The sequence below is a fragment of the Kosakonia sp. genome, from assembly GCF_032104925.1.
Lineage (GTDB): Bacteria > Pseudomonadota > Gammaproteobacteria > Enterobacterales > Enterobacteriaceae > Kosakonia.
In genome coordinates this window covers 1-56,605 of the sequence record NZ_DAMCGF010000001.1, presented here as the reverse complement: position 1 = coordinate 56,605, position 56,605 = coordinate 1, and the positions used below count along the sequence as shown (strand labels likewise).

Here is a 56,605-nt window from a genome sequence, read left to right as displayed (position 1 = left end):
TCCTGTAAAAATTTACCAACATTCGCCTGATGTAAAATGTTGGCATTTTCCAATGCAGAATCCCGATATCAAATATAAAAAATCTGTATAAATCCAACTCAATAGATATTTAATCCAAATAGAGGGCAAAAAAAGGCCCTCTGCCATCAGAATCTTCTTCAGCGATAACTTGATCAAAGCTGGATACACGCTCATAACAAATAGGACGGAGCATAATTTTTATCCCGTTGGTTTGCGACGCTAAAAGTGGAAAAACTGATAGCTGTACTGTTCCCACAGATTACGAAAGGACGGCATGCCATGAATATATTCGATCACTATCGCCAGCGTTATGAAGCTGCCAAGGACGAAGAGTTCACTCTGCAGGAGTTTCTTGCCATCTGTAAGCAAGATCGCAGCGCCTATGCGAATGCTGCTGAAAGGCTGCTGATGGCCATAGGGGAACCTGTGATGGTAGACACTGCCCAGGAGCCACGGCTTTCCCGTCTCTTTTCGAACCGGGTTATCGGACGCTACCCCGCGTTCGAGGAATTTTATGGAATGGAAGAGGCGATTGAGCAAATCGTCTCGTACCTTAAACACGCCGCACAGGGTCTGGAAGAGAAGAAACAGATCCTCTATCTGCTCGGCCCGGTGGGCGGGGGTAAATCGTCCCTGGCCGAACGCCTGAAATCCTTAATGCAGCGGGTGCCAATTTACGTGCTGAGCGCCAATGGCGAGCGCAGCCCGGTTAACGACCACCCGTTGTGCCTGTTTAACCCGCAGGAAGACGCACAGATCCTGGAAAAAGAGTACAGCGTCCCGCGCCGTTATCTCGGCACGATCATGTCGCCGTGGGCCGCCAAACGCCTGCACGAGTTTGGCGGAGATATCAGCAAATTCCGCGTGGTAAAAGTCTGGCCGTCGATTCTGGAACAGATTGCGATTGCCAAAACAGAACCGGGCGATGAGAACAACCAGGACATTTCAGCGCTGGTCGGTAAAGTGGATATCCGCAAACTGGAAAACCACGCGCAAAACGATCCAGACGCCTATGGCTACTCCGGCGCGCTGTGCCGGGCGAACCAGGGCATCATGGAGTTCGTCGAAATGTTTAAAGCGCCGATCAAGGTGCTGCACCCCCTGCTGACCGCCACGCAGGAGGGCAACTACAACGGTACGGAAGGCATCTCCGCCCTGCCGTTTAACGGCATCATCCTCGCCCACTCGAACGAATCCGAATGGGTGCAGTTCCGTAACAACAAAAACAACGAGGCGTTCCTTGACCGTGTTTACATCGTCAAAGTGCCTTATTGCTTGCGCATCTCTGAAGAGATGAAAATTTACGAAAAACTGCTCAACCACAGTGAGCTCTCCCATGCGCCGTGCGCACCGGGAACGCTCGAAACGCTGGCCCGCTTCTCGATTCTTTCGCGACTGAAAGAACCGGAGAACTCCAGCATCTACTCGAAAATGCGTGTCTACGACGGTGAAAGCCTGAAAGATACCGATCCGAAAGCGAAGTCCTATCAGGAATACCGCGATTACGCCGGTGTTGATGAAGGGATGAACGGCCTGTCGACACGTTTTGCCTTTAAAATCCTCTCGCGTGTGTTCAACTTTGACCACGTCGAAGTAGCAGCCAACCCGGTGCACCTGTTCTACGTACTGGAACAACAAATTGAACGTGAGCAGTTCCCACAGGAGCTGGCTGAACGTTACCTGGAATTCCTGAAAGGCTATCTGATCCCGAAATACGCCGAGTTTATCGGCAAAGAGATCCAGACCGCTTACCTCGAATCCTATTCCGAATATGGACAGAACATCTTCGATCGTTATGTCACCTATGCGGATTTCTGGATCCAGGATCAGGAGTACCGCGACCCGGATACCGGCCAGTTGTTTGACCGTGAATCCCTGAACGCGGAACTGGAAAAAATTGAAAAACCGGCCGGGATCAGCAACCCGAAAGATTTCCGTAATGAGATCGTTAACTTCGTGCTGCGCGCCCGCGCTAACAACAACGGACGCAACCCGAACTGGACCAGCTACGAAAAACTGCGCACGGTTATCGAGAAGAAAATGTTCTCGAACACCGAAGAGCTGTTGCCGGTGATTTCGTTCAACGCCAAAACCTCTACCGACGAGCAGAAAAAGCACGACGATTTTGTCGACCGTATGATGGAGAAAGGCTACACCCGCAAACAGGTTCGCCTGTTGTGCGAATGGTATCTGCGTGTACGTAAATCATCATAACAACGCGCTGGCCGCGCCCTGTGCGCGGCCAGTTGCAACGTTGGCATACGCAGCGGGAGGGAACTATGACCTGGTTCATTGACCGGCGTTTGAACGGTAAAAATAAAAGCACGGTTAACCGCCAGCGATTTTTACGCCGTTATAAAGCGCAAATAAAGCAGTCGATCTCCGAAGCGATCAACAAGCGTTCGGTAACCGACGTGGAGAATGGCGAATCCGTCTCCATCCCGACGGAAGATATCAGCGAACCGATGTTCCATCAGGGGCGCGGCGGCCTGCGCCACCGCGTACATCCGGGAAACGATCATTTTGTGCAAAATGACCGCATCGAGCGCCCACAAGGCGGCGGTGGCGGTGGTGGCGGCGGCCAGGGCGAAGCCAGCCCTGACGGCGAAGGCCAGGATGAGTTTGTTTTCCAGATCTCCAAAGATGAGTATCTCGATTTGCTGTTTGAGGATCTGGCGCTGCCGAACCTGAAAAAGAACCAGCAACGGCAGCTTAATGAGTTCAAAACGCACCGCGCGGGCTACACCGCCAATGGCGTACCGGCGAATATCAGCGTTGTGCGTTCGTTGCAAAACTCGCTGGCGCGCCGCACCGCCATGACGGCAGGAAAACGTCGTGAGCTGCGCGAACTGGAAAGCAGCCTCGAAACGGTGGCAAAAAGCGAACCTGCACAATTACTTGAAGAGGAGCGTCTGCGTAAAGAGATTGCCGAACTGCGGGCAAAAATTGAGCGCGTACCGTTTATCGACACCTTTGATTTACGCTACAAAAACTACGAAAAACGGCCTGAACCTTCCAGCCAGGCGGTGATGTTCTGCCTGATGGACGTTTCCGGTTCGATGGATCAAGCGACCAAAGATATGGCCAAGCGTTTTTACATTCTGCTCTATCTGTTCCTGAGCCGAACCTATAAAAACGTCGAAGTGGTCTATATCCGCCATCATACGCAGGCGAAAGAGGTGGATGAACATGAGTTCTTCTACTCGCAGGAAACAGGCGGCACCATTGTTTCCAGCGCGCTGAAACTGATGGATGAAGTGGTAAAAGAGCGTTACGACCCGGCGCAATGGAATATTTACGCCGCGCAGGCGTCGGACGGCGATAACTGGGCGGACGACTCACCGCTGTGTCACGAAATCCTGGCGAAGAAGATCCTGCCGGTGGTGCGTTACTACAGCTATATCGAGATCACCCGCCGGGCGCACCAGACGTTATGGCGCGAGTATGAACACCTGCAAACGATGTTCGATAATTTCGCCATCCAGCATATTCGCGATCAGGAGGATATCTACCCGGTATTCCGCGAACTTTTCCATAAACAAACGACATCCACCAGCTAACCTTCCGCAGCCGGAACCCTTTCCGGCTGCCTCTCTTTATTGCGCATCTGCGTAAAAAAACCGCATTTCGCCGGGCTAATGGCTGAATTGCCGTACAAAATAGCGGCTATTTACCCTCTTGCCTGCGCGTAAATGTGGCACAGTAATCCCATCGAAACATTTGTGGCACGGCGGGCGTGGATAACGTTTACGTCGGTGCTGTTGCGCTCAGTTCATCCTGTGAACGCCTTGAGCCTGGTGGCATATGGCTGCCTTTTGAAAAGAAACTAACAGTACACACAAAAAGCGTTGTTTGTAGTGCTTGTATTTTTTCGCCGCCTCTTTAGGGCGGCTTTTTTATTTTCATCTCCCGGTGCGTGAATTATTCTTAATCTTCAACGTCTTCATCGGGAGTGAATATGTCTGAAATTGCCAGCCGTAACATCCACCAGCATTTGATAAACCTGCTTGAACAGCACGACGCGCGCTTTCGCGTTGTTGAACACGAGGCCGTCGGCAAATGCGAGGCCGTCAGTGAAATTCGCGGTACCGCGCTGGGCCAGGGCGCAAAAGCGCTGCTGTGTAAGATCAAAGGTAACGGGGTGAAAAAGCATGTGCTGGCGATCCTGGCCGCCGACTTACAGGCCGACCTTTCCCGCTTAGCGCAGCACTTTGGTGGCAGTAAAGCCTCGCTGGCAAGCCCGGCGGAAGTGGATGCGTTAACGGCATGCGTATTTGGCGCCATTCCCCCGTTCAGCTTTCACCCGGATCTGCATCTGGTCGCCGACCCGGTACTGTTTCAGCGCTTTGATGACATCGCGTTTAACGCCGGGTTACTGGAGAAATCGGTGATCATGAATACCGGCGACTACCTGCGCATCGCCAGGCCGGAACTGGTGGATTTTCGCCGCGAATAACGCGCTTGTGCGGCTTACCAGCCGCTCCTTTCCAGAATCAAGACGGAAATCACCAGCCCGGCGGCCAGCGTGAAGAACAGGGCGGTGATAATCAACACATCTGAAGGCATGATGGTAACTCGCAAAGGCCTGTCGGTGCCTAATTCATATCTCTGAATTATGAATTGTTGATGACAATTCAGCTGACTTTTGATTAAAAACCGCCCTTCGCTTCTGGCAACTGCCTGAAATTATCTGCCTGCACGAAAAAAGCCTGTTTCATCACCGGTTTATGCGTAGAGTAAACAGGTTTCTTTGTTGGCAAGGAATTTCTGATGTTTGATACCACGCTGTTTATTCTGCTGGCGCTCGCGGCGCTGGGTTTTGTCAGCCATAACACCACCGTTGCGGTCTCTATTCTGGTGTTGATCATTGTACGCATCACCCCGCTCAATACCTTCTTTCCGTGGATTGAAAAGCAGGGGCTGACCGTTGGCATTATTATCCTCACCATTGGCGTGATGGCGCCGATCGCCAGCGGCTCATTGCCGCCCTCGACGCTGCTGCACTCGTTTGTGAACTGGAAATCGCTGGTGGCGATTGCGGTTGGCGTTTTTGTCTCGTGGCTGGGTGGACGCGGCGTAACGTTGATGAGTTCACAACCGTCGCTGGTAGCGGGATTACTGGTCGGCACCGTGTTGGGTGTGGCCCTGTTCCGGGGCGTTCCGGTCGGGCCACTGATTGCTGCAGGGTTGGTTTCGCTGCTAATTGGCCGGCAGTGAGTGACGCCGCTGCCACTGTTTGACCGCAAACTCCAGCGCGCTGCACAGCAGGTAATAGACCAGGCCGGTGAAGACAAACAGCGCAGCAGGATAGACCTGCACCCGGTTATTCACCTGGCCTGCGACTGTCGTCAGTTCCGGTACGTTGACAATAAACGCCAGCGAGGTGTCTTTCAGCAGCGCGATAAGCAAACCGATATACGACGGCAACGCGTTGCGTAACGCCTGCGGCAACAGCACCAGCCACAGGATTTGCGCACTGCCAAACCCGCTACTGAGCGCGGCTTCGTACTGCCCTTTCGGCAACGCCCCAAGCGCGGCAAGGGTCGAATACATCACCGCCGCCGAGGTAAACCACGCCAGCGCCAGCGTTACGGTCACCGCACCGGGGAGATCGGCACCGGTTAACCATGGCAGTAAAAACCACAGCCAGAAGATCACGAAGATCAGCGGAATGCCGCGAATCAGCTCCGCCCAGAGAAAGAGCACTTTGCGTGGCCAGCCGCGAAACCGCCATGCGCAGCACGCCAGCAGCACACCACCGGGAAACGCCAGAATCGCCGCGCCGACGGTCATCAGCAGCGATAACAGTACCCCGCCCGGCTCGCCCTGCGCCGCTCGCCCCCACAGTAAGTAATCGAGGTTATCGGTGATCACGGTGATATTAGCGATCATGTTGCCCCTCCGCTGCACGGCGCAGCGCCCGCCAGTTACGTGGCAGGTTGAACAACACGCTCATCACCAGCCCCAGCAGTAAATAGAGCGCGCTGCCGATGGCAAACGCTTCCAGCGCGTGGGCGTTAAAACTCTCGATCTGCCGGGTCTGGTAGGTTAATTCCCCCAGCCCGATACCGGTCGCCAGCGAAGAGAGCTTCATCAGATTCAGATACTGCCCCAATACCGGCTGCCAGGCATTTTGTAGTCCCTGCGGCAGCAGCACCCAGCGGAACAACGCCAGCGGGCTAAACCCCTGCGATTGCGCGGCTTCAACCTGTCCACGCGGCACCGCGTGCAAACCCGCCTGGATCTCTTCAACCAGAAAGGCCGCGGTAAACAGCCCCAGCGCCCAGGCCGACGAGAGAAACTCTGGCGTCAACCACCAGACATCGCCTGGCAAAATGCTGAACGCGTGATCGTCGTTAACGTACTGGCGGAAACTCTGCGGCAACACATTCCAGGCGGCGAAATACCAGAACAATAGCTGCACCAGAAGCGGCGTATTGCGAAACAGCGATACCCACGCCTCCACCGCGCCTCGCCCGACCTTGCCACCGGCCAGACGCAGCGCCAGCAGCAGTATCGTTAATACCGTCGCCAGTACGCTTCCCGCTACGGTAACCCAGATGGTGGTAAGAAAACCGGAAATGATCCATTGTGCGGGCTGCCCGGTCAGCACGCCCGCCCAGTCGAGATGCAGCGCCATTACAACTCCTTGCTATCCGCGTGCAGCGGGTTGAGCACTTTCTGTAAAAAGCGCTGCGCGCGCGGGTGCTGCGGGGCAGAAAAGAATTGCGCCGGTGCTGCCTGCTCAAGGATTTCGCCCCCGTCGATAAAGATCACGCGATCGGCGATTTCACGGGCAAACTGCATCTCATGGGTCACCACCATCAGCGTAATGCCGCTGTGCGCCAGCGATTTCATCACCTGCAGCACTTCGCCGATCATCTCCGGATCAAGCGCCGAGGTTGGCTCATCAAACAGAATGATATGCGGATCGGCGGCCAGCGTGCGGGCGATTGCCACGCGTTGCTGTTGCCCGCCGGAAAGCTGCGCCGGATAGTGATGCGCTTTATCCTGCAAACCAACGCGCGCCAGCAGCGCCAGCGCGATGGCCTGCGCCTCGGCGGCGGTTTTGCCGTGAATACGGCGTAACGCCAGAGTAATGTTATCCAGCGCGTTGAGGTGGGCATAAAGATTAAACTGCTGAAAAACGAAACCGACATGGCGGCGCAACTCGCGAAGCTGGCGCCCTTTCAGTTGGCTGGTCGGCTGACCGTCAACATAGATCTCCCCGCCGCTCAGGGTTTCGAGCTGGTTAATCAAACGGATAAGCGTTGATTTACCGGAACCCGAAGGCCCGCACACCGCCAGCACTTCGCCGGCGGCAACCTGTAAATCAATCGACTTTAATACCACGTTGTCTCCGTAGCGTTTGCTCGCCTGGCGAAACTCCACCGTGCCTTTCGCCACGGGCAACACCTCTGTGGCATCCGCCACAGAGGTAGAAAACAGACCTGCCAGCATAGTTACTTCGCTTCTATGGTAAAGCTGCGTGGAGCGGGCGTTTTGGTTTGCGGACCAAACCAGGTATCGTAGATTTTTGCCGCTTCGCCGTTTTTCTCAAGGTTGACCAGTTCAGTATTCACCGCGTTAAGCAATGCGGTTTCGCCTTTACTCACACCGACACCGATCTCCTCTTTGGACAACAAGTCCGGCAGGATTTTGAATTTCGCTTTATCCGGCGCTTCCGCCAGCAAACCGGCCAGAATGGTGCTGTCCTGAGTGATGGCCTGCACGTTGCCGTTACGCAACGCGGTCAGCGCCAGCGGGATATCGTCATAAGCCAGCACGCGAGATTGCGGGAAACGCTGGTGCAGCGTCTGCTCGCCAGTAGTGCCTTTAACCGCGCCAATGCGCGCTTTGCTGTAGGCGTCCAGCTTATCGGCCGCAGCAGCCGGTACGAGGAATTGCTGGCCGGTGACAAAATACGGCGTGGAGAAGTCGATCACCTGCGCGCGTTCCGGGGTGATGGTGATATCCGCAACGATCAAATCCACTTTGCCGGATTGCAGCAGCGGAATGCGGTTCGCCGGGTTCGTCGCCACCAGTTGCAGTTTTACGCCGAGGCTTTTTGCCAGCGCTTTGGCAAAATCGACGTCATAACCCACGATGTCATGGGATTTCGCATCGATAGCGCCGAACGGTGGGTTGGCATCAAAGGTCGCCACTTTGACGACGCCTGCGGCTTTGATATCCGCCAGTTTGTCCGCGTGCGCGGAAAAAGAGAGCGCTGAAAGCAGCGCCAGGGCGCTGATTGCGCCTGTTTTTTTCGTATGTGATGAGGTTGCCATGCTAATCCTTATGCCCTGTTATTGTGTTAACGCAGCGCTAAGGTCACACAACCTTATTCATCAGACAAATATCAAAAAGTGCATTGATTATCCGTAAAAGTTATTAAAAACAAACCTTCCATACTTACTGCTTATCTTGCCCGTCCTGGCAGAACAAACATGCTAAATCCACATAAAAACAACGGAATAGAGAGCAGAAAATGTCACGCTTCGCCGAGCGCCGCCAGGTAACGCCCCGGCGTCTGCCCAAGCCCCTTTTTAAACATGGTGATAAACGCGGTCGTCGAGTCATACCCGAGCGCCTGCGCAATGTGCTGCACCGGATGGCCGTCAATTAATAACCGTAGCGCGAGGATCAACTGCATCTGGTGCCGCCAGCGACGAAAGCTTAACCCCGTTTCCCTGACGACCAGCCGCGCCAGATTGCGCTCGCTCATGGCAAACACCTGCGCCCACTGCGCCAGTGTCTGCCTGTCTGCCGGATTGCTTTCCATGCTGTCGACCATCTGGCGGATCTTCGGGTGTGCGGAAACCGGAAGCTGTAAGTGCATTTGCGGCTGTGCCGGCAGTTCATCAAACAGCACCTGCACCAGCCGCTGGGTGGCGGGTTGCCGCCGCTGGGCAGGCGTGCGCGTGGCTAATGTGAGGATCAATTCGCGTACCAGTGCTGAAACTTTGAGCGTACAGCAGTGATCCGGCATCACTACCGACCAGGGTTCAATAAACAGGAAACAAAGCTGCGCATTCGCCGTGGCGCGGTTACTGTGCAGCACCTGCCCGGGAAGCCACATCGCATGATGCGGCGGCACCATCCAGCGGGCATGTTCGACCTCGCAGGTAATCGCGCCTTTCAACGCCAGAATGAGTTGCCCTTTGCGATGGTGATGCGCCGGGATCAATTGTTCACTCTCTTCAACGGTGATGCTGAATGCCACCGCCATTTCCTGCTGGCTATCCGGATCGTAACCGCCGAGCCCAAGTCCGTGCATTAATTTGTCCGACTTTAGCGATAAAGTGTCATTCTAGCTTGATTCAAACCGGAGAAAAAAACGTTATCGTAGCGGCCTGTTATTTTTTCAGAGAAGACAATGACTAACAGCCTCCCCTCCCGCGGTAAGCAAAGCGTGCTGCTGATTGCCGGGATCCTGATGATTGCCACCACGCTGCGCGTCACCTTTACTGGCGCAGCGCCGCTGCTGGATGCGATTCGCGCGGAATATGGGTTAACCACCGCGCAAACCGGCATGCTCACCACCCTGCCACTGCTGGCTTTTGCCTTGATATCGCCGCTGGCGGCCGGTGTGGCGCGCCGTTTCGGCATGGAACGCAGCCTGTTCGCGGCGATGGTGCTGATTTGCCTTGGTATCGCCCTTCGTTCCCTGCCCTCAGCACTGCTGCTGTTTACGGGTACAGCGATCATCGGCTGCGGGATCGCACTCGGCAACGTGCTGCTGCCGGGGATAATAAAACGCGACTTCGCCCAACATGTGGCGAAACTGACAGGCGCTTACTCACTCACCATGGGCGCAGCGGCGGCGCTCGGCTCGTCGGTCGTTGTGCCGCTGGCGCAATACGGTGCAGGCTGGCATGGCGCATTATTGATGCTGATGATCTTTCCATTACTGGCGCTGTTGCTGTGGCTCCCCCGGCTGCGCCACGGCGCTCCTGCGGCACTCAGTAACGCCGGCGCGCTGCATAGTCGCAGGATCTGGCGCTCCTGGCTTGCCTGGCAGGTCACGCTGTTTTTAGGGATCAACTCATTAATCTATTACATCGTCATTGGCTGGCTGCCGTCGATTCTGATAGCGCACGGCTTCAGTGAAGCGCAGGCGGGATCAGTACATGGCATTCTGCAACTGGCGACAGCAATGCCGGGGCTGCTGGTGCCGCTGGTGCTGCACCGGTTGAAAGATCAGCGCGGTATCGCTGTCGTGGTCGCGCTGCTGTGTGCTGTCGGTTCACTGGGATTGTGGCTGGTACCGGAACATGCCACGCTCTGGACCCTTGTTTTTGGCTTTGGCTCCGGCGCGACGATGATCCTCGGGTTAACGTTTATCGGTCTGCGTGCCAGCTCCGCTCACCAGGCGGCCGCGCTTTCCGGTATGGCGCAATCGGTCGGTTATCTGCTGGCGGCTTGCGGGCCGCCGCTGATGGGGAAAATTCATGATGCCAGCGGCGACTGGCATCTTCCGCTGCTGGCCTGTGCCGTGTTATCGGTGGTTATGGCGGTTTGCGGGGCATTCGCCGGGCGCGATCGCGAAATGGCGTAAGGCGTGCCAGCCACTCACCACCGCTTCCGGAGGTGGTTCAGAGGTAGAAAAAAAACAGGCCCGCAGGCCTGTTTTTTTATTCACATGCCGCGCGCAGCATCGCCTGAACCAGCGGTACCGGACGCCCGGCGAGCGCCGCGCGTTCATGCTGGAACAAAGTGGCAACAAAAAACGGGTGCGTCACCAGCTCCACGGCACGGATCTCTCCGTCTTCATCCCAACCGGTAACCCGCAGATCGCCACTTTCCAGTTCGCGGGCAAACTCTTCTGCTACACCAAAGCTGCACCGGTAGGCTTCTTCAATCAGTTCACGACCATAAGCGCGGGCAATTAACGTGTTAGGTCGCAGTTCGATAGCACCGTTTTGGTCCACCAGCGCACAGGTCAGCGGCGTGATCACCATCCGGCCGACGTTTTCCGTTTCGGCGTGCGCCGCATCTGCCCAGCCCAGTACATTGCGGGCATATTCAATGACCGCATGCTGGAAGCCGCCGCACGTCCCGAGGAACGGCACCGCGTTTTCACGTGCGTATTTAATGGCGATAAACGCGCCATTGGCGTTTTTATAGGGGCTTCCCGGTACAACCCAGATGGCGTCATAGCCAACCAGATCTTCATCGCTGTTGATTTCGCTGGTGGGTAACCAGTCGTAATCCGCGGTGATTTCCAGCACGGCAGCGGCATCATCAATCGCCAGTGGGATCGCCTGATGTGCAACAACATCGTGGCTGTAATCGCCGACCAATGCGATGCGTAATGTTTTTTTCGGAGGAATGTGATGCATGAAAGTGTCCTTATGCCGGAGCGGATAACGAATAACATAAGGAATATCACATTAGCTGTCTTTTAATGTAATCACAACACCTTAAAATCAGCAGGCATATATCATGCAAAATTATGAAAAAATAGTTTTCCGGCAAGGCATTAGGGCAAATGAGATGCACCAAACTAAAATTCTTGTCAGCGCGTGCCTGATGGGTTTCAACGTGCGTTACAACGGCAGTGCTAAAGCGGCGCTACATGAGGCGCTACGACGCTGGCAGCAGGAAGATCGTCTGGTGATCCACTGTCCGGAACTGGCCGCCGGTTTACCCGTGCCGCGAAGACCGGCGGAAATTATCGCCGGCCACGGCGCAGACGTGATGCGTGAACAGGCGCGGATTGTCGAAAACGATGGGCGGGACGTTACCGCACACTATCAGTTAGCCGCCTGGCTGGCGCTGCAGGCTGCGCAGAACGCGGGATGTCGCGCAGCCCTGCTCACCGATGGCAGCCCCACCTGCGGCAGCCAGTTTATCTATAATGGAACCTTTAGCGGCACGCGTCGGCAAGGTATGGGCGTAGCGGCCACGCTACTGGAAGAACACGGCATTCGCGTCTTTTCCGATCGGCAATTACCGGCGCTGGTGGCGTGGATTGAAGAGATGGAGAGGTCACAATGATCCAGTGCAAACGGGTATATGATCCCGCCGCCGATGACGACGGCTATCGGGTGTTAGTCGACAGGCTCTGGCCGCGCGGCATCAGGAAAACGGATTTGGCCTGCGATGAATGGAATAAAACGCTGGCACCATCAACAGAACTGCGCAAAGCGTTTCACGGCGAAGCCATTGATTTCGCCGCGTTCAGTGAAAGCTACCGTCAGGAACTTGCCGCGCAGGAAGAGGCAGGAAAAACGCTGGCGGCACGCGGGAAAAAAGGTACCGTGACGCTGTTATACGCGGCAAAAAACAGTGAGCAGAACCACGCGCTGGTGCTGGCTCAGTGGCTGCGCTCGCTGGCTTAACCGATAACGCGCTCGCGCACATCCTGAGGTTCGCTGTCCGGCTGCAGCGGCATCAGATGTTCGGCGCGCACAAACGCGAAGCCATGCTGACCATCAAAAGCGGTCACATCGCCGGTCACCAGCCACAGCGCACGCGCGGCATTACGTGGCATTTCTGTTACCACGCCGTTCACCGGATTAAGAAAACGCTCGCCGGGCTGACACAGCCCAAAAAGCTCAACGGATTTGCCAATATTGCTGCGGCCATTGGCGGTTTGGGCACCGATAATTAAAGCCGGGCTGCCCGGACGTAACTGGAACATGCTTCTCTCATGCGCTCCCGCGCCAGCTGAAAATAGGATAATTCTGAGGGAGAAGTGTACCCTGGCGACCCGGCGATTGTCACGTGGTGCGATTACGGGTGATCGCGCCGCCACAGCGCCCATTCATCGATCACTTCGCCGCCCGGCAATTTGCACTCGGTGCGTACGCCTTGTGGGCTTTGCACCGGCACGCGCTCGCCGCCCCGCTGCTGGCAATAAACCGCCGCCGGGTTAGCCATACCGATTTGTGTGGGGCGGGGAGATTCAGGCTGTGTGGCAGAACACGCCGCGAGAACAACAGGTAACGCCAGTAACCAATAACGCATCTTTTTTTCCTTAAATCGCCTGTAAACCGCTTTCCAGCATAGCCATGCAACAGCGATATCTCCATGATTTCTCCATTCTTACTGCACTTTCAGCGGGTATAGTTAGCCTCGTTCTCACCCATGACCAGAGAACATCATTCCGTAATCAATGAGTTTTTTGCCCCGCTTCATCAACGGGGCTTTTTTTCGTTCTCGCCTGCAACTTTTTAATGCCACCCCGCTACGATATGTAAATCATGTTTTTTTCATGATTTAATGACGCGCCATAAAATCTTCAGCTTTAATGTCCATATCACCAGGGCACAGGAGTAAAAAAGTCATGTCCGATTTCATTCTCGCCCGTGTCTCTGAAACGCTGTCAAAAGAACACTCGCTTGAAGGGCTAGTTCGCCAGTTTCTGGAAATGCTGGAAATGGTGACAGATATGGAATCGACGTACTTAACGAAAATTAGTGACAACCCCCGCCTGCAGCACATTGTCTATTCCCGCAACAGTAAACAGCTTGATATCCCGGAAGGGTTCTCCCTGCCGTGGGGCGATAGCCTGTGCAAACGCGCACTGGATGATGGCTGCCCGTTCAGCAATGACGTAGCCAACCGCTGGAAAGATTGCGAAGCGGCGCAAGCGCTGGGCATCACCACCTATTTAAGTACCCCGGTGCATCTGGCCGACGGTTCGCTTTATGGCACGTTATGCGCTGCCAGCCATGCCAGAAAATCACTGAGCATGCGTGGTAAACAGGTCCTGCGACTGTTTGCCAGGCTGATTGCGCAATTCATTGAAAAAGAGAGTCTCGTTGATCAGTTGCGCGAAGCTAACGCGGCGCTGATCGCCTACTCCTATACCGATGCGCTGACCGGGCTACCCAACCGGCGCGCTATCTTCGAAAATCTCGCGACGCTATTTTCCCTCGCCCGCCATCTGGAAATGCACGTGATTATCGCTTTTATCGATCTTGATAATTTCAAAGGCATCAATGACCAGTTGGGACATGAAGCTGGCGATCAGTTTCTGGTTGAAGTGGGTAAACGGCTGGCGACGGATCGCGGTAAAGACGATATCGTCGGGCGTCTTGGCGGTGATGAGTTTTTACTTGCCTGCCTGGGCGGGCCGCTGAAGCAGGCGGAAGGTATCCATTTGACGTCGCTGAAAAAGAGCCTCGACAAACGCATTACCGGCGAATATCAGCTCGGGGAAAAACGAATTTTCTACCCGGGCGCCAGCGTGGGCGTCATCGAAATCAACCCGAAATTGACCGATGCCGAGGGTGCGTTACAAGCGGCAGATGAAGCGATGTATCACGTGAAGAAGAATAAAGAAAAAAAACCTTTTATTCGTCTCGATTAAGCATATCTCTGTGATATACAGGCTTGAGAAAAATCTCATTTTCTTCTATTTCTTATACAATTGATTTCTGGCGATTATCGCCAGCAAAGGAGTTTTCGTGAGAAAGACAACCATCATTATGCTCGTCGTGGCGGTTATTGCTGTGGCCGGAACCCAATTCGGTTGGTGGTAATTGCGCGTCAGGATTTTTATTAAGCGGTAAGCCTAAGCGCATGATGGAGTCATCTGAACAGAACACCACCGTCTCATTGATTTGGGCAGGAGCTCGCTATGTTCACTGGTCTCAAAAAAAGCGAAAGCAAACGGCTTGCCGCACTGGAGCTGCTGAGTAAGGAAGATAAATCCCGCGATGCAGCACTAGCCGAGTTTGCGCGTCTGGCATGTGAAGTGATGGGCGTCGAAGGATGTTTTATCACAACATTCGACGACGAATATCAATATATCAAATATGTTAAGAATATCCCGATTGAGCACGTCAAAATTCGTATCGAACAGACCATGTGCCAATATTCGCTGCACGGTTGCCAGACCGTTATTAGTTCCGATACCCGGCTCGATGAACGATTTAATCATCAACCTTTGGTAAAAAGCGGCAATATTCTTTTTTACGCGTCGGCACCAATGATAAATAAAGACGGCACGGTGCTGGGCACGTTATGTGTCAGTCATCCTGAAATTTATACGCCGACATCACGCCAGATAACCAATTTCCACCGCGTCGCCGCGCTCGCCACCGTTTATCTTGAATCCTGCTATACCATTGGGTTAATCGATGCCCTCACCGGTTTACCGAATCGTCAGTTTCTGGTGAAAGAGATGGAGCGACTGACGCTGGAAAAAACGAGCGGCAGCTACGCCCTGATGATTTTTGACTGTATTGATATGCCGCGCGCGTATGAATTATCCCGCTACCTGGGCGTGGAAGCGCTGGAGAAGATGCTGCGCAGTTTCGGGCCACTGCTGCGCTTGCGCTTAAAGCTGAAAGAAGAGACCACGCTGTATGCTTTCACCACCGGGCGCTACGCTGTGCTGGTCGATATGGACTATGCGCTGACGCTGGCAAAACGGGCGGAAAAATTGCCTGGAATAAAGGCGAAAATCACCGGCGACATCGATATCAATCTGACGATCCACGCAGGCTATGTGAAATTTTCGCCGCAGGACGATAACGTGCAGGAGATTGTACGCCAGGGCATCAGCGCGCTGCATGAATCAATCCGCGAAAAGATCCGGGTGTTGCAGTTCAACCCGATTCTCGATCACAAGCGGAATAAAGATTTTAAGCTGCTCTACGATCTCAGCGAGGCAATCAAAGCCACCGATCAGCTCTACCTCGTTTTTCAACCTAAGATTTCGCTGCGTTCTGGCAAAACCGAAGGCGTGGAAGCGCTGTTACGCTGGAAGCACCCGGAACTGGGACAGATCTCACCGGCAGTGATTGTGGCGCTGGCGGAAAAAACCACGCTGATGACGGACTTGACGCAGTGGGTGATTAAATCGGTGATTTCTCAGCTTAAGCAGTGGAAACAGCAAAGTATTCTGCTGCCGGTGTCCATTAACGTCACGGTCAGTGATTTTTCGCGCCCCGGATTTGCCGATGAACTGGAACAGAACGTGCTGGCCGCCGGACTGTTCACCTCGGATGTGCGTATTGAATGCCTGGAGACCGAGAAAGTGCTGGAAAGCGATCCGGCACTGGAAGAACTTGATCGTTTAAAATTGCTTGGCTTTACCATTTTGCTGGATGACTTTGGCGCAGGATACAGCAATATCAGTTATTTACGCCGCATTCCCATCGATGTGATTAAGCTTGACCGTTCGCTGGTAAGCCAGGTCACCACTGACACCGGCAGCCGGATTATCGCCCGCAACGTCATTATGATGCTCAAAGAGTTGCATTATGTGGTGCTGGCGGAAGGGATTGAAGATCTGGAAACCGCGCGAATGCTTGCTGAATACGGCTGCGATGAAGCGCAGGGTTATCTTTTCTCACGTCCGCTATCACCCGAGGAGATCCCGGCCTGGCTCGCGGATAACAAACCGTTCCGCTTATTATCGAAGATGGCGACAGAGCCGCAGCAGCAACATTTGTACGGTTCGTAATGCCGATAAATTAGCCTGACTGTTGTATTTCCCAACAGTCAGGCTTTGTCACGAAAATGTCATAAAAAACCGATCACATTCCGCTTCAAGTAGTTAACTCAAATTCTGCGTGTTTACTGCCCTTCCCTCATTAAAGCTGTGCTTAAACCCGTCGATATTGCTGTGTGCGCTCTTTTTTGCGCCTCACTGACTATGGGAAGTATCGATTGATGAAACTCAACCATCTCACTATCGGGCAACGGCTCGGTTTCCTGGCGGCCATTCTTTTACTGGCAACGCTGTTTATGGGTATTCGCGGGTTGTCGATTAACGCCAGCGGATTAGTACAAAACCAACAGATCATGGCCACGGAGAAGGTGGTTGCGGAGAGTATCGACACGGCCCGCAACGCGCAGGTGCAGTTTAAGATTCAGGTGCAGGAGTGGAAAAACACCCTGCTGCGCGGCACGCAGGGACAACAAGCGTTCGACAAGTATAAAAACGCCTTTGTCGAACAGAGCCAGAAAACGCAGGCGCTGTTGAAAACGCTCAGCGAACTGCTGCCGCAAATTGGGCTGCCCAATACCGAGGCCATCAAAACCATCAATTTACACGCTGAACTGGAAAGCCATTATCTGGCTGCACTGCAGCAATACAGTGTTCAGGACGCCACCAGCGCCCAACGCGTCGATCATCTGGTGACAGGAATCGATCGTGAACCGACACGGATGATTGATGAGATGGTCGCCAGCACGCTGAAACAAGCGGAGCTTATCCGTGCGCAGACCGACGCGAGTAATCATGAGCATTACCAGCAAACACGCCTGATGCTCATGCTGGTAATGGCGTTCACGTTGATGGTCGGCATGCTGATCACCTGGTGGCTGATCCGCAGTATCACTCACCCGCTGGCACAGGCGGTATCGGTTGCCCGCAATGTCGCAGCCGGTGATTTACAGTCTGCTATCGTGGTATCCGGGCGCGATGAAACCGCCGAACTGATGCAAGCCCTGCAGGAGATGAACGGTAATCTGACACGCATCGTTACCGGCGTGCGTTCCGGCACCGAAACGATTGCCGGTGCGTCGCAGCAAATCGCCAGCGGCAGCCGTGAGCTTTCGTCGCGTAATGAAGCGCAGGCCAGCGCGCTGGAACAGACGGCGGCATCGATGGAAGAGCTCACCTCGGTGGTAAAAAACAACGCCGAGAATTCGCGTGTTGCCAGCGATATCACCCGGGAAGCGACCCGTGTGGCAAACCAGGGCGGGGAAGTGGTGGAAAAAGTTGTCACCACGATGAGTGAAATTAATCAGCTCTCCGGCGAAATCAGCAACATTATTGGCGTAATTGACAGTATCGCCTTCCAGACCAATATCCTGGCGCTGAACGCTGCCGTGGAAGCCGCACGCGCAGGAACCGAAGGCCGCGGCTTTGCGGTTGTCGCCTCTGAAGTTCGTGCGCTGGCACAACGTTCCGCGACAGCGGCGAAAGAGATCAGTGATTTGATCCAGCGCTCAGTCAGTCGTATTGATGAAGGCAATACGCTGGTGAAAAACGCCGGTAACGCCATGGATGAGATCATGCAAAGCGTGGGACGCGTCAGCCAGCTAGTGGAGACGATTTCACTGGCCAGTAATGAGCAAAGTACGGGCATCGATCAGGTACACATCGCTATTACCCAGATGGATGCCGCCACGCAGCAGAACGCTACGCTGTCGCAGGAATCTTCAGCCGCCGCGCACGCGATGCAGCAGCAGGCTGAGAATCTGCTGGAGATGGTGCAAATTTTCAAACTGCATGAGCAGCGCATCCCGGCATAGCTCCTGATGACCAGCTCCGGGCACGGCTCCGGGTTGGTCAATCAGCAATAGTGATGAATTAATACGCTGATCATAAATTTTATCAATCCAACCGCAGAAAAATTTGCGTTTGCGCACTTTATGCCTACAGGTTATAAAGTGCGCAAGTGATGGATATACGCTTTAACAATCTCAAAAAATCTTCGCTGGCAGTTTTGATGTCGAAACTGCCATCTTTCTTTTACTTTTCTCTTCAGGTACAACGCGACTTCAGCTTGCTCAGCACCTTCCTGCTCTCATTAATTGTATTTTTCTTTAAACGCCAGAACGGAAAAACAAAAGCGCGCCAGAGTAAATAATAGAAATGATCCGCTCCGGTCAACGTAACAACAGGCGTTCGTAATTTGCTGTAGTGGCTTGCATTAAATTGCTTAATGACTTTTTTACTGACGTTGCGATAGACCAGCCCCACGTCACGGTGATTTTCCCGCTGACGAAAACGCTCACACTTACGCACTTTTTCTATACCCAGCGTAAACGGAATTGGCCCGGTGGTATTTAACACCCCCCGCATTCCGACACCATAGCGCCACGGCTTATAGCGTTTAAGCCGCTCAACGACCTCATCAATAACAGCTTTAATATAAGGTGAAGCCGGAGCGACAATAATATTCCATTGCTGGTACTCGCCATTTTTCAGAAAAGCGAGTTCTTCATGTTTGCCCATATTATTATCGCAACCCTGCGGTTTATTATCCCAGTTACATAATAATATTTCGCAATCTGGCGGAATAACTTCGCTAAACGGAACAGTGCAAGAGCTTTTGATATCTAAATAAACGCCACCTTCACGATACATCAATAAATAGCGAAAAAAATCCGCGCGCGCAGCGCCATACTGCGGATTTATTTTTTCATATAATGCCAGCATCTCCTGACCATAATGCTCATGCAGATAGGCCAGCATTTTTCTCTCGTCGTAAAAATAATATTCCCAGCCGGGATTTAATTGCCTGAGACTGTCTATGGAGGCATGCACCTCTGCCGGTAGCGCTGCCATCCCCCGGGTGTAGACCTGGTGGATCTTATGCGGGATCGTATTCATCATCTATCCTAAGCTCATTAACTTTAAATACCTGAAAGGTAAAAACATAAAAACGGCTAAAGTATGAGAAAAAAGATAATGCGTTAATCTGACATTAGCATTACGCAGAGTCGGATAATTGTCTTGCAGAATCGTCTGCAACTGCCCTTGCCTGTTCTCAGTCAAGAGAGAGGAAATTTAACTTAAAGTTCTGCATGACCACGGAAAAACGGCTTTCCCGGTAGGAAAATGCCCGGTCCGGAAAAAAGTGAAGGGTTGCGTCAGCTCGCCCGGCAGAGGCGAGCCACGCTCGCTATTGCGGTTTAATGCGTACGCAGGATATAGCTTATCGCATCCTGTTCCGATAGCCCGTACCCCTTCATAAAAACATCCATCGACTCATCCTGCGTCTCATTGAATAACGTTCCGCCGCCGCTGGTCTGCAGCTCGCCGGACACGACATCGCCCCTTTCGACATCGTAGCTCCCCAGTAGCTCCGCGACAGCGAACTCGCCGTTCTCATCGCGGATAACAATAAACCCAATGCGGTGTTCGTGATGAACGACATTACCTTTCATATGAACAATCCTTTCGTTGTTGTTCATTTCAGATTAGCTGAATCCGTACGCAGCGGAAATGCTCATTGCTGTATTTAGTGAGCCAGAGAACGATTCAGCTATTTATTTATGTGCCTTATCTTAAATATTCGTCAGCACACTAACTATCTGGCATGTTCACAAACGGCCTTTCTGACCAGGCGATAAAAATTCCAGATATATAATGTTTTTTCAATCTAACCATAATTAAAGCACTTTTATTTTGTATGGCTATGTTTATGGCGCAAAACCTCTTTTTGTTTTACGGTTATCAGAAGTGCGTCAAAAAATATAAAGCTCAGAGTGAACCATGCCGTAAATAGATATAAGAATTTAGCAATATCCCACGCCCGTCCTTTTTCCCGAGAATACTCACTATGCGCAACAATGAACCCGTTACACAGCAAGAGTACGTTTTCGATAATGATGCAACGTTAATGTCCACCACCGATCCGGACAGTTACATCAATTATGCCAATGATGCATTTATTGATGTCAGCGGCTTCTCACTGGAGGAGATCAAAGGCCAGCCGCACAATCTGGTGCGCCATCCGGATATGCCAAAGCAGGCGTTTGCCGATATGTGGTCGACATTGAAACAGGGAGAACCCTGGACAGCACTGGTAAAGAACCGCCGCAGTAATGGCGATCATTACTGGGTGCGCGCTAACGCGATTCCGGTGATTCGCCAGGGCAAAGTGAAAGGCTACATGTCGGTGCGTACCCGGCCAGCGGCAGAAGAAGTTACTGACGCCGAAGAGGTTTATCGCCAGTTTCGTGAAGGCCAGGCGAGCGGCCGGCGTTTCCATAAAGGGTTAATTATCCGCACGGGCCTGATGCGCTGGCGCTCCCTGTTTGTCACTATGCCTCTGCGCTGGCGGTTACGTTCGGCGTTGATCATCGCGTTGCTATTCAGCCTTGCCGCTGCCTGGGGTCACGATCTGACGCCCGGTCAACTGGTCAGTTTCGCCAGTTTTATGACGCTCCTGCTGCTGTTTATCAATATCTGGCTGGAGCTGCAAATTGTCCGCCCGATTGAGCGCTTGTACCGCCAGGCTTTACAGGTGGCGAGTGGCGAAGCACATCAAGTCGATCAACCCAATCGGGTAGATGAAGTCGGTATGACATTGCGCGCGATAAGCCAGCTCGGCCTGATGTTTCGCTGGCTGGTCAACGATGTCAGCGGCCAGGCGATGACCGTGCTGAAAGCCTCGGAGTCTCTGAGACAAGGCAATGATGACCTGAGCCGCCAGACAGAACAGGCGGCGGCGAACGTTGAGCAAACGGCCGCGACGATGAACGAATTAACCGCCACGGTAAAAAGTAACCGGGAAACCGCCGCCGAAGTCACCGCCTTGTCACAAGGTACGCGCGATGCCGCACGGCAAGGTGGCCAGGTAATGCACCAGATGATAGAAATGATGACGGCGATTGCAGAAAGCTCACGGCAAATCGCCAGTATCACCAGTATTATCGACAGTATCGCCTTCCAGACCAACATTCTGGCGCTGAACGCGGCAGTTGAGGCGGCGCGAGCGGGTGAACAAGGTAAAGGTTTTGCCGTTGTCGCAGGAGAGGTACGCAGTCTGGCGCAGCGTAGTGCGCGAGCCGCCAGCGAAATCAAAGCATTGATTGAGAATAGCGTGACGCATGTTAATTCCGGCAGCCAACTGGCGGACGACGCGGGAAAAACCATGAAGGAGATCGTTGAGCAAGTGCAAAATGTGACCTCGCTGATAGCGCAGATCAGCGCGGCAACCGCCGAGCAGGCAACGGCGTTGAGTGAAGCCAGCCTGGCGGTGGAAGATCTGGATAAGATCACCCACCAGAATGCACAACGAGTACAAGAAGGGGCGGAAGCAACCGGTCGCCTGAACCAGCAGGCCATTCGCCTGGCGGAAGCGATATCGGTGTTCCGGTAACCCTTTGCAAAGCGAGCTCCGGGTGAAAACGCCCGGAGAATACATTGAGGTCGAAAATGATTCGGTTACGTCCCATGTCAGCGGCTGAATTCGCTGATTTTATTGCTTATTTTATCCCTGATTATGCTACAGAAATTGCAGCAAATTACCGTTTATCCCAGGATGAGGCGACAGAACAAGCCAGGCGAGAAATCGAAACCAGTTTGCCGGAGGCGCAGAAAACACCCGGCCATTCATTGACAACGATTACGCTTGTCGACAACGGCATGACCCGGATTGTGGGATCGCTATGGTACAGAGCCGACTTTATCGATAAATCCGCTTTTATTTATGATTTTTACCTGCGTCCTGCCTTTCGCGGCAAAGGCTTGGGAAGCCAGGCAATGCAATCTCTGGAGTCAAATCTTCGCGCGGCGGGGATTCGGCAAATTAAACTTCGCGTGGCGGCCGAAAACGAACATGCCAGAAAAGTGTATGAAGCGAATGGTTACCAGATTACTGGCTATAACATGAATAAACTGCTTTGAATTATGCCTGCATAAACTTTCGTATTAGGTGGTGTAAACCTGGATATTGCGCTCATTTTCTCGTCAACAGTGGGCATAGTGTGGTCGCAATTACCACAGGAGGCACCTATGAAAAAACTATTAATATGTTGTCTTTTTGGCAATACCGCCACATCACTGGCCAAAAAGATGCAAAAAGCGGCTAATGAACATGGTTATCCCCTGCTCGTCAGCGCTGTCGGCGTGGATAACTTCGCCAGCGTCGCCCCTGCTTTTGACTGTTTTTTGGTTGCGCCGCACATCCAGTACAAACTTGATGAACTCAAAAGCCACATTGCTGAAGAAGCACCGATTGCCATCATTGAAAGTTACCCTTTCGCGTCGATGGATGGAGAAAAAGTATTGAGATTTGTAATGGATCGTATGCCTGAATTAACACAGTGAACCCGTCAAAACCACGTCTTCGGACGTGGTTTTTTCAGCAATCAGGTTATTGCACTGGAATAATTATTTGCGACAAAGATAAGCGACCACCATTTTCAAAAGATGGATAGCCACGGGTAACAAGACAATGAGCTGGAAAAAATGAACAGCATAGATTGAAAACTGCATCACGCCCGGCGCGGTTAAATAATTTATCACCGGCGTATAAATCACCACTTGCCACGCCAGCAGATACAACCCCATCAACAGCGCAAAAACCACAACGCTATAAAGCAGAAATGTGGCCAGTTGTTTTCCGCTCAATGCATGGCTACGGCGAAAAGCATTTCGGTAAGCCGCGATGTAGAAACGCATCTCTATTGCCTCAGGTTCAGGATTGCAGCGTTGCCAGGCGTGTGGCGAAACCAACAAAAACCAGCCCCAGCAGTGAGTTACCCAACCGGGTGAGCTTTTTCCTGGTTTTTACCCACTGTGTGAGATACGAACCGGAAACGATCAGGAAACTGAAATAGCAGAAACTGATCAACTCCAGCGTACTGGCGAGAATAAAGAATGACATCCCTGGTTTTGCAAAGGTAATGTCGATAAATTGCACAAAGAAGGAGACATAAAACAAAATCGCTTTCGGATTCGTCAGGCTTAATATCAGCGCCCGCTTGAAGATATCGCCTTTATGCACGTCATGATCGCCCTCTTCTTTCGCGCCGCGTTTGAGCGTGGTGTACAACATTCTGACGCCAAGGTAGAGCAGATAAAACGCCCCAAGATAGCGAACGATGTTGAATAATACCGGCGTGGTTTTAATCAGCGTGGCAACGCCTGCATAGGCCAGAAACATCAGGACCGCATCACCAATAAACACGGCACTCGCTGCAACGTAGCCATTTCGTAATCCATGGGCAACACTGGTTTTCAATACAAAAAAGGTATTCGGCCCCGGCAATAAAATGATGAAAATAGCACCGATAAAATAAGACCAGTAACTAAGAACTCCATATTCGGCAAACACAACAACTCCTGTAAAACAATACATAAAACTTATAGATACAACAGTATCACACCGCCGCCGCGGCGCACAGGAGTACGCACAAAATGCGGTTGAAGCGTAGATTAGCGCTGCCGATAATTGCTCAATGTGCCTGCCGAAAGCAGGTTTTAAGTTAAATTAACTACGTTAATGCTCGTCTTCATTATTAAGCGGATATATGTCTTTATCACCGGTCTGGTAATGAAATATAGTCAGGTGCTCAATGTTAATGCCGCCATGCCCGACATGAACCCGATCGCTAAAAATAGTGCGTTTTAGACCATCCCGAAGATCTATCAGGCTTGTGACGGCATTCGTTCCAGCATGAGATAAACGGTGAGCATTTTAAAAAGGAAGAGAGTGTCAATTAAACACGACTGACCATCCTGCCTCGTGTGGGATTTTTTTGTGCAACGCCTTCCATCACTGCCCAAAGATCGCCCCCTCGTTAAACGCAAAAGGATTCTTTGCTTGAATACTGGCTTTTCATCCAGTATAAGTGCTGTACGAAAAAACAGTGAAAAGGGCTGCCTTGTGTTTGTTGAACTGGTTTATGACAAGCGTAATGTTGCGGGTTTACCCGGCGCTAAAGAGATTATCCTCGAAGAACTAACTAAACGTGTGCACCGCATCTTTCCTGATGCCGACGTGCGCGTAAAACCGATGCAGGCCAATGGCCTGAACAGCGACGCCAGCAAAAGCGATCGTGAAAAGCTCAACCGTATGCTTGAAGAGATGTTTGAAGAGTCGGACATATGGCTGGTGCAGGAGTAATTTTCTCCCCCCTGCACCGGCAGGCAATAGTGAAAAAGCGAGTCCTTATCTATGCGCTCCTGCTTTCCCCATTACAGTTTGAATTCCAGCGTCGCGTTTTTTAAGGCCGCATACGCCGCTGGTGAAGGTGGTTTCGGGAGTCTCGCTTGCGTGACAGCGATAATAGCCGCGCGGCAAAGCGCTAGATCGCCGCTTATCGGCCGCGCATCTTCTAAAGCGCCATTCTCAGCAAGACTGATTTGCAGCGTACATGATTTCCCTGCGTAACGATCCCCCTCAAAAAGGTGGCTTTCAGTCGCCGATTTGATCTGCCCTGCATAGCGGTTGATATCGCTTTCCGCCGCGGTTACCTGTGTCCCTTTATACCCGGCAAACATGTTATCGACCTTATCGTTCCCCCCTGCGCGCTGCGTTGCAGAACCGGTCTTGGTGCAACCCGGGAGTAATAATGACGTTACCAATAGCACCGCATATCCGGCGTTAATTTTCATTATCTTCCTTTGTAAGGCTTATTTTATAAAAGGGAACAATTTAACAAATAGCGACCGGCAATTATATTCCGCCGGCCTGGATTTGCCTTAAGTCAAAAAAATATTCTACTCGTCTGTCATCACCCTAAGCGTAGAGCTCATTGAGCAGTGGAAGGTAATTTTCAATCCTTGCCTTTTCGTCTGAAAAACGCCAACGCTGAGACGGACTTGTTAAGTATTCACAGAGTTCGCGTCTTTCTTTTTCCGGCGTATAAAAAAGCCCCGCAGGTTGCGAGGCTTTGTGGGTAAAACGTGAGCTGTATTAATTAAAAACACCATTGATGATCGCGGTAACAATAGCGGTGCTCAGCGCGACCAGAACCAGATCATCTCCGACAATGCGCCACTCATAACCCGGATAGTAAGGCAGTTGGCCAAGCATGGAGGCCGGTACTGCTTTTTTCGCAATCCCCGGAGGCAAGGGTTTGCCACGGGCAAGATTTTTCGCAATCCCCGGCGGGAGAGACTGATAGCCGGTCAGGCCGTAATTGACTGCCAGGGAACGGGCACGCGAGGCACTAATATCTGACTCAACATGGTCCGGCTTTCCATAGTTTTTACGGTTAACCTGGTCATCGGAAGAAGGGTTATTACTTTTATTAGCATGGTTACTGCTATTGCCATGATTGCCGTTACTGTTGCCATGACCGCCGCCATTTCCATTACCATTTCCGTTTCCCGGATTTGCGAATACAGGCGTGGAAAATACGGCCAACGAAATCACCGCCGCAAGTGCAGCATTAAGAGTGCGACGTTTAAACATGATCTTTATACCTCTAAAGTAAGCACACATTATTAGAGTAAATAGTATTTATTGCCTCAACCATATAGCGGATTCTTATTTTTAATTAGGCTGGTATATAACCATAAAAAAACGGGAACCAACCGGGCCCTGTTCTTATTTACCCCAGAAACTGGATCACATGTGCACGATAATCGGGTCGCTCATGCCTTTGTCAATCTGATCTGCAGACTCAACCTAGCCCATGTGGCGTAATAATGGTTGATGAGACTATCTATATCCTATTGATAAAAATAACGAATTTCCGCTCTCGATATGTTGAGTTTACAATGAGTAATAACCCTATGATTATAAAAGCTTTTTTTGATAACCACTTTTTGTCACAACGTCGCGTGTCGTTTTTGTTTTGGTTTCGAGCACAAGTATTGATGAAACAAGAGCATAACATGCGTTAACACGACTTATCCGTAAGCAGCTATTCAATTCCTGGGGAGCCTATTTAATCCGCTTTCATCGTCGCTGGGCGTAGGTTCAAGTTCCCTCTTACCAACCCCAAAAAGCCCATGAAACTTACCCACTGATACTGGTAGGCGACTTTTAGTGTCATTACTGTAAATTTCTGCAAGAATTTATATGCTTCTTTATCGGGCCGGGCTGGAGTTTGCCAGCGACCGGACTGCGGATTCCCTCCCGCAAAGCCGTTATTTCTCTTCAGGAGAACAAATGCACACCCGTAAATGGAATGGCGTGAACCGGGAGTCGGTATCATGACAAATTACATGTCATTGACCTACATTTTTGAAGAAAAAGTCGCTCCGTGGCGATTTTCATTCATTATCCATCCTCAACTCGCAGTGCAAAGAATCAGAACGATGCCTCCCTCTTCGGTAAGTGCCATGCTAAGCCGTCAGGACACGCTTCGCTCACGTAATGGCGCAAATCCCAATCAGTCAGGTCGGGATATACGTACTGTCGCTGCAGTGGATCTTGAACGTGGCACAATGGTGGCTATCGATGACAGCTTCCGTTTATGGTCGCCGGTGACAGCGCTGTTCTTCATTGATAAGGAGGGACGCCTTCAGCTTTTTTCGGCGAATCTGTCCGTTACTTATCCGGTGAGCTCTATCACCCGTCGCTATGAAGAAATGGTCGGTATATTCGGTAAACGTCCCCCGCCAACAGATATACCTCGAGGGCAATTTACGCGCACTGATTCACCCATGCGAGGTGAAGAACCCAGCGCGGGTGGCGGTCGTGGTAGCCGATTGGATGAGCCCACTCGCCCCCTCACAAAAGCCGAGCGCTGGCAGGAGAGAAAAAATCTCATCAGTAAAGGCCAGCGTAGCGTATATCCCGATGCGCAGACGGCAGCTAACCGGCTGGCAGAGAATAATGTGGCCGTTGAAAAGGCGAAGCTTGCTCAGAACGTTTATGGACGTGCGGGACAACCAATAAACGCTCTCGAATCGATGCCGGATGTGCCCGAGGGGTGGGTTGATATAAGTAATGATAAAGACGCCCTTTCTGCAATGGGGCTCACGCCTAAAATGCTGGCTGACAGCCCTATGGAGCCTGATTTCTTTGCCCGCGTATACGCCCCGGATGAATACGTATTTGGAAAAGATATGAATCCGACCGTCGTTTTTCGGGGAACCCGTCCGGATAAAATGATTGACTGGGCCAACAATGCAGCTCAGGGAATGGATCTTCGCTCCTCTTATTATAAAAACGCTGTCGGAATCGGTAGGAAAATTGCTCAAGCAGGCGCAAAAGTTGATATCGCGGGCCACTCTCTCGGTGGAGGACTGGCTTCAGCTGCAGGTATGGCCAGCGGTAAGTCAACCTGGACTTTTAACTCGGCAGGGCTGAACAGTGGCACAATTACAAAATATGGAGGGCAGCTTATTGGAGATGGTTCTGCAATATCTGCTTACAGAGTCAATGGCGAGATGCTGACAAAAATTCAAGAAGTAAGTTATACAGACTTGCGAGATACCAATTTTGATACGTCAGCTTTCGCATTAAAAGCGGGTGTTTCAAACATGTTTCCTGATGCCATAGGTAAACCTCACGCACTCTCTGGAGGTACCGGAAATATGCTGGATAAGCATGGGATGTCACAGGTGATAGACTGCATTGAGGCGCAAAAGGATGAGGATATTGGAATCATTAAAAGTAGGGTTTAGCATAAAAAAACTCACATCCGTAATGCTTTTTTCTTTTCTGCTTGTTCTTTTATCGGCGTGTAATGATATGAAAAAAATAGATCCTGAAAAACATTTTGCCGGACAGCAACTTGTTCTGGCTAAAGCTATTCAGGCGGCAGATCGTGAATCCGTTCTCCGCCTTGCGAAAGAGACTGACCTTAATACGCCGGGCACCGAGGATCTGACACTGCTGTTTTTTGCGATCAATGAGTCTCTTTACAATGACAATCCGCCAGAGCGATTAGTGATTGTGTCGGATTTAGTGCGCGCAGGGGCTGATCCACTACAGCCGCAACCGAGGATGCCTGGTTGCCCTGCCGAAGTAGCGGCAAAGGGCGATAAAGACATTTGGTTAAAGGCGTTACTGGATGGCGGACTGGATCCTAACGCCAGCGATAAGATTTATCATGAACCACTTATTTTCTCGACTCTCGAGTCTAAAACCACAGCCCCACTGGCGTTAATAATCGAGAGAGGAGCAGATATAAACACAAAAAATTCCCTTGGAGAGACGCCTCTCGTGGAGGCTTTCTTTAGCGCGGATTTTGATAAAATGTTCTTTCTTTTAGACCATGGCGCTGATCCTAATCCTGTCAATAATAAAGGTCGCTCTTTTCGGCAGATGGTAGACAGAGATCTTCAAAAAGTTAAGAAAGGCAGTGATTATTACAATAACTTAATGAAATTAGATGCAAAAATGCGGAGCTTGGGGGAATGAGCCGAAAAAACGGGAACCAACCGGCTCCCGTTCTTGTTTAACCCGCGAGGCGGATTACATGTTCGCGATAATCGCGTCGCCAAACTCTGAACATTTCAGCAGCTTAGCGCCTTCCATCAGACGTTCAAAATCGTAGGTCACGGTTTTGGCGTTAATCGCGCCGCTCATGCCTTTCACGATCAGGTCAGCCGCTTCAACCCAGCCCATGTGGCGCAACAGTAGTTATTAGAATTACGCATAAGTAATTGATAAATATCTTGAATGCGTGGTTTTTGATGTTGGTATGGTTGTTTTGAACCGGTTTCTAAGTCCATGATTATCAAAAGTTGTTTTTGAGTTTTGATAACCGCTTTTGGCACGGAGCGGACAGAAATCAAGATCACAAGGTCCGCTACGAGCGAAGAGCTGACATTTCTAACAGCATTCTGTGTGAAGAAACGGGGAAAAGGTCACCCTACATGCTACATTGAATTACTTATATCCTGGCTTATCATCATCAAACTAACCATCAGGTTTCCTGTTCACTCATTGATTCCAACAAACGTTTTATCGCTTCCAGTTTTGCTGTCTGGCGACGCATTTCTAGCAGCCTGAGAGCATTGAAAACATCGCCTTCATTAAATTGAACACGACTCAGTTTGCCCATATCCTGATTCAGTAATTCCAGTTCATCATCAGTTATTGGTGGTCTCATTTTGTTCCCCAGATCATTGTTGATTTAAAAATAGATTATGAAAATGTTGTATGGTAGAAAATCTGTTAAGGCAAGAAAATACTTATCGGTGTGTTGACCAGCTCCTCGTTAATCCACATAAACTGATGTCAGCACCGTCTGTTCCTGGCACGAAAGAGTCGATCATGGCGCAGACATGTCTGATCAGAGCGAGAAGCGGAAGCTATCGCTTCTCACATAAATAATGAAGGCATTCCTAAACTTTTCTTCTGTCGATCTGCGGGGGAGATGGTCACTGGAACTCGAATGCTCCCATTAGCTTTGATAAAATCATTCATGTCTGGGTATTAAAATAGGTGGATTTCAACCCTACACTCCATTAACGTACCTTTATAGTACTACTGGACTTCAAACCAAGCATTGGAGCATGAAAGAATGAGTGAGCTTACTAACTCCCAAATAATAATGGAAAAGATTATTAAGGAAGAAGCTGTGGAGCAAGGTGCACAGTTTTCAGAATATTTTGAACTATACACGGCATCACAAATACTTAAGGATTATGACGTAACATATTCTGATATAGAATATAGCATCGTTGGGGATGGTGGAGATGGCGGTGTAGACTCATTTTATACCTTCCTCAATGGAGAGTTAATAAAAGAAGACACTGATTATTCTAAAACCGGAAAGCACAACAAAATAGAAGTGGTTATTATACAGTCAAAAACATCAAAAAAATTTGGCGAAGATGCAATTACCAAATTTAATGAAGTGACTAGAGATTTATTCAACATATCAACCGATATAAGCAGCGACAACCTAAAAAGACGTTACAATGATGATCTCAGAGGGAGGGTTTCTATTTTCAGAGATGTTTATAGTAATTTAATGAAAGGCTTTCCTGATTTAAATTTCTCATATTACTACTCAACTCTAGGCGAGGAAGTCCACCCCAATGTTGTCGATAAGGTAAATCCTCTAAAAGAAACTATCCTCAAAATGTTTACAGGATCTAAGTTCTCATTTGATTTTGTCGGAGCAAGTAACTTAGTTGAGTTAAACAGGAAGGTAAAAAGTACTTCAAGGATGATGGAGTTAGCTGAGTCACCTATAGCAACAGCTAGTGGTAGTTATCTTTGCCTTGTTAACTTGAAAAGATATTACGAATTCATCTCTGATAATGATTCTCTCTCAAGAAGTATATTTGAGTCAAACGTTAGGGATCATAATGGAGATGTTGTTGTAAACGTAGCTATTCAAGAAACACTTACCTCCGGCAAGGAGGATTTTTGGTTTTTAAACAATGGTGTAACAATAATCACATCAAAAGCTGTTCTATCTGGGAAAACCTTGACTATAGAAAATCCACAAGTAGTCAATGGGTTACAAACTTCACACGAGATTTATAACTACTTTTCTAATTTGGAAGAAGCTACTCAGGAATTAAGAAATGTATTAGTTCGTGTTATTTGTGAGAGCGATGCTGAATCTAGAGATAAAATAATAAGAGCAACCAATAGCCAGACTAGCATCCCCCCTGCCTCCTTGAGAAGTGCAGATGTAATACATCGGGATATAGAAGATTTCTTCAAAGCTAATGGTTATTTTTACGATCGAAGGAAGAATTTATATAAAAATGAAGGCAAGCCAGCCTCTCGTATTGTATCCATACCTTATTTATCACAATGCGTCATCACAACAGTTCTCCTGCAACCAAATAACGCAAGAGCAAGACCTTCAACTCTCATAAATGACAACACTCGATATGAACAAATATTCAATAAAAAAAATCCACTCTCTCTCTATCTAAACTCATATTTAATCTTAAAAAAATGTACTGAGCTATTGAAACAGTATGAATTTAAGAGCAAAAGGGATTTTAATAATGTTATTTATCACACAGCAATGGCTGTAGTTTTAAAATTAGCTATCACTGATGGAAGGCAGAATAATATATCTAAGTTTGTTGGTGACTTTGATATTAGAAGAATCACTGAAGAATATTTTGACGAGATATTTGACCTGGTTTGGAGAGAATATAAAAATTTAGGTCGTGATGATACCACAGCAAAAGGAACTGATTTTGTTACTAATATTGCAAAAGCTCTCGAAATATCAGCTAAGACAGAACAAAGCCCCATGAACTAATAGCTGCTTTTTCTAATGGGGTCAGTTTGGGGTTCGTAATTTATACTACGTTAAGAGCTCTAATTTAACCGGGTGATTTCGTTCCATTGAGTGGCCCCCTTAAGAGTAAAATATATCAGGAGCTATCACGCTCTGCTCCCCATAGAATAATGCTCCTTGACGTTTGCAACGTCCATTCATGGCACAAAGCGGCTTTTAAGATATGGGACTCTGACATGGGGTGTCAGGGGTCGGAGGTTCAAATCCTCTCGTGCCGACCAAAAAACCTCAAGAAAACCAACCCATTGCGGTTGGTTTTTTTATGCCTGCGCTTCCGACAAGGTAAAACAAAGGTAAAATAAAGGTAATACTCCTGTGTGTTCAGTGCGTTTTTTTGAGACGTACTTACCAGAATCGCCGACCGTTCCTTTACTTAAATTTCCGAGTACTGTTAAATCAAATTCCCTTATAAAACGTAGTACTTAAGGGTGCGCACCAGTTTTTCTCCCTGCCCTATACTTTCAGCATTACAGTGCTGGAGGTGTGTATGTGTGGACGTTTTGCACAATCTCAAACCCGTGAAGAATATCTGACTTACCTGGCCGATGAAGCCGAACGTGATATTCCATATGATCCAGAACCCATTGGACGCTATAACGTGGCTCCGGGGACCAAAGTTCTGATACTCAGCGAGCGCGATAATCTTTTACACCTCGATCCAGTAATCTGGTCATATGCACCTGGATGGTGGGGTAAACCGCCACTGATTAATGCCCGGGTAGAAACTGCGGCTACCAGCAGAATGTTCAAACCTCTGTGGCAACATGGGCGAGCAATTTGTTTCGCTGACGGTTGGTTTGAATGGAAGAAGGAGGGAGACAAAAAAAACCCTATTTCATCCACCGCGCCGACGGCGAGCCAATTTTCATGGCGGCGATCGGAAGCACACCGTTCGAACGAGGTGATGAAGCGGAAGGATTTTTGATTGTTACAACAGCGGCCGATAAAGGCCTGGTTGATATCCATGACAGGCGTCCACTTGTGCTTACTCCGGAAGCGGCGCGGGAATGGATAATGCAGGATATTGGCGGAAAGGAAGCAGAAGAAATTGCAGTTGCGGGCACAGTGCCGGCAGATAAATTTACCTGGCACGCTGTAACGCGCGCTGTTGGTAATCCAGTGAATCAAGGCCCCGAACTAATAGAACCAGTCACCTGACCACAGGCAGATCAGAGTAACGAGTCGTATACCGCGGCGACAGCATATCGCGCTTCATCTGCCACTGCTGCTGAATGCCCTGCCCGGCAAAATACAGAGTTCCCCGCCCATCTTTTGCGTTGAGCTTATCCAGTACCGCCATCAGCTTTTCACTGTCCGCGCGCGGCGCGTTGTCGTCAAACAGATTGAGCTGCGCGACGCCCTGGCTGAAGAAGTCGCCGAGCATGACACCTGCTTTCTGGTAACGGTGGCCATCTTTCCAGATTGAATCCAGACAGCGGGTGGCGGCACTGATAATGTCCCTGCTGTCCTGTGTTGGCGTGAGCAGCTTTACCGATGCGCTGTTGCCGTAATAGGGCTCGTTTAACGCAAACGGGCTGGTCTTAACGAATGCGGAGATAAACCGGCAATACTGATGCTCGCCGCGTAGCTTCTCTGCTGCCCGGCTTGCGTAGCTGCATATCGCCTGGCGCATTTCATCGTATTCGGTGACCCGTCCACCAAAAGAACGCGAGCAGACAATCTCCTGCTTTGCCGGCGCAAATTCCTCAAGATCGAGACATGGTTCGCCACGCAGCTCCCGCACCGTTCTCTCAAGTACAACGTTAAAATGCTTGCGGATAATCCAGGTGCTTTGTTCTGAGAGCTCAAGCGCGGTTTTAATGCCCAGAGCGTTCAGCTTTTTACTGATACGCCGACCGACGCCCCAGACATCCTCAACCGGAACAAGAGCCAGCAACCGGCGCTGGCGGTCGATGTTGGACAAATCAACCACGCCGCCGGTCTGCCGCTGCCACTTTTTCGCGGCGTGGTTGGCCAGCTTCGCCAGGGTTTTGGTTTGCGCTATGCCGACGCCGACAGTCAGGTGAGTGCGCTTCAGCACGGTCGCGCGTATCTCGCGCCCAAAGTCAGTTAAATCACGACAATTACGGACGCCGGTCAGGTCGCAAAAGGCTTCATCGATTGAGTATATTTCCACGCGAGGGCTCATCTCTTCCAGGGTGGTCATCACCCTGTTTGACATGTCCGCGTACAACTCGTAATTGCTGCTGAATACGACGATACCGTGGCGCCGGAACGCCTCTTTCTGTTTGAAGTAAGGCTCCCCCATCACCACGAAAGGTTTCGCTTCAGCACTGCGGGCGATCACGCAGCCATCGTTATTCGAAAGAACGACGACTGGACGCCCTTTTAAATCAGGACGAAAGACGGTTTCGCACGACGCGTAAAAGCTGTTCACATCGCACAGCGCAAACATGTTCAGCTCGCCGGTTTAACGATGAAAGTTACGACACCGAAGATATCCAGGGTGTCTTCGCTTGTTACCCGGATCGGACTGTATGCCGAATTCATCGGGTTGAGCTGTATAGTTGGTCGAAGTTGCAGACGTTTCACGGTGAATTCGCCATCGACCGCCGCGATCACAATATCGCCGTGCTGCGCGGTGCGCGAACTGTCAACCACCAGCAGATCGCCGTCGCTGATTCCGCCATCAATCATCGAATCCCCCGCAGCTTTGACGAAGTAAGTCGCGCTGGGGCGTTGCACAAGGAGTTCGTTAAGGTCAATTCGCTGCTCAACGTAGTCGGCTGCCGGGCTGGGAAACCCGCACTGAACAAGGTCGCTGAAGAGCGGGAGCGCGATAACTGCGCGCGGAAAATCAGCTGGTTTAATGAATTGCATAGTGTAGCCCTGCTTAATACTGTTTTTATATACAGTAGATTTATCTATGCAGATGATCAAGAGCCAGCGGATATCTGTTTTACAAGTAACTGAAGTTCAGAGATTTGTTTTTGCTGAGCCTGAATCGCCAGCGCAAGCTTGGCAATCATGGCGATCGGATCAAGGTAGTAAGCGCCTTCCGGGCTATTTTCATCAAAACCTTCTTTTAGCCCTTCACCCTTCACGCATTCCGGGCTGACCAGCACAAGATCGTTGGCTATGAACCCTAACTTTTCATCGCTCTGCGGCGCGATACCACGGGCTTTATACCGGAATGATGCCACGCGCCATTTCATAACCTGATTTACAGCCTCTGCCATATCATTTTCGGATCGGTATTCAACTTCTTCTTTAAGAAGTCTGTCTGATACAGCCTGTGTGCTGATTCCGCCGACCAGATAATTATCGATATAGAGGGTAGGCTGTGATCCTGTCCAGTCAATGTAATAGGAGTTCAACCTTGGATCTCTGCCGATACCGGGTTGACAAATTATTCCTCCATTAGCAAAAACAGTTGCAGGCCTTCCACCAACAGAGTCGATGTTAACAACAGTCCTCTGCGTTCCATCCCAAAAGTTCGCTATAGATCCCATCATCCTTGCGCCTTCCTGATTGGCAATCGCAGTTAATACAAGTCCATAAGAAAAAGGACTTGATCCCCCTCTCATCGGTAGTGAGATGTCACCGGTTATTATCCCGCCTGATTTTCCATTAATTGAATTAAGACGAGCGTCATCACCGGCTGCGACCGTATTAGCTGCTGTGCCTACATTAAGAGCTGCAGCGCCACCCAGTGAACTTTTATCAGCCTTGCCGTCCAGCGCTGTCTTATCGGCCTTGCTGGCTAAAGACGTTGCCAGGCTGTTCCATGATGGCCCCGGAAATGAGGTTCCATCGGGGAGTTTTACAGTGATATTCCCTGTCGCGGTGAAAAGTTGCTGCCAGTTCTGTTTGTCGTAATTCAGGCCGCGTAGCGCTTCCGCACTCTGCGCAACCAGCGCGGCGGTAACCAGGTTCATTGCGACGCGGGGCACAGCATACCAGGCAGCACCGGCCTGCGTTGGCCCGGTGTAATTGCTGACGAGCGTGAGTGCGGTTGCATTGTCTACCGTTTTCACCGGCAGCGTGTAAGGAATGCCGCCGACCGTAACCACAATAAAATCGGCGGCGGCAAGCTCAGTAGTGAATGACGTGCCATTCCCGGCAACTACGGCTGAATTGTTCGTTAGTGTTAAGGTTCCTGCTGACATATTTTCTCCGTAAATAAAAAAACCCGCTTCGTGAGCGGGTTCTGTATATATTACATCTGCTATTTGCAGGTTGAAGAGGTAAAGTTATTTCGGTTTACCCATCGCCAGTTAAATGGGTCTCCAGCTTTATACTCTACCTGATGTGCGACAACACGAACGCCATAAATCTGCACAGTTCTTGGAAGCCCACCAAGCATTGCTGTGGCTTCGCAAACCGGCGCTTTCTTTTCAAGAAATTGACCTGAACAACCGGACAAAACGAATAAAAACATTAAAACTGTAGTTATTTTTTTCATTTTTTATACCAGAGGTTAACTATCATAATTAAATTACATCTGATTCATAAATAATAAAAATAGGTTTTGTATATTTATTTTTATAAATTCGATCGATTAAAACGATCAATCTAATCATAGGCATCTGTTTTTATCGCTATGATTGCATTTCCATTGTTTGTACTACCAACAACGGAACCGGAAGCATTGCTGTTGGAAGCGGCACTTATTCTTGAGGTTGTGCCATTAAATCTGCATCCAGTGTATGCGGTGGCTGCAATAATCTGTGGCTGTCCCTGCACCATGAACTGTATCAGCGTTGACCCAAGAATCCCAGGACATACGGCATAGCTTCCATCCAGTGTCTGATCAATGTTTACCCCTCCACTGTTACCGGGCGTGCCGATTGTAACAAGGTCGCTTAACACACGACTCTCATTTGTTAATACAAGCTTGCCTACAGCATCCCATATTGCAAAGCCCCATTGAGGAAGGGTTTGAGGGAAAATGGCGAAAATATAAGCCGTCAGCGTGTGGGTCTGACCATAAGGGTTTCCTGAAGACACCGATATATTGTTTCCTGACCTTGTCGCACCAACAACAGTTGGCTGATTTGTATAATTTGTTTTGCAGAAAGCAATCGCAGGAAATGAAGCGTCGAGATTGACTGCGGCTGATGCGCTGTGGAATGTCCCATTTGCAACAGAATTCACAACTACTTTTCTGTATAAACAAAATGGGGTTGATTGTGGCGTAACAAAGGGATTACCGTTTTCCATGAGTATCATCGCGCCATAATCGGCCATTTAATTTTTCTCCAAAAATACAACCAGCTCGCATGCTGATGCAGGATAGTTGCCACTCCCTACGCTGTTTGCCGATGAGATCGTAATTGTGTTTCCGTTGGCTTCAATTCTTCTTCCAACATTTACCGCACCAGCATCAAGAGAAACGACAAACCCTACCTTAAAACCAGCCGGTACGGCGTAGCTCCATGAACCAGCGGTTTGTCCTGCGGCCAGAGGAATGTGACCTATAACAGATATTGGTTTGATGCCATAGTTGTTGGGGATGCCATTGGCATCCCATGTCTGAATACCCCACGCCATTAAAAAACCCCTGTTAGTTTTCCGATCTGGACACGTAATACCCCATTTTCATCCCTAATGCTGTCGGTAACATTTGTTGATTTTTTTGCACCTGCGCCATCACTTCCAAAATTAACCCATGTACCCGCTTTATCAAGACGCCAGCCAGATACATTCGGAACATAATTATTCGATTGAATATAACTACCAATCTTGGCATTAGTGATCGTCCCGTCCTGGATAAACGCATCACTGATAAACACCTGTCCATTGACCACCGCGAAGGGCGAATATTGTGTGCTTCCGCTGCCGCTCATCAGCACGAACTGATTAGCATTGAACCCAACCCGTGTTACAACTGGCTGGCCAGCCTGCGCCAGCACGGCGATCGACATTCCGGCGTTATACATCACACCGTTTATACGAACCCCGGTTTTCAGCGTATAGATAGCCGTTGCGCCGTCGCCATCCACAACCGCAGTGAGCTTATCCTCCAGCGCTGCGGTGACATCACCAATCTGTGCTTGCACCTGGGTGGACAGTTCAGCCATAGCGTTATCGACTTCTGCTATGGTCGTTTTTACGACCAGAATGTCAGCACGTACCTCACCGTATTGCGCCCACTGGTGTTCAATGGTGCTGTGATTCGCCAGCGCGTTTTGCAGTGCGGCTTCCAGATTTGTGTCGATGTCGCTGGTCAGCCGCTCGCCGTCGGCGGATGTGAGGAAGCCATCGCCAATACCCTCCAGATAGTCAGCAGCCTGGTCGTTTGCCATCCCCCTGATCCAGTCGGTATAGCCCGATTCGTTACCGGTTTTATCGACCAGTTGCGCGCGGTACCAGAATTCCTGCCCGGCTTTCAGTCCGAGTTGGGTATATTCTGCCTGCGGGTAAGGAACATCGGAGAGCAGCAGCGGATCTGAAAAATCGCTGTTGGCTGTGTATTGAATTTCCGTTTTCAGCGTATCAGCGGTGTTGGAGGGGAATCCCCAGTTGAGGCGGATACCCCAGTTAATTCCTGTCGCCATAAATCCAACCGGCTTAGGCGGATTACCTTCTTTCCCTGTCAGCGTGGTTTCGGTTGAGTATCCCCAGCCACTAGAGATTTCAGCGGCGTTGATGGCGCGCACGCGCACCAGATAGCGTCCCGCATAAATGCCCGGCACTTCAAACGAGGTGGTGGAGCTGCGCGGCACGTTCACCCAGTTACCGTCATTGCGGCGCCACTGCGCTTCATACGCGATCGCATTGGCCGTGTCCGTCCATGAAACGCGCATGGTCTGAACGCTGATCCCCTGGTTCACCACGGAATAACTGTCGATAGCGATATTATCGGGCGCTGCCTGGCTGCCCGGCGGCACGACGCTGACGGGGCGGCTGTCGATAATGGCTCCGGTATCAATGCGGACATATTTGTCCGGATCGTGAGCCGCGCCGGTAATGGTTAACGTGCCATCATTATTATCTGTCACACTGACAACCCGGTATTGCTGCGCATACAGTTCATCCGATTCCACTATCCACACGCTTTCCGCTTCCGGCGTTTCGCTGTAAGCGGTGGTCACCGTGACCACTTCTCCATTAACCGCCTGAATGGTACGGCTCTGCGCAGCACCGGAAGGCAGGTTGAGAAACAGCCGATCACCGGCAACCGCATAAGGCACTCTGTCCAGAGTGATCACCCTGCCGTTAACCGCGCTGATACGCCCGCCGGTAACCTTGCCTGACAGGTTCTCATCGGCTACAGCGATAATGTAGCCGGGTTGTGGGATCATGCCATCCAGCCCCACGGAGAAAGAAACCACCCGGTCTTTATTGTTGGTGAGGATCCCCCAGCGCCCTTTTCGGTTCGCTTCTGACTGGCGTGTGCAGCCGATTGCCGTCATCTCAAGCTGGTTAAAACCTTTGTAGCGGGCTACCAGTTCCTGTTCAAAGACTGGCTCCATTGCATCAGCGTAACCGTTATCCGGATCTGAATATGAAACCAGCGCGCTGGTATACCGGCTTTTCGTCGTGCTGCTGCTGTAGCTGAATCGGCCGTCAATGACGTTTGCTTTTGTGTAGCTGTAATCGACATCGCGCGGCATATCCGCCAGGGTAACAATCTGGTTGCCGCCCCAGTAGGTCATCCCCCGGAAGATGGCGGCGAAGTCACGCAATACCGTATAGGCGTCGTTGCGATCCTGAACATAGACGTTACAGATATAGCGTGGTTCGGTACCGCTGCCACCTTTACCGTCCGGCACCGGCGCATCGCAATATTGCGCCACCTGATAGAGCGTCCATTTATCGATATTCTCAGCTGTCAGGCGATCGCCAAGGCCGAAACGGTCAGAGACTACCAGATCGTAAAAAATCCATGCCGGGTTATCAGTCCATGCCCATTTAAAGGCACCGGACCATGTTCCAGTGTAGGCGCGTGTTTCCGGGTTGTAATTGTCCGGCACACGGATAACACGTCCGCGCGGTTCACAGGAAATCTGCGGGATAGAGCCGTTGAACTGGCTCGAGTCAAACTCGATATAGAGCAGTGCCGTATTTGGGTAACGCAATTTGGCATCGATAACTTCCGTGTAGCTCTGGATAGTCATCGTGTCACCGATCTTTGCGCTGCTGGCATCAGTGGTAATTTTCCTTACCCGCACGGTCCATGACGTGGCACCATCTGGCAGATCGATACGGTGACTGCGTTCGTAGCCTGATGTGGTTTTCCCGCTGACGGCGGTGTTAATTTTGGTGACAAAAGCACCACCATCCACCTGAAGATCAATCGCGTACTGAACACGATTACCAACCAGATCACCATCATCTTCCTGCTTAAAGAGTGATGGCCATTTCAGGCGCAGGCGTACCGCAGAAAGCTGAGAATTAGTAAACGTGTGCGTCCATGCCGCTGAGCTTTTAATCTCGATGCCGGTACTGATCTCATTCTCGGTACCAGGAATGCCCTGGATATAACTTTGCGCCTGAGTGCCCGGGCGAAACTCCCACGTCACACCGCTGAAATTTGATGAACCATTGGCATTCAGCAGCGGCGTACCGTCGAGAAAAATACTCTGCCCGGTTAGCTGGCCGGAAAATTCCCCCTCACCCAGCGCGACAAGAATCTTCGCCTTCGCAACAGACTGGAGATCGTCAGGCTGTTCTGTAGGCGTGCGGGAACTGGAGCTGCCGCCTTTGCGCCCCTGAATTTTCTTGTTTGCCATATTGCGCCCATAAAAAAACCGCCGTTGGCGGTGATTAAGCAGAGGAAGTGTTATTGCTGATCTTCGACGTAAATACCGGCGGAAATAATTGCACCGCCGATACGGCGTTTACCGTAAAGAAGCGGAACCGGATAACCCTGGCTGGTTGTGTTGGTTACGCTACCAAATGCATAAGAGGGTTTGTTATCGGCACTTTGTGTTTTGGCGATCCCGCCAGGTTGGGGTGAAAGCATCTGGACCACCCCGCCCAGCGCCATGACCGCGCCGACCTTAAAAGCAATATCGCTTGCCCAGACTGCAGCTCCCCATGGGGCAAAGGCGGCGGCGGCTATGAGCGCCACACCAAGAATGGTCTGTAGAAAGCCAGCACGTTTGCTGCCAATAATAACCGGGACAATGCGTATTACTTCACCCGATACCGGATAACCAATATCCTGCTCAGAGATGTTTCTTTTACCCTTGAATACCGCATAGGTAAGCCCACGCCGCTTGCTGGAAATCATGAACTGCTCAAAACCTTTAACGGTAGCAGCCAGCGCACGCGTTGCTTCGTGTGTTGTGCGAATCAGGCGGTAATGAACCCTACCGAAAGTTTTCCCAAGGACACCACCCAATTCAATTCTTGTCATCATTTCATTCATAAATACACCATAAACCAAAAACCCCGCTATTGCGGGGTGGTGGCTTGTTGATACTGATATAATATGTTATTCGTCCTGACCACAAGTTTCATTATAATATTTCACATCCAGTGGCGTAGATTCAGAGAATAGTTTTTTACTGAAGATACTATATTCAACGCCCTTCGAGAAAAGTCCCTTCTCCTTCATGCTTATATCGACAATGAATGGTGAGAATCCCGCATATGCGCCATAACCATTTTTTGCGTTAACATGTCCACAAACAAAACCTTTCACCGTACCATCATCACTTTCACCAGATTGAATAAATCTGACATAGCGGAATTTTGCGCTATCAGGATCTTTCATGGATGCTGCAACCTCATTTTTGGCTAAATCAATTGCTTTATCAGCCCCTGGTTTGCAGCCGAATAATAATGTAATGGCTACGACCAAAAATATTTTTCTCACATCCTTTCCTCCATGACATGTCATGTGATTAATCCTAACACAGCATTTCTATCAAATCTCTTGATAGCGTAATACCATCATTGTCCGTTCTTTCCAGTAACCGCCCCACGGCTCACGATTGCTCAGTCGTCCGTACAGATGGTGCAGCATCATGTTACCTTCCAGCAGGATCGCCGCATGATTCCACTTATTTGCCTGCACCTGCATGATCAGCACGTCGCCTGGTGCTGGCGAGCCAGACACCTCGCGAAATCCGCATTCGTACCAGTTGTCCTGGTATAAATTATCGGGGTATTGATCTTCCCACCACGGATAATCGACACGGTAATCAGGCAGTTCAATGCCGTGCGTCTGCCGGAACCAGCTCATCACCAGCCCCCAGCAGTCATAAACGCCGAGCACAAACGGGCGCTCCAGCAGCGGCAGTTCACCGCGCGGCAGGATGGTACGAAAATCGCCCTCCGGCCAGCTCACAATGTGCCACGGTAGCGTACTCAGATCGCATTGCGCTTTGTCGGCCTCGCTGGGCTGTGTGGTGGAGTCGGGGTGACTGTGTGCGATAGCCGTGACTGTTCCCCAGTCTTCCGCCATGGCATAGTCCTCCGGACAAAGGACAAAATTGTCCTCCGGTTTTTCGGCAATATTGCGGCACGCAAAATAGCGCTCCACCCGGCTTTTCTGTACCACCAGACCGCAGCACTCGCGGGGATATTCGGCGGCGGCATGCGCCATAATGGCATCAATGATTTTCTGGTGCATATCAGCTCCGGATCAGAGAAGTGCCGGGGAAGCCACCAAACGACAGTTCATTATTTTCCCCGAAACGCAGTTTGCACCCTGTCAGCGTGCCGTTGCATTCATCCTGCGACGGATCGCTTACCGGGTTATTGTGCTTATCGAAATAGCGCGTCCCGGCATAATCACAGCCATTACCGGAACGGTACTGGCCGCGAATGCACCAGGTACAAAGCGAATGTAACTGACGCGTCGGGATCATCAGTCCCTGCAGATCCATCGGGCTGGAAAGCGTGAACTCCACGACTTCGTTTGTCTCGCTGCTTTTCGCATCGATGTACCAGACCTGCATCTTTTCTTGGAGCGGATCGGCCGTCGGGTTTCCTTCAACAAAGTTCTGCGCATCAAGGTACTGCGCCAGCGTGTCGTGGATGGTGACTTTAGCCTGCAACATATCATCGTAGGCAAGGCACAGCGCAGTGATCGACGCGTCAAGGTTAGCGACGGACAGCTTCGGTGATGCGCTGCTGCCACTGGTTGACGCCTCAATCCCGTCCAGTTCATACGGCCAGGCTTTATATTCGTTTCCCTGCCACCAGACAGATTTCGCCGGAAGCAGGGTTTCGTCACCACCCGCCGCGGTAATTTCCGTCTCAGTGTGAGGGATGTTGTGGCTGTGGAAACGAAGAACATCGCCCACACCGAAAGCGGAGCCATCAACTTCTATGAGCCGGACCGTGTTTCCCGGTTCCAGTTTTTGATAGTCGCTGTTTAAACTCATGGTGCAAACGCCTGTTCAAAAGTAGCGGTAATCGTGATGACGTTTTGGCTTTTAACCACCTGTTGCAGGCTGTCTGCCTCAACACGCCAGAGAGCCAGAACCCCGAACGGTGGTTTAAAAGAAAATGATTTCGTCTTGTGCCGGCGCAGAAATGCATACATCTCCAGTGCCAGTGCCGGGCGGCCCGTGAACGAAAACTCAAAGGTCAGCAACTCGGTATGCAGTCCCGAACCACTGACCTGAGCATATCCGTCACCAAACTGTGCTTTTCTGACGGTATCTTTAACCTTTGTTGTGGGTTGTCCGGCCGACTGTATCGGCCAGGTAAAAGCTTCGATCGCCATCTCATCACCTGGTGTTATTTGCTGTCCAAATCAGACCGCCAGGGCGCAGCGCCTTAGCAATGCCGTCTCTCACCGATTGATCAATGACCTGCTGGTAAGCGCGGCCAACCCTGTCGTTTGATGCTCCCGCCTGCCCGTTCCCGTTTTGTTGAGTGACAACGGAAACCGGAGCGTAAACACTGACACCTGCCGGAGGAACAGAAAGAGAGGAAGAAGCATTGCCGACGAACCCTCCGCTGGCGTAACCACGCATCAGGCGATAGAGATTTCCTACACCAATGCGTTTCGTCGCCTCCTGATGAAAGACAAACTCACCTCGGTGCACAATACCGGCAGGATCGTACTTACCCCCCTGTCCGGTGAACCCGCCACCAGCAAATCCCAGAAATGAACCAACGGCGGTCCCGCCCAGCGCGGCTTTTGCGGTGCGCAGAACTGCCAGCTGGCTCACCATCTGTACAATCCCTTTAAGAAAGGTGGTGAGAAAGTCTTTGAAGTTTGATTTGCCCGTTGTCAGAAAATCAGTGAGCTGGGACGACATACCCGTGAAGGCACCCTGCGAAATCTGCTGTACCTGTGAATAAACGTTGGTGGCCGTATCTGCAAATTCAGCAAACCCTTTTTTCGCGCCAGCCTGCCAGTCGCTGCGCAATTTATCCTCTTCAGCGTAATAAGCGCGCAAGGCCGTCAGTTCTTGCTGATAATCGGTATCTGTCAGCTTACCGCCGGCGTTCAGCCAGCCACTCTCAAGCTGGGCAAATGAATTTTGTCGGGATGCATCACGATCACTTAACGTTGATGAATTTCTCAGCGCCGCCTGTTTCGCGGACATCTGCGTGACATATTTGCTCGCCGTGTCCATACGCTTATTCAGTTGCTCCTGCGCAACAATCTGATCGCCAAGCAAGGCTTTCTGCTGCGCCAGCGCAATAACCTGCTCTTTACTGGAAAGCAGGGACTGTTCCTGCTTCGTCAGCTTTCGCTTACCCGCGGCATCTTCCAGCACGGTGAATTGCGCTTCGGTAGCCCACAGGTCTTTACGTTGCTGGCTGATGACATCGTTAATGCTCTGGTGTTGTTGCAAAACCTTAAGCTGAGCCTGAAGCGCCAGCAGCTCAGCCGTGGATTTATCCTCCGCCCGATCACCGGCAGGTACGGTAGTCTTCGGCGCTTTCGGGTCTTTATACTTCTCGTTAACGGCGGCGGTAAGTTTGTTAAATTTATCCTGCGAGATGAGTCCCTGATCCAGCTGGCGCTGATACTTCGCCTGCAGGTCATTACGGATTTGTGCGTTTGTGCGGGCGTTTTCGAGAAATTTATCCGCCTCGACGTTGGCGGCGATCTGCTCTTTATTAAACTGCGCCGTTTTTTCAGCCTGTTGCTGACGCAGAATGGCAAGGTGATTTTCTTTTTCAGTCTGGGCATCAAGATTTTGCTGGCGCTCCTGATCCCCCTTTTCCATTTCAGCATTGATTGTGTCGAAAACGGCAGATCCAGTCTGGAACTGAGGTTTCGGTAAAGGGGTAGAGGTGGCTTTATCTGCCACCCTGTCATTCCAAAATTTATAGTCTTTTACTTTATCAATCAGTCCCTGCCAGTAGCTGGCGAGGCTGTCAACTTCGGTCTTGGCAGAATCAGTAAACTGCGTCTGGCTGTTACTGAGCGAATCAATAATGAGTTTTGTTGCACCCGCTTTATCGCCCAAATCAACCATATGTTTGACCTGCTCATACAGAGCAAGGTTGGCAAAATTGTACTGGCTGTTGATATCGACAAACGCTTTCAGCGGATCCTGCGGAATCTTGCCCAGTTGGGTGACAAGATCCTCAACGCTTTGCCCGGTGTTTTTCGACAGCGTCAGTGCCGTCTGGCTCACCAGGCGAATCTGTTCAATCGTCAGGCCAATCCCCGTAGCCTGGGCCACCGCAGCAGCGGCAGCGGTTTTACTGGCATCAGCATTTTTGGCGATGGCCACTGACAGGCGTGAAAGACTGTCACTGGTCTGCCCGCTGATATTGCCGGTTTTTGCCAGCGCCTGGTTATAGGCTGTCGACTGCTGGCTACTCCGGTAAAGATCCAGAGAAAGCAGCGCCACACCGCCCGCCAGTGCGCCGATACCAAGTGTCACCGGGGTGATCAGGCCCAGCATAATACGAAAATAATCACCCACCCCGGTAAGCGCCCCTTTGACGCCGCCAAAGGAGTCTTTGATCTGCCCCCCCTGCTGGAGAAGAATCAGAAACGGGGACTGTCCGCCAGCGAGCTGTGTTGCAATGTCGGTGAACTGCGCCGGTAATGTCTGCATTGCCGCGCGGTACTGACCAACTGAAATACCCGCTTTCCGGGCTGAAATTTCCTGCCGGCTGAATGCCTGCTGTACCTGTAACGCAGCATCATTTGCCGCCTCGCCCGCCCCCTGTAACTGTCGACGGGCAAAGGCAATCTGTTCCGTAAATTTTGCGTTATCGATATCAAGGCTGACGACAAGATCACCCACTGGCTGGGCCATAGCGTTTTCCTCCGGAAATGCCCTCAGCAAGATGCATCATCGTTTCGTCATCCTGTTCAGGTACAGATTTTAGGGGGTTAAGAAGACTGAAATCAGCAGGGGTAAGACCATGGTCTTTGCACATCATATCGACGACAAGATGGCTCAGGCAGGCGAAGTGGTTATCGAGCAGATCATTACTGAAAAGCTGAACGCGGTAGAAATCCCCCCACTCTGCTAGTTCAGTGGAAGACATTGCAGAAAGCATCGCGCGCCAGTCTGGCCTGCCAAACTCGCGCGCCAGCTTCATCACGAAATTCAGCTCACTGGCGTGGACTTTTCCGGTGTGGCGCTTTCTTCCCTGACGGACTCATCCTCATCAGCGGCTTCCTTTGCAGGGGGAAGCATCAGCGACATCTCCAGCACAACAAATTCTGCCTGACTGATTGCCGGAAGCGGCCATGTGGACATCACCTGCTGCTGCAGCTCATCAACCGACGGGCCATTGATATTGGCCTGCCAGAGTGACATGGCCACCAGCCTGGACGCGACTTTTACGCCGACAATTGAAGCCATCTGTGTGCGGAGTGCTTCATCACCATCAACCGGGATCTCTTTTGAGACTGTGGCGAGATAACCAATATACTCAATGCGCTGAAGTGCGGAGATCTCATAGAGAATGGTCTCCTCGCCGTTGAACTTAAATTTTACAGTTTTCAGAAACATGGATTACTCCGTGGGCGGGGCGTATGCCCCGGTGATCAGGAAACGACAATCTCGAGTTGCGCGACAAGCTGGCCGTCGTTGGTCATCACGATGATATCCGCCGTACCGGCAGATTCGCCTTTATAAGTGAGTGTTGAGCCATCTGCGGTAACCGACACGATGGCCGGATTACTGGAGGCGACACGGAAGGATTTATCCGTGGCGCCAGCCGGTGCGACAGTAACCGTCGCGGTGCCGCTATCCCCCACATTAATGGCATCAGTGGTTTTATCCATCGTCACGCCGGCGACGGCGACAACAGGATCACGCTGGTCTTCGGCCAGTGACGGTTTACCGTTATTGGTGATTTTCGCCGTGCGGGTGATAACTTCGTTAGACGGGATAGCTTTACCCAGGCTGCTGGCCCAGCCTTTAAACACATCAACAGCGCCATTGGGATACTTGATTTTGTAGGCACGCTCTTCACCGTTGTTAAACCAGCTCACCAGATCCTGTTGTCCGGATTCGCCCGGCTTCCAGGCCAGCGTAAAACTGGTGTCACCCGCTGATTTTGTGCCCTGGGCGGTAGATGCCCATTCAGCATCCTCATCATCAAGATAGCTGTCGTCATATGATTCAGCTGTCATATCACCGGGCGTCAGCTCTTTAATCTTCGCGAGTCGGGTCCAGTCGATATCCGACAGCGGGTTTGCATAAGGGTCACCGGTACCGGAATAAATCCACAAAGTTGTTCCGGCGCCTTTCACGGGTACTGCAGGCGATTTCGCCATAATGCGGTCCTCACATTGTGTAGGTGATTGAATATTTCAGATCAACGGAACCCCAGGTCGCGGCTTCGTCATCGCGCTGATAGTCATAGCTGACGGGTGACAGCGTTTCGACAAGCGCATCCAGCGCCGGGATGTCATTCAGCACAGGGTGAATACGGTCTTCACTCCAGGCATCAAGCGCGCTGTCGGTCTCGGTTGCCTTGAGGAAAACCTCAATATGCAATTCTGCCGTCCACATCTCGCCGTCCAGCTCGGATTCACTACATTCAGCGCTGGAGATATAGACGGCGACGGCGGGTAAATCGCCTGGTTCAATGAATGCCGGACGACCGTCAAAAAAAGTGGTTTCAGTCGTGATTGCCGCCTGTAATGCAGAAATCACAGCAGCACGGATATCGGTATGAATCATTTAAGGATCAGTCTCAGTTGTCGGTTCAGCGCTGCGGACAGTTCTTTTGGAAGATCGGACTCCCGCAACCCACTTACTTCCCTGTTAAATGCCTCAGTAAGCGGAGCTGAAAGAGGTATACTCACCACCTCAATCGGGTAACGGCTTTTCGTGGTGCGCCTGAGTACGTGCCAGCGTCCATTTGACAGTTGCTGGATAAAGGCGCCGGGAAAAGAATATTTGCCGATCCGCAGGATGCTGTTCGCTCCCCTGCTGTCTTTTTTGCGCCGGGATAAACGCACGCTGGCCGGACCAAGTTTGATAGCCGGTAAATTCCCGCGGTTAACACGGATAGTGACCACAGGTTTTCTGACTGTGGCTTTTTTAACGCGCGCGCGCTGCCTGACGAGTTTTTGCGGCAGTTTCTTCTCCCCCGCTACCGCTTTTGTACTGCGCGATACCGCACGGGAAGCGATACGGTTCACTGCCTGAGCAGATGCCCGCGGTACAGCCGTTTTACTGATGCTTTCCAGATTGCGCATCGCCTGCTCAAGCCCTTTGATGGACATGACACCTCCCGTCACTCGATGAAGATACGGGGCTTACCGTTAAAAATGTCGTGCCGGGTGACAGCAAAGGACTCCCCCTCATAGTCGACGACATCATTTCGCTTTGGTCTGTAGGGAGAGAACACCACCAGCGACAAGCCATTCCCCTTCAGCGGCCCCATCTCTTCCAGGAACTCGGCAGGCACAACGTTCAGTGGCGTGCCGTTGATGATGGCGGTTTTTCCCATCGTGGCGACGGTTGCCGCGTCCATGCGGCTGACCATATTGTCGAAGGGGTTAGGCATTGATTTTCACTTCAATAACCGTCGTCGCAGCTGCTGCAACCTCCCAGGCAACACCTGCAGCGATGGCATCGGCTTCATCGAGTTGCACCACACCGTCTTTCAGAAAAACGCGGGTACCCGCAGCAATGGCGTCAGCCGGGAGCTTCGGAAGGAGAAACACGCCTTCGGTGAAGCCATCACCGGTTTCACCGGGCTGGATTGCGGCGATTGCGACAGCCACAACGGAGCCGACAGCAACGGGAGCACCGCCGGGGATATCGGTCTGACCGCTGTTGATCAGGGGAATGGTTTTACCATCCTGAATAAAATTCTTAGCCACAGAGCACTCCTTTCAGCCCGAGACGGGCTGAATTTTGGGTATAAAAAAAGCCCTCACGGGCGTCGGTTTCTGCAATGGGGGATTACTTCCCGCTGGATTTCACCATGCCGCGGTAATCAAGCGGTGCCACGCCAGCATCGATACGGACTTTTGTCGCAATACCATCGGTGGTGAATCCTTCCTGCTGGTCGATATAAGGCGTATCAACCCCGTTCAGATAAGCCACTTCAATGGTGTCGCTACCCTGCGCAGCGGCGAGATACCAGGCTTCCGCATCCGCATCATCCAGACGGGCTTCCGCGATAACTTCGGCAAAGTTCTGGATGGGGTTAATGATACCGGCATTGACGTCAGCGCCTTTGACGCTGGCAGATTTGATGGTCTGGTTTGCAGTGGTTTCCAGACCTACCGGCACCAGCATAAAGGCCGGACGGATATTCAGGGAGCGTTCGCCCTCTTTCTGCAGGCGCATCAGTTTACGTGCGTTATCGAGGCTGGTTACGGAGATAGCACCCTGGGAGAGGTTTTTGTGATCTGCATGGAAAATGCCTTTCCCGTCAGACAGTTTTACGTTTTTGGTGAGCACGGCATAAACCAGATCGCCGATGGTGCCTTTAGCCGCCCGCCCCATCTTCATCGGGACATCCGTTAACTGATTCAAATCATCGTTAATAATGGCCTGGCGGGTGACAGAGAAAATCTCACCGTAAGTGGCCAGCGCAATGGTTTCGCCTTTATCCCCTGTGGTGACGTATTTGTATTCTGCCCCCTCGCGAACCTGTCGCAACGACGGGAAGCCGCCCATACCGACGCGGTGCGCCGTTTTAAAGTCAGACAACTGGCCTTTTTTGGTCCAGCGCTGGAAGGTCTCTTCCGCTTCATCCCAGCCCTGCAACAACGCTTTGTTGGCAACATCGAGCAGAATATTGCCAAAATCAGAGGTGCTGTGCGTCAGCGCCAGGCCGACCATCTGCATCGGATTATGGCTTGCAACACCAATGCCGCGTTCAGTCAGGGACATCCGCGCGTATTCACGCAGGGTCATGCCGTTATAAACGTTATCCCGCTCCTGATCTTCAAACCCCGCGCGCGCCATCAGCGCCTGGCGGATACCGTCACCGCAGAAATTACCGTTGCCCGCATAAATGTGAGCCGGTGTGGTTTTGTTGGATGGCGTGGACGTTTTCCCGAGCTCAGCAAGGAGCAGGTCTTTAGCCTGGTCGACGGAACATTCCGGATCCGCAACACATCTGGCCTGAAGCTCCTGATGTTTCCCGCCAAACATCGCGAAGAGATCGCCGATGCCATTGACACGGGCTTTCTGCTCCGACAGCACCAGTGCACGAATGGTCGTTTCGTCCGCACTGGCAGGCGTAGCCGGGGTGTTTTGCGGTGCCGGGTTCTCGCGCTGCGCGCTGTTGCGCGGCGGCGTGATCATATTACGAATGCTGCTTGGCATCTTTTCGAATTCCTCAATACGTTTGGAATGAATACAGGCCATCGCCTGCAGTGAAGGGGTAACCTGATCGGCGAAACCCATGGCGAGGCACTCAGCGCCATCCATCCAGGTTTCATCTTCAAGCAGGGCTGCAATCTCCTCAGTGGACTTGCCTGTTTTCTGTGCATAAGCCGGAATTAGCACAGATTCGACCTTATCCAGCAGGTCTGCGTAATCGCGCATGTCGTTGGCATCACCACCCGCAAAACCCCATGGCTTGTGAATCATCATCATGGTGTTTTCCGGCATGATGACCGGATTACCGACCATCGCAATGACTGACGCCATTGACGCGGCCAGACCATCAATGTGAACAGTGATGGACGCACCGTGATGCTTCAGCGCATTAAAAATGGCGATGCCGTCAAAGACATCGCCACCCGGTGAATTGATGTGAAGATTGATCAGGCTGATATCGCCCAGCGCCTTTAAATCGCTGATAAACTGCTTTGCCGTTACCCCCCAGTAGCCGATTTCATCATAAATAAAAATATCGGCTGTGCTGCTCCCGCTGGCCTGCATGCGGAACCAGGAGTTACTTTTTGCGCTGGCTTTCGGACGGTGGCGCGCCCGGCTCTTTGGCTTCGGCACTGGTGCCTCCTTTATCATTTGAAGGGTCTGTATCAAACACCAGCCCCAGTTCTTTGTTTTCGTCGATTTCTGCTTTGCGACGGGATTTAACGTCATCAGGGTTGCGACCACTGGCGCGCACCCAGTCAGATTCTGTGGCGGCACCACCCCTGATCTGAGTTTTCCAGGCGTTGGCCTCTTTTACCGGATCAATCCATGGCATCACCGGGCCGGAGTAGACGGCGTTATAGAGCGTGTCCATGTCGACACCACGTGGCACCACAATTTCACCGGATGCCACCGCAATTTTCAGCCAGGCGCGGTACATTGGCCGGGTTACCGCGCCGATAAACCAGTTCTGCAGGATAAGGTAGCCGTCGGTGGACTCGACCAGCTCCTGACGCTGCGCGCTATAGGTCCCGTTGTAGTTTCTCGCAGTACTCGAAAAACTCAGGCGGATGCCGGCAGCGACGGCGCGCAGCTGACCGTTGCGGAAAGTCTCCAGGTTGGGATTGGGGCGGTCAGATTTAATCATCCCAATCTCTTCACCGGGCTGCAGGTCGTCATACAGCATACCGGGCTGGATCATCAGCTCGCGGTCATCTTTGCCCGTTCCCGCTGAATCATCCTCATAACTTTGCCCGTCCCCTTTTTTGATATACATACCCAGCGCGGCGGCAATACGGGCGGCAGTCAGCTCTGAATCCTCATACTCTTTCAGGGCACTGAGCCGCATCAGCACACCGGAAAGCAGCGAATTGCCGCGGGTCTGGTGCAGCCGCCGGGTATACTTCAGGTGCAGCATGTTTTCCGCATCAACATCCTTGGTGTCGAGCTGTTTGCCTGTCACCGGCAGAATTTTGTAGACCTGGTATCCTTTCGGACGCCCCCAGTCATCGAGGTAAACCCCCTGGCTGAGTTTGCGGGATTCATCGCTGTTCATCGGGACGAAATCCGCTTCCAGCGCCTCCAGCCAGAATGGGATCCGTGCTGAGGGCACCAGACCGTTCCCCGTTCCGCTGACTATCTGGGCGAATACCTCGCCGTCACGCAGCCAGCTGCGAAGCATAAGTCGCTCCAGCATGGGGCGGGTGAACTGGCCGGTGACCTCCGGTTTAACAGACCATTCAGCGAACTTCTTGCGGATATCCACCACCAGCTTTTTCGCTATTTTGCCGCTGTTCATCTTGGGGTGCGGCTCCACCACAATCCCGTTGGCCCCCACGACACGCTCTTCCAGCTTGTCGAAAATGCCGATCACCAGATCGTTGTTGTTGTCGAGCCAGCGCGCCTGCTCCCGAAGGGAAACGGCGCCCATCTGGCTCAGCTGGTTAGCGGAGCGATTTTCCCGGCGTGCCTTGTGTGTCCGGGAAGGTTTTGCAGCCTCATAAGCCTGTATCACTGCCCTTGCCCGCAGCCGTGAAGCTTTCCATGCTGGCGAAAAAAGCCCGATTGCATCGTCAAGGATGGTCATCAGAACCTCGCCAGTCTGTAGCCCGGTCTGCCCCGGCGTTTGTTGTTAATCGCAGCAAGTCGACGCTCCCACTCCTGCCGTCCCTTACGGATCTCGGCCAGATTTTCAAAGCTCATCTGCTGCCCGTTAAAGGTGATGGATTTGCCGCCCAGCACCGCCATTTCTGCGTCGGTGTAACGCTGGATCATGGCTTCAATGTCATTCTGGTTCACACCCAGCCTCCTGACGTAACCCACGGGTTTGCTTCTGTTTCGGATTTCGACTTCTTACGCCGGGTTTTAACTACCGGCACGGGATGGGCTTCCGGCGCGGGTGGCGTTTCGCCAGTTTCCGCCGGCGCGTCCTCCAGCCAGGTTTCCCGCCGTGCCCACTCAGGTGCATCCGGCCATTTGATTTTCTCGTAGCCATGAAGGGTCGCCAGCGCGCTGGCATAGACAAGCAGGTCGAAGGCTTCATTCGCGCCGCGCCCCGGTTTGCTCCATTTGCCATCGGTTGATCGCTCCTCATACGTCAGTTCGTCGTAAAACCAGCTGCCGAGCCATTTCGGGAAATGCACATAATTCGGACCAGGGGATTCGCGCCATAAGGCGTTATTAACCTGGTCTTTTAGTGCATCAGTCTGGAGAAGATACAGCGGCACATCACCCGCGGCTTTTGCCCGACGGGTGGACCTGTCAGTGTTATCAGGGAATGTGCGGGTGATGAGTTTCGAACGTCGAACGCTGTCGCCCTTGAAGAGAAATATCCGTTTACCCAGGCCATCCCGGCGGCATTTGCGCCAGAATTTATAGGCATTGTCGGTGACGCCATCCTCACCACCGGAATCGACCGCCATTGCCATCAGTCGCATGCGTTTTTTCGGGTCGCCTGCCAGAGGCCAGGACTTTTCAAACACATCAGAAAGCAGTAAATCCCAGTCCTCGGGATAACTGGCGGGATCAACCGGGTAACACTCGCCATCCTGGCTGGCTCGCAAGGATTGCCGGATGTTGTAGCGATCGACAAGCCATCGTTCGCCCTGCGCGCCATATCCCGTCACCTGAACCACAAACCGGCGGGATTTACCGCCCTGAACGTCGACAGTCGCCACAATAAATTCAACACCGTCGGGTACTGCGCGTTTTGGCACATCCTCGGCACGCTGCTCAAGCAGTTCACTTTTACGCTGTTCAAGGCTGGCACGGGGCAGATAAGGCCGACCAAAGTCGGTATTGACCACCGTTTTGAGCGTTTCCTCACTCCGGGTGGCTTCATACTCCTGCTCAGCCGTGAGGAATTTATAAATCATCTGCGCCCACGTCTGGTAAGCAGCAGCAGGCCCCTCCATCCAGAACGATGCAATACGCGAGCGGCGCGGTTCACCATATCGATTGCCATCCCGGTCTATTTTTTCCCCGTCGCGTAGCCAGACATGCCGGATATTCAGTTCACGCTTCATCTCCGGAGTTATCCTGCCCTTGCAGGCAGGGCACTGGAGATAAGCGGCTTCACTTGCCAGAACCGGATCCGCCGTTTCCCTGTACCCCGCCATATTGGCGATTTCTGGCTGGAAATATTCGTGGCAATGCGGACACTGCCAGTACAGGCGGCGACGGTCGCCACGATTAAATAAAGAGAGGATACCGGTAGTCGGCGGCGCTTCATGTGGCGATGCAGGCCGCCATTTAGTGTCACGAATATCGCGACCGGGCGAGCTTTCGACCAGGGTCATGCCGCCGGACATAAACGTGGTTGTTCGTTTTGAACCGAGTGAAAACGCATCACCTTCCCCGTCAATATCTTCGGGGAACCGGTCGTAGTCAGTAAGCGCCACACTTTTATAGTCCGACGACGACATGATATTGACCGATGGCCAGCCGAGTTTGAGGTAGTTACCCGCCCGGAATGTCCGGTCATGGACGTTATTATCATTGCGGCGGGGACTCAGCCGGGCTTTGACTTCCGGACTGCAGCGGAATGTCCTGTCGAGGCGCTTTTTCGAGTGCTCGCGCGCTTTCTCCTCGGAAACCTGGATAACCAGCATGTCAGCCGGATCGCAGACAATGTTGTAGACAATCCAGCCATCGATAAGACCAATGGTTTTCCCGGTTCGGGCTGGCCCGACAAAAACCACTGCATCATATTCCCGCGATGCCAGGCAATTCATCGGCTCAATAATATAAGGTGCAAGATTTGGATCCCATGGCACGGAGTTACCCGCGCCCATCGGCACACGCATATATGAGCTGACCGCATCGGCCACCTGCATACGACGCGGGGCACGTAAAATGCCGGAGACATCGCGGCGGATCCCCCTGGCAGATGCCCTTTTTGCCATCAGTCCTCCTCTGGCTCTCCCTCCTCTGGTTCGGCGTCCATCACTTTTTGTGCCACCTGGTCGCGCAGATCATCAATAACACTCTGCACGCGTGATACCGCAACCGGCGTCAGCGCACAGTCGCGCTCAAGAATATCCGGGAGAGTCTCAAGCACCATAACGACAGCTTTCGCCATTAATGAAAATTCCCGTGCAACGTCTTCGGCTGGTATCAGTTGATTTGTGTCGACCTGGAATTTCAGCCGCTCATTTTCAGCTTTCCAGTGAGCGAGCCTGTCTGCTGGCTCCATCTCTTCTACGTTTGCCGTGGAAACGGTCGGGATCATCAGTTCGCACAGAATGTCTGTGACGAGATAAAGTTTCAGTTTGCTGTTACTACCGGGGGCCGGGCTGACATTTTTCAGCCGCGCAGCAACCGTCTGCCGGTGCACGCCAGTGATACCGGCGAGCTGGTTGATATTGAGTTTTAACGCTGCGATTTCCTGGTCCATGATGATGAACACTTTTTGAACAATTCGACATCATTGAATATCGGACACCTTAAAAATCAATAAGCTGCCCACATGATGATGATGACTATAAAATGCGAAAACTAGCCGAAACCCGCGGCCGCGTCGCCCCGTGGCAGGCGATCCCGCCGGGAGGACCCACTTAAATGATAATATTTATCAATATCATTAATAAAGAATGATTGCAGGCTCACAACGGAAAGGCTCTCGATTGTTTTGCGTATAAGAAGCGCAATAAAAAAGCCACCAGCAGATGCCAGTGGCTTAGTTATGACTTTTCAAAAAAGTTATTTATTCATGCCTGTCTGAATAGCATCAGCAAGACGCTCTATTTGTTCGGCAGCATATTTTAAATCTTGTTCTACTTTATCTGGCCTTGAATTTGCAACGCTTGCTCCTGCTGAAGATTTTGCAATCTCTAAAGCCGCTTGCATAGCAAGAATGCGTTGTTTTTGCTCGCGTGTTGCTGATGAACCAAAATAGCTTTCTAACATAACAATCTCCTTTTCATTGTTTAGAGATTGCACAATACGCTTAAGATTTATTCCAATAAAGCATTATCACAGGCACTCAGTGAATGCCTGCTGTAATGCAATTGCGACCGTTCTACGCTACTTAAGCAGTCTGTTTGAAGCCTCAACGATTTCCCGTGAGGTTATCTCTCTGTCAGAGGCGACGCAAAACTCAGTATGATCACCAGTTAGCGAATGAACTCCCGCATACATAATCTTAAGATGAGCTTCCTCACCATTCGGATATTCACGGAGTATGGTGGTAGTACCATCTACAACCCTGACAACAACCACCGGTTGTCGATTGAAGAACACCAGAACATTTTTCATAGACATCCCTAATGTGAGAAAAGGCCACAATAAGTGGCCTTTGATTAGTATCAGCTTGAAGTCAGAATAGTGACTCGCAGGAGCCACCCGGGCGATACATGTTTTCTGATCCACTAATAACCGCTGCCTTTCTGGTGTTGGCAAGGCGGCGGTGGATTAAGTCTACAGTGTTTTAAATTTTTAACATTGCAAAGAGCAAGACGATGTCATTTATGCTGAAAAACTTTATTTTCTAGTACGATAAAACTGATGAAGCAGTTTTAATCACTACAAGCCCTACACGTTTGCACCCTCACAGCGGCATCTATTCAGTTGTTACTATCTGCCCAGTTCACTTTTGGGCATTTTCACCAGAAGTGTTTTGAGGCTGTTGCTCGATATCCCGAATACCAGCAAAGTTGTTATTGCCCTGCTCGATGGTGGCGAGCAGAGGCTTAATCCACAGCACCGCCTGGCAATATGTCAGCCCTCGGGTGGCAGCGGCACTACCATCGGCTGTGTCAGGCTGGCCGGGATCGGCGTGCATTGCGCTGGCACGTAAACGGTAGGCGTACTCGAGCAACCCGCGA

At 51.4% G+C, this 56,605-nt stretch carries 59 protein-coding genes and 3 pseudogenes; 19 read left to right on the top strand and 43 right to left on the bottom strand.

The window, feature by feature from the left end; all coding sequences use genetic code 11:
* Window positions 1-300 precede the first annotated feature (300 nt).
* The 4 genes from yeaG to RT644_RS00295 all read left to right on the top strand — a co-directional run bounded on the left by yeaG (window position 301) and on the right by RT644_RS00295 (window position 5,238).
* Entirely contained in the window at window positions 301-2,235 is a 1,935-nt protein-coding gene (yeaG, locus tag RT644_RS00310) for a protein kinase YeaG (RefSeq protein WP_020454035.1), read from the top strand.
* A 65-nt stretch (window positions 2,236-2,300) separates the two neighbouring features.
* A complete protein-coding gene (locus RT644_RS00305; protein WP_020454036.1) occupies window positions 2,301-3,581 on the top strand; it encodes a YeaH/YhbH family protein in 1,281 nt (426 codons plus the stop codon).
* Window positions 3,582-3,979: 398 nt separating this feature from the next.
* The gene (locus RT644_RS00300; RefSeq protein WP_020454037.1) at window positions 3,980-4,477 is read left to right on the top strand and encodes a YbaK/prolyl-tRNA synthetase associated domain-containing protein; all 498 of its coding nucleotides are present in this window, start codon (window positions 3,980-3,982) and stop codon (window positions 4,475-4,477) included.
* Window positions 4,478-4,791: 314 nt separating this feature from the next.
* Window positions 4,792-5,238: a DUF441 domain-containing protein gene (locus tag RT644_RS00295; RefSeq protein ID WP_020454039.1), complete on the top strand. Its 447-nt coding sequence runs from the start codon at window positions 4,792-4,794 to the stop codon at window positions 5,236-5,238.
* Here the strand turns inward: RT644_RS00295 and RT644_RS00290 are convergent.
* The 5 genes from RT644_RS00290 to RT644_RS00270 all read right to left on the bottom strand — a co-directional run bounded on the left by RT644_RS00290 (window position 5,221) and on the right by RT644_RS00270 (window position 9,298).
* Window positions 5,221-5,913: an ABC transporter permease subunit gene (locus tag RT644_RS00290; protein WP_313624964.1), complete on the bottom strand. Its 693-nt coding sequence runs from the start codon at window positions 5,911-5,913 to the stop codon at window positions 5,221-5,223. The two genes, RT644_RS00295 and RT644_RS00290, sit on opposite strands and share 18 nt — an antisense overlap.
* Window positions 5,903-6,661 carry an amino acid ABC transporter permease gene (locus RT644_RS00285; RefSeq protein WP_313624962.1) on the bottom strand — a complete coding sequence of 253 codons (759 nt, stop codon included), beginning with the start codon at window positions 6,659-6,661 and terminating at the stop codon, window positions 5,903-5,905. The genes RT644_RS00290 and RT644_RS00285 overlap by 11 nt, the downstream gene beginning before the upstream one ends.
* On the bottom strand, window positions 6,661-7,482 hold the full coding sequence (locus tag RT644_RS00280; protein WP_313624960.1) for an amino acid ABC transporter ATP-binding protein: 822 nt from the start codon (window positions 7,480-7,482) through the stop codon (window positions 6,661-6,663). Before RT644_RS00280 ends, RT644_RS00285 begins: the two co-directional genes overlap by 1 nt.
* A gap of 2 nt (window positions 7,483-7,484) precedes the next feature.
* Complete coding sequence (locus tag RT644_RS00275; RefSeq protein WP_020454043.1) at window positions 7,485-8,309, bottom strand: ABC transporter substrate-binding protein; 825 nt, start codon at window positions 8,307-8,309, stop codon at window positions 7,485-7,487.
* Between the two features lie 203 nt (window positions 8,310-8,512).
* The gene (locus tag RT644_RS00270) at window positions 8,513-9,298 is read right to left on the bottom strand and encodes an AraC family transcriptional regulator (RefSeq protein ID WP_020454044.1); all 786 of its coding nucleotides are present in this window, start codon (window positions 9,296-9,298) and stop codon (window positions 8,513-8,515) included.
* Window positions 9,299-9,397: 99 nt separating this feature from the next.
* On the opposite strand from RT644_RS00270, the gene RT644_RS00265 reads away from it, so the two are divergent.
* Complete coding sequence (locus tag RT644_RS00265) at window positions 9,398-10,579, top strand: CynX/NimT family MFS transporter (protein ID WP_269230821.1); 1,182 nt, start codon at window positions 9,398-9,400, stop codon at window positions 10,577-10,579.
* A 76-nt stretch (window positions 10,580-10,655) separates the two neighbouring features.
* On the opposite strand, the gene RT644_RS00260 is transcribed toward RT644_RS00265, so the two are convergent.
* Window positions 10,656-11,363 carry a CTP synthase gene (locus RT644_RS00260; RefSeq protein WP_020454046.1) on the bottom strand — a complete coding sequence of 236 codons (708 nt, stop codon included), beginning with the start codon at window positions 11,361-11,363 and terminating at the stop codon, window positions 10,656-10,658.
* Window positions 11,364-11,517: 154 nt separating this feature from the next.
* Between RT644_RS00260 and RT644_RS00255 the strand changes: the two genes are divergently transcribed.
* Both RT644_RS00255 and RT644_RS00250 read left to right on the top strand, forming a co-directional pair.
* Window positions 11,518-12,021, top strand: coding sequence for a DUF523 domain-containing protein (locus tag RT644_RS00255; protein ID WP_313624955.1), 504 nt, complete (start codon window positions 11,518-11,520; stop codon window positions 12,019-12,021).
* Window positions 12,018-12,365: a DUF488 domain-containing protein gene (locus RT644_RS00250; protein ID WP_020454048.1), complete on the top strand. Its 348-nt coding sequence runs from the start codon at window positions 12,018-12,020 to the stop codon at window positions 12,363-12,365. The genes RT644_RS00255 and RT644_RS00250 overlap by 4 nt, the downstream gene beginning before the upstream one ends.
* On the opposite strand, the gene RT644_RS00245 is transcribed toward RT644_RS00250, so the two are convergent.
* Both RT644_RS00245 and RT644_RS00240 read right to left on the bottom strand, forming a co-directional pair.
* Window positions 12,362-12,667, bottom strand: a complete 306-nt coding sequence (locus RT644_RS00245) for a hypothetical protein (protein ID WP_020454049.1) — start codon at window positions 12,665-12,667, stop codon at window positions 12,362-12,364. The genes RT644_RS00250 and RT644_RS00245 overlap by 4 nt on opposite strands.
* Window positions 12,668-12,759: 92 nt before the next feature.
* Window positions 12,760-12,993, bottom strand: coding sequence for a DUF333 domain-containing protein (locus tag RT644_RS00240; protein WP_313624953.1), 234 nt, complete (start codon window positions 12,991-12,993; stop codon window positions 12,760-12,762).
* 319 nt (window positions 12,994-13,312) lie between these two features.
* On the opposite strand from RT644_RS00240, the gene RT644_RS00235 reads away from it, so the two are divergent.
* The 4 genes from RT644_RS00235 (at window position 13,313) to RT644_RS00225 (ending at window position 18,243) form a co-directional block, all read left to right on the top strand.
* A complete protein-coding gene (locus RT644_RS00235; RefSeq protein ID WP_313624951.1) occupies window positions 13,313-14,341 on the top strand; it encodes a sensor domain-containing diguanylate cyclase in 1,029 nt (342 codons plus the stop codon).
* Window positions 14,342-14,459: 118 nt separating this feature from the next.
* Window positions 14,460-14,513 (top strand): hypothetical protein, encoded by a 54-nt coding sequence (locus RT644_RS23595; protein ID WP_071925284.1) that lies wholly within the window; start codon window positions 14,460-14,462, stop codon window positions 14,511-14,513.
* Between the two features lie 98 nt (window positions 14,514-14,611).
* Complete coding sequence (locus tag RT644_RS00230) at window positions 14,612-16,444, top strand: sensor domain-containing phosphodiesterase (protein WP_313624949.1); 1,833 nt, start codon at window positions 14,612-14,614, stop codon at window positions 16,442-16,444.
* Window positions 16,445-16,653: 209 nt separating this feature from the next.
* Window positions 16,654-18,243: a methyl-accepting chemotaxis protein gene (locus RT644_RS00225; protein ID WP_160270622.1), complete on the top strand. Its 1,590-nt coding sequence runs from the start codon at window positions 16,654-16,656 to the stop codon at window positions 18,241-18,243.
* A gap of 232 nt (window positions 18,244-18,475) precedes the next feature.
* Here RT644_RS00225 and RT644_RS00220 read toward each other — a convergent pair whose 3' ends face one another.
* Complete coding sequence (locus tag RT644_RS00220; protein ID WP_313624946.1) at window positions 18,476-19,330, bottom strand: glycosyltransferase; 855 nt, start codon at window positions 19,328-19,330, stop codon at window positions 18,476-18,478.
* A 299-nt stretch (window positions 19,331-19,629) separates the two neighbouring features.
* Window positions 19,630-19,884 (bottom strand): hypothetical protein, encoded by a 255-nt coding sequence (locus RT644_RS00215; RefSeq protein ID WP_020454056.1) that lies wholly within the window; start codon window positions 19,882-19,884, stop codon window positions 19,630-19,632.
* A 395-nt stretch (window positions 19,885-20,279) separates the two neighbouring features.
* Between RT644_RS00215 and RT644_RS00210 the strand changes: the two genes are divergently transcribed.
* From RT644_RS00210 to RT644_RS00200, 3 genes are all read left to right on the top strand, one after another.
* The gene (locus tag RT644_RS00210) at window positions 20,280-21,824 is read left to right on the top strand and encodes a methyl-accepting chemotaxis protein (RefSeq protein WP_313624943.1); all 1,545 of its coding nucleotides are present in this window, start codon (window positions 20,280-20,282) and stop codon (window positions 21,822-21,824) included.
* Window positions 21,825-21,880: 56 nt separating this feature from the next.
* Window positions 21,881-22,351 carry a GNAT family N-acetyltransferase gene (locus RT644_RS00205; protein WP_409521829.1) on the top strand — a complete coding sequence of 157 codons (471 nt, stop codon included), beginning with the start codon at window positions 21,881-21,883 and terminating at the stop codon, window positions 22,349-22,351.
* Window positions 22,352-22,459: 108 nt separating this feature from the next.
* Entirely contained in the window at window positions 22,460-22,774 is a 315-nt protein-coding gene (locus RT644_RS00200; RefSeq protein WP_313624939.1) for a PTS cellobiose transporter subunit IIB, read from the top strand.
* Window positions 22,775-22,837: 63 nt separating this feature from the next.
* Here the strand turns inward: RT644_RS00200 and RT644_RS00195 are convergent, their stop codons facing one another.
* Together RT644_RS00195 and leuE are read right to left on the bottom strand one after the other, a co-directional pair.
* On the bottom strand, window positions 22,838-23,128 hold the full coding sequence (locus RT644_RS00195; protein WP_313624937.1) for a hypothetical protein: 291 nt from the start codon (window positions 23,126-23,128) through the stop codon (window positions 22,838-22,840).
* Window positions 23,129-23,144: 16 nt separating this feature from the next.
* The gene (gene leuE, locus RT644_RS00190; RefSeq protein ID WP_313624935.1) at window positions 23,145-23,783 is read right to left on the bottom strand and encodes a leucine efflux protein LeuE; all 639 of its coding nucleotides are present in this window, start codon (window positions 23,781-23,783) and stop codon (window positions 23,145-23,147) included.
* Window positions 23,784-24,335: 552 nt separating this feature from the next.
* On the opposite strand from leuE, the gene RT644_RS00185 reads away from it, so the two are divergent.
* Window positions 24,336-24,575 (top strand): DinI family protein, encoded by a 240-nt coding sequence (locus RT644_RS00185; RefSeq protein ID WP_313624933.1) that lies wholly within the window; start codon window positions 24,336-24,338, stop codon window positions 24,573-24,575.
* Window positions 24,576-24,646: 71 nt separating this feature from the next.
* Here the strand turns inward: RT644_RS00185 and tolA are convergent, their stop codons facing one another.
* Window positions 24,647-25,066 (bottom strand): cell envelope integrity protein TolA, encoded by a 420-nt coding sequence (tolA, locus tag RT644_RS00180; protein ID WP_020454064.1) that lies wholly within the window; start codon window positions 25,064-25,066, stop codon window positions 24,647-24,649.
* Between the two features lie 301 nt (window positions 25,067-25,367).
* A complete protein-coding gene (locus tag RT644_RS00175; RefSeq protein ID WP_313624931.1) occupies window positions 25,368-25,868 on the bottom strand; it encodes an anti-virulence regulator CigR family protein in 501 nt (166 codons plus the stop codon).
* Between the two features lie 746 nt (window positions 25,869-26,614).
* On the opposite strand from RT644_RS00175, the gene RT644_RS00170 reads away from it, so the two are divergent.
* Together RT644_RS00170 and RT644_RS00165 are read left to right on the top strand one after the other, a co-directional pair.
* Complete coding sequence (locus RT644_RS00170; RefSeq protein ID WP_313624929.1) at window positions 26,615-28,033, top strand: phospholipase; 1,419 nt, start codon at window positions 26,615-26,617, stop codon at window positions 28,031-28,033.
* A complete protein-coding gene (locus tag RT644_RS00165; RefSeq protein WP_313624927.1) occupies window positions 28,008-28,772 on the top strand; it encodes an ankyrin repeat domain-containing protein in 765 nt (254 codons plus the stop codon). Before RT644_RS00170 ends, RT644_RS00165 begins: the two co-directional genes overlap by 26 nt.
* A gap of 54 nt (window positions 28,773-28,826) precedes the next feature.
* On the opposite strand, the pseudogene RT644_RS00160 reads toward RT644_RS00165, so the two are convergent.
* Together RT644_RS00160 and RT644_RS00155 are read right to left on the bottom strand one after the other, a co-directional pair.
* A pseudogene (locus RT644_RS00160) lies at window positions 28,827-28,994 on the bottom strand (NADP-dependent isocitrate dehydrogenase); the annotation flags it as partial.
* 286 nt (window positions 28,995-29,280) lie between these two features.
* Entirely contained in the window at window positions 29,281-29,466 is a 186-nt protein-coding gene (locus RT644_RS00155) for a hypothetical protein (protein ID WP_313624925.1), read from the bottom strand.
* A 414-nt stretch (window positions 29,467-29,880) separates the two neighbouring features.
* Here RT644_RS00155 and RT644_RS00150 point away from each other — a divergent pair, with 414 nt between their 5' ends.
* Window positions 29,881-31,593: an AIPR family protein gene (locus RT644_RS00150; protein ID WP_313624923.1), complete on the top strand. Its 1,713-nt coding sequence runs from the start codon at window positions 29,881-29,883 to the stop codon at window positions 31,591-31,593.
* A gap of 526 nt (window positions 31,594-32,119) precedes the next feature.
* A pseudogene (locus RT644_RS00145) lies at window positions 32,120-32,790 on the top strand (SOS response-associated peptidase).
* Here the strand turns inward: RT644_RS00145 and RT644_RS00140 are convergent.
* The 27 genes and pseudogenes from RT644_RS00140 to RT644_RS00005 form a co-directional block, all read right to left on the bottom strand.
* Window positions 32,783-34,048, bottom strand: a complete 1,266-nt coding sequence (locus RT644_RS00140; protein ID WP_313624921.1) for a Y-family DNA polymerase — start codon at window positions 34,046-34,048, stop codon at window positions 32,783-32,785. The pseudogene RT644_RS00145 and the gene RT644_RS00140 overlap by 8 nt on opposite strands.
* Before the next feature lie 2 nt (window positions 34,049-34,050).
* Window positions 34,051-34,473: a translesion error-prone DNA polymerase V autoproteolytic subunit gene (locus RT644_RS00135; RefSeq protein WP_313624919.1), complete on the bottom strand. Its 423-nt coding sequence runs from the start codon at window positions 34,471-34,473 to the stop codon at window positions 34,051-34,053.
* A 56-nt stretch (window positions 34,474-34,529) separates the two neighbouring features.
* Window positions 34,530-35,762 (bottom strand): tail fiber domain-containing protein, encoded by a 1,233-nt coding sequence (locus RT644_RS00130; RefSeq protein WP_313624917.1) that lies wholly within the window; start codon window positions 35,760-35,762, stop codon window positions 34,530-34,532.
* Window positions 35,763-35,821: 59 nt separating this feature from the next.
* On the bottom strand, window positions 35,822-36,058 hold the full coding sequence (locus tag RT644_RS00125; RefSeq protein ID WP_313624915.1) for a lipoprotein: 237 nt from the start codon (window positions 36,056-36,058) through the stop codon (window positions 35,822-35,824).
* A 110-nt stretch (window positions 36,059-36,168) separates the two neighbouring features.
* Window positions 36,169-36,843: a hypothetical protein gene (locus RT644_RS00120; protein WP_313624913.1), complete on the bottom strand. Its 675-nt coding sequence runs from the start codon at window positions 36,841-36,843 to the stop codon at window positions 36,169-36,171.
* Entirely contained in the window at window positions 36,844-37,146 is a 303-nt protein-coding gene (locus tag RT644_RS00115) for a hypothetical protein (RefSeq protein WP_313624911.1), read from the bottom strand.
* Window positions 37,146-40,331, bottom strand: coding sequence for a host specificity protein J (locus tag RT644_RS00110; protein WP_313624909.1), 3,186 nt, complete (start codon window positions 40,329-40,331; stop codon window positions 37,146-37,148). The genes RT644_RS00115 and RT644_RS00110 overlap by 1 nt, the downstream gene beginning before the upstream one ends.
* A 50-nt stretch (window positions 40,332-40,381) precedes the next feature.
* Complete coding sequence (locus RT644_RS00105; protein WP_313624907.1) at window positions 40,382-40,972, bottom strand: tail assembly protein; 591 nt, start codon at window positions 40,970-40,972, stop codon at window positions 40,382-40,384.
* A 66-nt stretch (window positions 40,973-41,038) separates the two neighbouring features.
* Window positions 41,039-41,422, bottom strand: coding sequence for a hypothetical protein (locus RT644_RS00100; protein WP_313624905.1), 384 nt, complete (start codon window positions 41,420-41,422; stop codon window positions 41,039-41,041).
* 51 nt (window positions 41,423-41,473) lie between these two features.
* Window positions 41,474-42,181, bottom strand: coding sequence for a C40 family peptidase (locus RT644_RS00095; protein ID WP_313624903.1), 708 nt, complete (start codon window positions 42,179-42,181; stop codon window positions 41,474-41,476).
* Window position 42,182: 1 nt separating this feature from the next.
* On the bottom strand, window positions 42,183-42,938 hold the full coding sequence (locus tag RT644_RS00090) for a phage minor tail protein L (RefSeq protein WP_313624901.1): 756 nt from the start codon (window positions 42,936-42,938) through the stop codon (window positions 42,183-42,185).
* Window positions 42,935-43,282 (bottom strand): phage tail protein, encoded by a 348-nt coding sequence (locus RT644_RS00085; RefSeq protein ID WP_313624899.1) that lies wholly within the window; start codon window positions 43,280-43,282, stop codon window positions 42,935-42,937. Before RT644_RS00085 ends, RT644_RS00090 begins: the two co-directional genes overlap by 4 nt.
* Before the next feature lie 4 nt (window positions 43,283-43,286).
* Window positions 43,287-45,791, bottom strand: coding sequence for a phage tail tape measure protein (locus RT644_RS00080; RefSeq protein ID WP_313624897.1), 2,505 nt, complete (start codon window positions 45,789-45,791; stop codon window positions 43,287-43,289).
* On the bottom strand, window positions 45,772-46,080 hold the full coding sequence (locus RT644_RS00075; protein ID WP_007371439.1) for a phage tail assembly protein T: 309 nt from the start codon (window positions 46,078-46,080) through the stop codon (window positions 45,772-45,774). The genes RT644_RS00080 and RT644_RS00075 overlap by 20 nt, the downstream gene beginning before the upstream one ends.
* Before the next feature lie 8 nt (window positions 46,081-46,088).
* Window positions 46,089-46,496, bottom strand: a complete 408-nt coding sequence (gpG, locus tag RT644_RS00070; RefSeq protein WP_313624895.1) for a phage tail assembly chaperone G — start codon at window positions 46,494-46,496, stop codon at window positions 46,089-46,091.
* A gap of 35 nt (window positions 46,497-46,531) precedes the next feature.
* On the bottom strand, window positions 46,532-47,269 hold the full coding sequence (locus RT644_RS00065) for a phage tail protein (RefSeq protein WP_409521830.1): 738 nt from the start codon (window positions 47,267-47,269) through the stop codon (window positions 46,532-46,534).
* Between the two features lie 7 nt (window positions 47,270-47,276).
* On the bottom strand, window positions 47,277-47,675 hold the full coding sequence (gpU, locus tag RT644_RS00060; protein WP_313624891.1) for a phage tail terminator protein: 399 nt from the start codon (window positions 47,673-47,675) through the stop codon (window positions 47,277-47,279).
* A complete protein-coding gene (locus RT644_RS00055) occupies window positions 47,672-48,223 on the bottom strand; it encodes a phage tail protein (RefSeq protein ID WP_313624889.1) in 552 nt (183 codons plus the stop codon). Before RT644_RS00055 ends, gpU begins: the two co-directional genes overlap by 4 nt.
* 11 nt (window positions 48,224-48,234) lie before the next feature.
* Complete coding sequence (locus RT644_RS00050; protein WP_313624887.1) at window positions 48,235-48,507, bottom strand: ATP-binding protein; 273 nt, start codon at window positions 48,505-48,507, stop codon at window positions 48,235-48,237.
* Window positions 48,500-48,826, bottom strand: coding sequence for a capsid cement protein (locus RT644_RS00045; RefSeq protein WP_313624885.1), 327 nt, complete (start codon window positions 48,824-48,826; stop codon window positions 48,500-48,502). The genes RT644_RS00050 and RT644_RS00045 overlap by 8 nt, the downstream gene beginning before the upstream one ends.
* Before the next feature lie 82 nt (window positions 48,827-48,908).
* Entirely contained in the window at window positions 48,909-50,933 is a 2,025-nt protein-coding gene (locus RT644_RS00040; RefSeq protein WP_409521828.1) for a ClpP-like prohead protease/major capsid protein fusion protein, read from the bottom strand.
* Complete coding sequence (locus RT644_RS00035; RefSeq protein ID WP_313624881.1) at window positions 50,860-52,368, bottom strand: phage portal protein; 1,509 nt, start codon at window positions 52,366-52,368, stop codon at window positions 50,860-50,862. The genes RT644_RS00040 and RT644_RS00035 overlap by 74 nt, the downstream gene beginning before the upstream one ends.
* Entirely contained in the window at window positions 52,368-52,580 is a 213-nt protein-coding gene (locus RT644_RS00030; RefSeq protein ID WP_313624879.1) for a hypothetical protein, read from the bottom strand. The genes RT644_RS00035 and RT644_RS00030 overlap by 1 nt, the downstream gene beginning before the upstream one ends.
* Entirely contained in the window at window positions 52,577-54,685 is a 2,109-nt protein-coding gene (locus RT644_RS00025; protein WP_313624877.1) for a phage terminase large subunit family protein, read from the bottom strand. Before RT644_RS00025 ends, RT644_RS00030 begins: the two co-directional genes overlap by 4 nt.
* On the bottom strand, window positions 54,685-55,176 hold the full coding sequence (locus RT644_RS00020) for a DUF1441 family protein (RefSeq protein WP_313624875.1): 492 nt from the start codon (window positions 55,174-55,176) through the stop codon (window positions 54,685-54,687). The genes RT644_RS00025 and RT644_RS00020 overlap by 1 nt, the downstream gene beginning before the upstream one ends.
* 305 nt (window positions 55,177-55,481) lie before the next feature.
* Window positions 55,482-55,688, bottom strand: a complete 207-nt coding sequence (locus RT644_RS00015; protein ID WP_313624872.1) for a hypothetical protein — start codon at window positions 55,686-55,688, stop codon at window positions 55,482-55,484.
* Between the two features lie 679 nt (window positions 55,689-56,367).
* Window positions 56,368-56,605 (bottom strand): annotated as a pseudogene (locus tag RT644_RS00005) (hypothetical protein); the annotation flags it as partial.

Bases quoted from the DNA above. Each gene is read 5' to 3' on its own strand.
- RT644_RS00270 (WP_020454044.1), bottom strand. From the start codon at position 9,298: ATGCACGGACTTGGGCTCGGCGGTTACGATCCGGATAGCCAGCAGGAA.
- RT644_RS00015 (WP_313624872.1), bottom strand. From the start codon at position 55,688: ATGTTAGAAAGCTATTTTGGTTCATCAGCAACACGCGAGCAAAAACAA.
- RT644_RS00240 (WP_313624953.1), bottom strand. From the start codon at position 12,993: ATGCGTTATTGGTTACTGGCGTTACCTGTTGTTCTCGCGGCGTGTTCT.
- RT644_RS00040 (WP_409521828.1), bottom strand. From the start codon at position 50,933: ATGATAAAGGAGGCACCAGTGCCGAAGCCAAAGAGCCGGGCGCGCCAC.
- RT644_RS00175 (WP_313624931.1), bottom strand. From the start codon at position 25,868: ATGTTTAAACGTCGCACTCTTAATGCTGCACTTGCGGCGGTGATTTCG.
- gpU (WP_313624891.1), bottom strand. From the start codon at position 47,675: ATGATTCATACCGATATCCGTGCTGCTGTGATTTCTGCATTACAGGCG.
- RT644_RS00205 (WP_409521829.1), top strand. From the start codon at position 21,881: ATGATTCGGTTACGTCCCATGTCAGCGGCTGAATTCGCTGATTTTATT.
- RT644_RS00050 (WP_313624887.1), bottom strand. From the start codon at position 48,507: ATGCCTAACCCCTTCGACAATATGGTCAGCCGCATGGACGCGGCAACC.
- gpG (WP_313624895.1), bottom strand. From the start codon at position 46,496: ATGTTTCTGAAAACTGTAAAATTTAAGTTCAACGGCGAGGAGACCATT.
- RT644_RS00225 (WP_160270622.1), top strand. From the start codon at position 16,654: ATGAAACTCAACCATCTCACTATCGGGCAACGGCTCGGTTTCCTGGCG.
- RT644_RS00035 (WP_313624881.1), bottom strand. From the start codon at position 52,368: ATGACCATCCTTGACGATGCAATCGGGCTTTTTTCGCCAGCATGGAAA.
- RT644_RS00280 (WP_313624960.1), bottom strand. From the start codon at position 7,482: ATGCTGGCAGGTCTGTTTTCTACCTCTGTGGCGGATGCCACAGAGGTG.
- RT644_RS00075 (WP_007371439.1), bottom strand. From the start codon at position 46,080: ATGAAGCTGGCGCGCGAGTTTGGCAGGCCAGACTGGCGCGCGATGCTT.
- RT644_RS00115 (WP_313624911.1), bottom strand. From the start codon at position 37,146: ATGGCGTGGGGTATTCAGACATGGGATGCCAATGGCATCCCCAACAAC.
- RT644_RS00255 (WP_313624955.1), top strand. From the start codon at position 11,518: ATGCACCAAACTAAAATTCTTGTCAGCGCGTGCCTGATGGGTTTCAAC.
- RT644_RS00245 (WP_020454049.1), bottom strand. From the start codon at position 12,667: ATGTTCCAGTTACGTCCGGGCAGCCCGGCTTTAATTATCGGTGCCCAA.
- RT644_RS00230 (WP_313624949.1), top strand. From the start codon at position 14,612: ATGTTCACTGGTCTCAAAAAAAGCGAAAGCAAACGGCTTGCCGCACTG.
- RT644_RS00195 (WP_313624937.1), bottom strand. From the start codon at position 23,128: ATGCGTTTCTACATCGCGGCTTACCGAAATGCTTTTCGCCGTAGCCAT.
- RT644_RS00125 (WP_313624915.1), bottom strand. From the start codon at position 36,058: ATGAAAAAAATAACTACAGTTTTAATGTTTTTATTCGTTTTGTCCGGT.
- RT644_RS00295 (WP_020454039.1), top strand. From the start codon at position 4,792: ATGTTTGATACCACGCTGTTTATTCTGCTGGCGCTCGCGGCGCTGGGT.
- RT644_RS00155 (WP_313624925.1), bottom strand. From the start codon at position 29,466: ATGAGACCACCAATAACTGATGATGAACTGGAATTACTGAATCAGGAT.
- RT644_RS00025 (WP_313624877.1), bottom strand. From the start codon at position 54,685: ATGGCAAAAAGGGCATCTGCCAGGGGGATCCGCCGCGATGTCTCCGGC.
- RT644_RS00150 (WP_313624923.1), top strand. From the start codon at position 29,881: ATGAGTGAGCTTACTAACTCCCAAATAATAATGGAAAAGATTATTAAG.
- RT644_RS00290 (WP_313624964.1), bottom strand. From the start codon at position 5,913: ATGATCGCTAATATCACCGTGATCACCGATAACCTCGATTACTTACTG.
- RT644_RS00110 (WP_313624909.1), bottom strand. From the start codon at position 40,331: ATGGCAAACAAGAAAATTCAGGGGCGCAAAGGCGGCAGCTCCAGTTCC.
- RT644_RS00130 (WP_313624917.1), bottom strand. From the start codon at position 35,762: ATGTCAGCAGGAACCTTAACACTAACGAACAATTCAGCCGTAGTTGCC.
- RT644_RS00210 (WP_313624943.1), top strand. From the start codon at position 20,280: ATGCGCAACAATGAACCCGTTACACAGCAAGAGTACGTTTTCGATAAT.
- RT644_RS00285 (WP_313624962.1), bottom strand. From the start codon at position 6,661: ATGGCGCTGCATCTCGACTGGGCGGGCGTGCTGACCGGGCAGCCCGCA.
- RT644_RS00260 (WP_020454046.1), bottom strand. From the start codon at position 11,363: ATGCATCACATTCCTCCGAAAAAAACATTACGCATCGCATTGGTCGGC.
- RT644_RS00275 (WP_020454043.1), bottom strand. From the start codon at position 8,309: ATGGCAACCTCATCACATACGAAAAAAACAGGCGCAATCAGCGCCCTG.
- yeaG (WP_020454035.1), top strand. From the start codon at position 301: ATGAATATATTCGATCACTATCGCCAGCGTTATGAAGCTGCCAAGGAC.
- RT644_RS00215 (WP_020454056.1), bottom strand. From the start codon at position 19,884: ATGAAAGGTAATGTCGTTCATCACGAACACCGCATTGGGTTTATTGTT.
- RT644_RS00250 (WP_020454048.1), top strand. From the start codon at position 12,018: ATGATCCAGTGCAAACGGGTATATGATCCCGCCGCCGATGACGACGGC.
- RT644_RS00105 (WP_313624907.1), bottom strand. From the start codon at position 40,972: ATGAATGAAATGATGACAAGAATTGAATTGGGTGGTGTCCTTGGGAAA.
- RT644_RS00140 (WP_313624921.1), bottom strand. From the start codon at position 34,048: ATGTTTGCGCTGTGCGATGTGAACAGCTTTTACGCGTCGTGCGAAACC.
- tolA (WP_020454064.1), bottom strand. From the start codon at position 25,066: ATGAAAATTAACGCCGGATATGCGGTGCTATTGGTAACGTCATTATTA.
- RT644_RS00305 (WP_020454036.1), top strand. From the start codon at position 2,301: ATGACCTGGTTCATTGACCGGCGTTTGAACGGTAAAAATAAAAGCACG.
- RT644_RS00120 (WP_313624913.1), bottom strand. From the start codon at position 36,843: ATGGCCGATTATGGCGCGATGATACTCATGGAAAACGGTAATCCCTTT.
- RT644_RS00300 (WP_020454037.1), top strand. From the start codon at position 3,980: ATGTCTGAAATTGCCAGCCGTAACATCCACCAGCATTTGATAAACCTG.
- RT644_RS00200 (WP_313624939.1), top strand. From the start codon at position 22,460: ATGAAAAAACTATTAATATGTTGTCTTTTTGGCAATACCGCCACATCA.
- RT644_RS00265 (WP_269230821.1), top strand. From the start codon at position 9,398: ATGACTAACAGCCTCCCCTCCCGCGGTAAGCAAAGCGTGCTGCTGATT.
- RT644_RS00080 (WP_313624897.1), bottom strand. From the start codon at position 45,791: ATGGCCCAGCCAGTGGGTGATCTTGTCGTCAGCCTTGATATCGATAAC.
- RT644_RS00170 (WP_313624929.1), top strand. From the start codon at position 26,615: ATGACAAATTACATGTCATTGACCTACATTTTTGAAGAAAAAGTCGCT.
- RT644_RS00235 (WP_313624951.1), top strand. From the start codon at position 13,313: ATGTCCGATTTCATTCTCGCCCGTGTCTCTGAAACGCTGTCAAAAGAA.
- RT644_RS00095 (WP_313624903.1), bottom strand. From the start codon at position 42,181: ATGCACCAGAAAATCATTGATGCCATTATGGCGCATGCCGCCGCCGAA.
- RT644_RS00055 (WP_313624889.1), bottom strand. From the start codon at position 48,223: ATGTCCATCAAAGGGCTTGAGCAGGCGATGCGCAATCTGGAAAGCATC.
- RT644_RS00090 (WP_313624901.1), bottom strand. From the start codon at position 42,938: ATGAGTTTAAACAGCGACTATCAAAAACTGGAACCGGGAAACACGGTC.
- RT644_RS00220 (WP_313624946.1), bottom strand. From the start codon at position 19,330: ATGATGAATACGATCCCGCATAAGATCCACCAGGTCTACACCCGGGGG.
- RT644_RS00020 (WP_313624875.1), bottom strand. From the start codon at position 55,176: ATGGACCAGGAAATCGCAGCGTTAAAACTCAATATCAACCAGCTCGCC.
- RT644_RS00135 (WP_313624919.1), bottom strand. From the start codon at position 34,473: ATGCAATTCATTAAACCAGCTGATTTTCCGCGCGCAGTTATCGCGCTC.
- RT644_RS00085 (WP_313624899.1), bottom strand. From the start codon at position 43,282: ATGGCGATCGAAGCTTTTACCTGGCCGATACAGTCGGCCGGACAACCC.